The 57,671-nt window shown below is 57.4% G+C and carries 53 protein-coding genes, 2 pseudogenes and 1 other annotated feature (1 of these 56 only partly in view); of the genes and pseudogenes, 36 read left to right on the top strand and 19 right to left on the bottom strand.

The window, feature by feature from the left end; all coding sequences use genetic code 11:
- Both lplA and EV102420_RS02000 read right to left on the bottom strand, forming a co-directional pair.
- Positions 1-284, bottom strand: the 5' end (the start) of a protein-coding gene (lplA, locus tag EV102420_RS02005; RefSeq protein ID WP_042388231.1) for a lipoate--protein ligase. The gene continues 733 nt to the left of window position 1, outside the view; 284 of the gene's 1,017 nt are visible here — the first part of the coding sequence; it begins with the start codon at positions 282-284; its stop codon lies off the left edge, out of view.
- Positions 285-349: 65 nt separating this feature from the next.
- A complete protein-coding gene (locus EV102420_RS02000; RefSeq protein WP_042388229.1) occupies positions 350-997 on the bottom strand; it encodes a YtjB family periplasmic protein in 648 nt (215 codons plus the stop codon).
- A 119-nt stretch (positions 998-1,116) separates the two neighbouring features.
- Here EV102420_RS02000 and serB point away from each other — a divergent pair, with 119 nt between their 5' ends.
- Genes serB through nadR form a run of 3 tightly spaced genes read left to right on the top strand, consistent with a single transcriptional unit; the run spans position 1,117 to position 4,749 of the window.
- Positions 1,117-2,088, top strand: a complete 972-nt coding sequence (serB, locus tag EV102420_RS01995) for a phosphoserine phosphatase (protein ID WP_042388228.1) — start codon at positions 1,117-1,119, stop codon at positions 2,086-2,088.
- Between the two features lie 10 nt (positions 2,089-2,098).
- A complete protein-coding gene (gene radA, locus EV102420_RS01990; protein WP_042388226.1) occupies positions 2,099-3,481 on the top strand; it encodes a DNA repair protein RadA in 1,383 nt (460 codons plus the stop codon).
- A 35-nt stretch (positions 3,482-3,516) separates the two neighbouring features.
- On the top strand, positions 3,517-4,749 hold the full coding sequence (gene nadR / locus EV102420_RS01985) for a multifunctional transcriptional regulator/nicotinamide-nucleotide adenylyltransferase/ribosylnicotinamide kinase NadR (protein ID WP_042388223.1): 1,233 nt from the start codon (positions 3,517-3,519) through the stop codon (positions 4,747-4,749).
- Between the two features lie 114 nt (positions 4,750-4,863).
- Here nadR and ettA read toward each other — a convergent pair whose 3' ends face one another.
- Positions 4,864-6,531: an energy-dependent translational throttle protein EttA gene (gene ettA, locus EV102420_RS01980; protein ID WP_042388221.1), complete on the bottom strand. Its 1,668-nt coding sequence runs from the start codon at positions 6,529-6,531 to the stop codon at positions 4,864-4,866.
- A 207-nt stretch (positions 6,532-6,738) separates the two neighbouring features.
- On the opposite strand from ettA, the gene sltY reads away from it, so the two are divergent.
- Positions 6,739-8,673, top strand: a complete 1,935-nt coding sequence (gene sltY / locus EV102420_RS01975; protein ID WP_255211643.1) for a murein transglycosylase — start codon at positions 6,739-6,741, stop codon at positions 8,671-8,673.
- Between the two features lie 53 nt (positions 8,674-8,726).
- Positions 8,727-9,050, top strand: coding sequence for a trp operon repressor (gene trpR / locus EV102420_RS01970; RefSeq protein ID WP_042388219.1), 324 nt, complete (start codon positions 8,727-8,729; stop codon positions 9,048-9,050).
- On the opposite strand, the gene yjjX is transcribed toward trpR, so the two are convergent.
- Positions 9,047-9,562 carry an inosine/xanthosine triphosphatase gene (gene yjjX, locus EV102420_RS01965; RefSeq protein WP_042388217.1) on the bottom strand — a complete coding sequence of 172 codons (516 nt, stop codon included), beginning with the start codon at positions 9,560-9,562 and terminating at the stop codon, positions 9,047-9,049. The genes trpR and yjjX overlap by 4 nt on opposite strands.
- Positions 9,563-9,614: 52 nt before the next feature.
- On the opposite strand from yjjX, the gene gpmB reads away from it, so the two are divergent.
- Positions 9,615-10,262: a 2,3-diphosphoglycerate-dependent phosphoglycerate mutase GpmB gene (gene gpmB, locus EV102420_RS01960; RefSeq protein WP_042388215.1), complete on the top strand. Its 648-nt coding sequence runs from the start codon at positions 9,615-9,617 to the stop codon at positions 10,260-10,262.
- On the opposite strand, the gene robA is transcribed toward gpmB, so the two are convergent.
- Complete coding sequence (gene robA / locus EV102420_RS01955) at positions 10,259-11,128, bottom strand: MDR efflux pump AcrAB transcriptional activator RobA (RefSeq protein ID WP_042388213.1); 870 nt, start codon at positions 11,126-11,128, stop codon at positions 10,259-10,261. The genes gpmB and robA overlap by 4 nt on opposite strands.
- Before the next feature lie 210 nt (positions 11,129-11,338).
- Between robA and creA the strand changes: the two genes are divergently transcribed.
- Positions 11,339-11,809, top strand: a complete 471-nt coding sequence (gene creA / locus EV102420_RS01950; RefSeq protein WP_042388210.1) for a protein CreA — start codon at positions 11,339-11,341, stop codon at positions 11,807-11,809.
- Positions 11,810-11,865: 56 nt separating this feature from the next.
- Here creA and arcA read toward each other — a convergent pair whose 3' ends face one another.
- Positions 11,866-12,582: a two-component system response regulator ArcA gene (gene arcA, locus EV102420_RS01945; RefSeq protein ID WP_042388207.1), complete on the bottom strand. Its 717-nt coding sequence runs from the start codon at positions 12,580-12,582 to the stop codon at positions 11,866-11,868.
- 95 nt (positions 12,583-12,677) lie between these two features.
- On the opposite strand from arcA, the pseudogene yjjY reads away from it, so the two are divergent.
- The 7 genes and pseudogenes from yjjY (at position 12,678) to EV102420_RS01920 (ending at position 19,471) form a co-directional block, all read left to right on the top strand.
- Positions 12,678-12,820, top strand: a pseudogene (gene yjjY, locus EV102420_RS21980) (YjjY family protein).
- 399 nt (positions 12,821-13,219) lie between these two features.
- Positions 13,220-13,906 carry a tRNA/rRNA methyltransferase gene (locus EV102420_RS01940; protein ID WP_042388204.1) on the top strand — a complete coding sequence of 229 codons (687 nt, stop codon included), beginning with the start codon at positions 13,220-13,222 and terminating at the stop codon, positions 13,904-13,906.
- A gap of 211 nt (positions 13,907-14,117) precedes the next feature.
- Positions 14,118-14,183: a thr operon leader peptide gene (gene thrL, locus EV102420_RS21975; protein ID WP_106403891.1), complete on the top strand. Its 66-nt coding sequence runs from the start codon at positions 14,118-14,120 to the stop codon at positions 14,181-14,183.
- Positions 14,119-14,239 (top strand) — a sequence feature (Thr leader region). Its footprint overlaps the gene before it by 65 nt.
- A 24-nt stretch (positions 14,240-14,263) precedes the next feature.
- Entirely contained in the window at positions 14,264-16,726 is a 2,463-nt protein-coding gene (gene thrA, locus EV102420_RS01935; protein WP_042388203.1) for a bifunctional aspartate kinase/homoserine dehydrogenase I, read from the top strand.
- A gap of 1 nt (position 16,727) precedes the next feature.
- Positions 16,728-17,657, top strand: a complete 930-nt coding sequence (gene thrB, locus EV102420_RS01930; RefSeq protein ID WP_042388201.1) for a homoserine kinase — start codon at positions 16,728-16,730, stop codon at positions 17,655-17,657.
- 3 nt (positions 17,658-17,660) lie between these two features.
- A complete protein-coding gene (thrC, locus tag EV102420_RS01925) occupies positions 17,661-18,947 on the top strand; it encodes a threonine synthase (RefSeq protein WP_042388199.1) in 1,287 nt (428 codons plus the stop codon).
- Positions 18,948-19,174: 227 nt separating this feature from the next.
- On the top strand, positions 19,175-19,471 hold the full coding sequence (locus EV102420_RS01920; RefSeq protein WP_042388198.1) for a DUF2502 domain-containing protein: 297 nt from the start codon (positions 19,175-19,177) through the stop codon (positions 19,469-19,471).
- A gap of 43 nt (positions 19,472-19,514) precedes the next feature.
- On the opposite strand, the gene yaaA is transcribed toward EV102420_RS01920, so the two are convergent.
- Positions 19,515-20,288 (bottom strand): peroxide stress protein YaaA, encoded by a 774-nt coding sequence (gene yaaA / locus EV102420_RS01915; protein WP_042388196.1) that lies wholly within the window; start codon positions 20,286-20,288, stop codon positions 19,515-19,517.
- Between the two features lie 93 nt (positions 20,289-20,381).
- Positions 20,382-21,809, bottom strand: coding sequence for an alanine/glycine:cation symporter family protein (locus EV102420_RS01910; RefSeq protein ID WP_042388194.1), 1,428 nt, complete (start codon positions 21,807-21,809; stop codon positions 20,382-20,384).
- A gap of 193 nt (positions 21,810-22,002) precedes the next feature.
- Here EV102420_RS01910 and tal point away from each other — a divergent pair, with 193 nt between their 5' ends.
- From tal to EV102420_RS01890, 4 genes are all read left to right on the top strand, one after another.
- On the top strand, positions 22,003-22,956 hold the full coding sequence (gene tal, locus EV102420_RS01905; protein WP_042388191.1) for a transaldolase: 954 nt from the start codon (positions 22,003-22,005) through the stop codon (positions 22,954-22,956).
- 108 nt (positions 22,957-23,064) lie between these two features.
- Positions 23,065-23,652 carry a molybdopterin adenylyltransferase gene (gene mog, locus EV102420_RS01900; protein ID WP_042388190.1) on the top strand — a complete coding sequence of 196 codons (588 nt, stop codon included), beginning with the start codon at positions 23,065-23,067 and terminating at the stop codon, positions 23,650-23,652.
- A gap of 139 nt (positions 23,653-23,791) precedes the next feature.
- Positions 23,792-25,105: an MFS transporter gene (locus tag EV102420_RS01895; protein WP_042388189.1), complete on the top strand. Its 1,314-nt coding sequence runs from the start codon at positions 23,792-23,794 to the stop codon at positions 25,103-25,105.
- A 112-nt stretch (positions 25,106-25,217) separates the two neighbouring features.
- On the top strand, positions 25,218-26,123 hold the full coding sequence (locus EV102420_RS01890; protein WP_042388188.1) for an Rpn family recombination-promoting nuclease/putative transposase: 906 nt from the start codon (positions 25,218-25,220) through the stop codon (positions 26,121-26,123).
- Between the two features lie 46 nt (positions 26,124-26,169).
- Here the strand turns inward: EV102420_RS01890 and satP are convergent, their stop codons facing one another.
- From satP to EV102420_RS01875, 3 genes are all read right to left on the bottom strand, one after another.
- The gene (gene satP / locus EV102420_RS01885; protein WP_042388187.1) at positions 26,170-26,736 is read right to left on the bottom strand and encodes an acetate uptake transporter; all 567 of its coding nucleotides are present in this window, start codon (positions 26,734-26,736) and stop codon (positions 26,170-26,172) included.
- Positions 26,737-26,883: 147 nt separating this feature from the next.
- Complete coding sequence (msyB, locus tag EV102420_RS01880) at positions 26,884-27,597, bottom strand: acidic protein MsyB (protein WP_042388186.1); 714 nt, start codon at positions 27,595-27,597, stop codon at positions 26,884-26,886.
- A 34-nt stretch (positions 27,598-27,631) separates the two neighbouring features.
- The gene (locus tag EV102420_RS01875) at positions 27,632-28,036 is read right to left on the bottom strand and encodes a DUF2541 family protein (protein ID WP_042388185.1); all 405 of its coding nucleotides are present in this window, start codon (positions 28,034-28,036) and stop codon (positions 27,632-27,634) included.
- A 338-nt stretch (positions 28,037-28,374) separates the two neighbouring features.
- On the opposite strand from EV102420_RS01875, the gene dnaK reads away from it, so the two are divergent.
- The 3 genes from dnaK to nhaA all read left to right on the top strand — a co-directional run bounded on the left by dnaK (position 28,375) and on the right by nhaA (position 32,810).
- Positions 28,375-30,291, top strand: a complete 1,917-nt coding sequence (gene dnaK, locus EV102420_RS01870) for a molecular chaperone DnaK (RefSeq protein WP_042388184.1) — start codon at positions 28,375-28,377, stop codon at positions 30,289-30,291.
- 84 nt (positions 30,292-30,375) lie between these two features.
- Positions 30,376-31,512 (top strand): molecular chaperone DnaJ, encoded by a 1,137-nt coding sequence (gene dnaJ / locus EV102420_RS01865; protein WP_042388181.1) that lies wholly within the window; start codon positions 30,376-30,378, stop codon positions 31,510-31,512.
- A 128-nt stretch (positions 31,513-31,640) separates the two neighbouring features.
- Complete coding sequence (nhaA, locus tag EV102420_RS01860) at positions 31,641-32,810, top strand: Na+/H+ antiporter NhaA (protein ID WP_042388180.1); 1,170 nt, start codon at positions 31,641-31,643, stop codon at positions 32,808-32,810.
- A gap of 60 nt (positions 32,811-32,870) precedes the next feature.
- Here nhaA and rpsT read toward each other — a convergent pair whose 3' ends face one another.
- Positions 32,871-33,134: a 30S ribosomal protein S20 gene (gene rpsT / locus EV102420_RS01855; RefSeq protein ID WP_042388178.1), complete on the bottom strand. Its 264-nt coding sequence runs from the start codon at positions 33,132-33,134 to the stop codon at positions 32,871-32,873.
- A 79-nt stretch (positions 33,135-33,213) separates the two neighbouring features.
- On the opposite strand from rpsT, the pseudogene EV102420_RS22680 reads away from it, so the two are divergent.
- The 6 genes and pseudogenes from EV102420_RS22680 (at position 33,214) to ispH (ending at position 39,228) form a co-directional block, all read left to right on the top strand.
- Positions 33,214-33,454 (top strand): annotated as a pseudogene (locus EV102420_RS22680) (DUF2575 domain-containing protein).
- Positions 33,455-33,461: 7 nt separating this feature from the next.
- Entirely contained in the window at positions 33,462-34,400 is a 939-nt protein-coding gene (gene ribF / locus EV102420_RS01850; protein ID WP_042388176.1) for a bifunctional riboflavin kinase/FAD synthetase, read from the top strand.
- Between the two features lie 38 nt (positions 34,401-34,438).
- The gene (gene ileS, locus EV102420_RS01845) at positions 34,439-37,255 is read left to right on the top strand and encodes an isoleucine--tRNA ligase (protein ID WP_042388607.1); all 2,817 of its coding nucleotides are present in this window, start codon (positions 34,439-34,441) and stop codon (positions 37,253-37,255) included.
- Entirely contained in the window at positions 37,255-37,755 is a 501-nt protein-coding gene (lspA, locus tag EV102420_RS01840; protein WP_042388174.1) for a signal peptidase II, read from the top strand. The genes ileS and lspA overlap by 1 nt, the downstream gene beginning before the upstream one ends.
- 71 nt (positions 37,756-37,826) lie before the next feature.
- Positions 37,827-38,276: an FKBP-type peptidyl-prolyl cis-trans isomerase gene (fkpB, locus tag EV102420_RS01835; protein ID WP_042388172.1), complete on the top strand. Its 450-nt coding sequence runs from the start codon at positions 37,827-37,829 to the stop codon at positions 38,274-38,276.
- A 1-nt stretch (position 38,277) separates the two neighbouring features.
- Positions 38,278-39,228, top strand: a complete 951-nt coding sequence (gene ispH / locus EV102420_RS01830) for a 4-hydroxy-3-methylbut-2-enyl diphosphate reductase (RefSeq protein WP_042388170.1) — start codon at positions 38,278-38,280, stop codon at positions 39,226-39,228.
- 3 nt (positions 39,229-39,231) lie between these two features.
- Here the strand turns inward: ispH and EV102420_RS01825 are convergent, their stop codons facing one another.
- Complete coding sequence (locus EV102420_RS01825; protein WP_042388168.1) at positions 39,232-40,140, bottom strand: LysR family transcriptional regulator; 909 nt, start codon at positions 40,138-40,140, stop codon at positions 39,232-39,234.
- Positions 40,141-40,232: 92 nt separating this feature from the next.
- Here EV102420_RS01825 and EV102420_RS01820 point away from each other — a divergent pair, with 92 nt between their 5' ends.
- The 9 genes from EV102420_RS01820 (at position 40,233) to folA (ending at position 50,634) form a co-directional block, all read left to right on the top strand.
- Positions 40,233-40,862, top strand: coding sequence for a serine-tRNA(Ala) deacylase AlaX (locus EV102420_RS01820; RefSeq protein ID WP_042388166.1), 630 nt, complete (start codon positions 40,233-40,235; stop codon positions 40,860-40,862).
- 158 nt (positions 40,863-41,020) lie between these two features.
- Complete coding sequence (dapB, locus tag EV102420_RS01815) at positions 41,021-41,842, top strand: 4-hydroxy-tetrahydrodipicolinate reductase (protein ID WP_042388164.1); 822 nt, start codon at positions 41,021-41,023, stop codon at positions 41,840-41,842.
- A 454-nt stretch (positions 41,843-42,296) separates the two neighbouring features.
- The gene (gene carA / locus EV102420_RS01810; protein WP_042388163.1) at positions 42,297-43,445 is read left to right on the top strand and encodes a glutamine-hydrolyzing carbamoyl-phosphate synthase small subunit; all 1,149 of its coding nucleotides are present in this window, start codon (positions 42,297-42,299) and stop codon (positions 43,443-43,445) included.
- An 18-nt stretch (positions 43,446-43,463) separates the two neighbouring features.
- Positions 43,464-46,688, top strand: a complete 3,225-nt coding sequence (gene carB, locus EV102420_RS01805; RefSeq protein WP_042388161.1) for a carbamoyl-phosphate synthase large subunit — start codon at positions 43,464-43,466, stop codon at positions 46,686-46,688.
- A 186-nt stretch (positions 46,689-46,874) separates the two neighbouring features.
- Complete coding sequence (locus EV102420_RS01800; RefSeq protein WP_042388159.1) at positions 46,875-47,108, top strand: YgdI/YgdR family lipoprotein; 234 nt, start codon at positions 46,875-46,877, stop codon at positions 47,106-47,108.
- A gap of 210 nt (positions 47,109-47,318) precedes the next feature.
- A complete protein-coding gene (locus tag EV102420_RS01795; RefSeq protein WP_042388157.1) occupies positions 47,319-47,540 on the top strand; it encodes a YgdI/YgdR family lipoprotein in 222 nt (73 codons plus the stop codon).
- Positions 47,541-47,627: 87 nt separating this feature from the next.
- Positions 47,628-48,158 (top strand): glutathione-regulated potassium-efflux system oxidoreductase KefF, encoded by a 531-nt coding sequence (gene kefF, locus EV102420_RS01790; protein ID WP_042388155.1) that lies wholly within the window; start codon positions 47,628-47,630, stop codon positions 48,156-48,158.
- Positions 48,151-50,013, top strand: coding sequence for a glutathione-regulated potassium-efflux system protein KefC (gene kefC / locus EV102420_RS01785; protein ID WP_042388153.1), 1,863 nt, complete (start codon positions 48,151-48,153; stop codon positions 50,011-50,013). The genes kefF and kefC overlap by 8 nt, the downstream gene beginning before the upstream one ends.
- A 141-nt stretch (positions 50,014-50,154) precedes the next feature.
- On the top strand, positions 50,155-50,634 hold the full coding sequence (gene folA, locus EV102420_RS01780) for a type 3 dihydrofolate reductase (RefSeq protein WP_042388151.1): 480 nt from the start codon (positions 50,155-50,157) through the stop codon (positions 50,632-50,634).
- A 91-nt stretch (positions 50,635-50,725) separates the two neighbouring features.
- On the opposite strand, the gene apaH is transcribed toward folA, so the two are convergent.
- The 6 genes from apaH to lptD form a co-directional block, all read right to left on the bottom strand.
- Positions 50,726-51,574: a bis(5'-nucleosyl)-tetraphosphatase (symmetrical) ApaH gene (gene apaH, locus EV102420_RS01775; protein WP_042388149.1), complete on the bottom strand. Its 849-nt coding sequence runs from the start codon at positions 51,572-51,574 to the stop codon at positions 50,726-50,728.
- Positions 51,575-51,577: 3 nt separating this feature from the next.
- The gene (gene apaG, locus EV102420_RS01770; protein WP_042388146.1) at positions 51,578-51,955 is read right to left on the bottom strand and encodes a Co2+/Mg2+ efflux facilitator ApaG/CorD; all 378 of its coding nucleotides are present in this window, start codon (positions 51,953-51,955) and stop codon (positions 51,578-51,580) included.
- A gap of 3 nt (positions 51,956-51,958) precedes the next feature.
- Positions 51,959-52,780, bottom strand: coding sequence for a 16S rRNA (adenine(1518)-N(6)/adenine(1519)-N(6))-dimethyltransferase RsmA (gene rsmA / locus EV102420_RS01765; RefSeq protein ID WP_042388144.1), 822 nt, complete (start codon positions 52,778-52,780; stop codon positions 51,959-51,961).
- Entirely contained in the window at positions 52,777-53,763 is a 987-nt protein-coding gene (gene pdxA, locus EV102420_RS01760; protein ID WP_042388142.1) for a 4-hydroxythreonine-4-phosphate dehydrogenase PdxA, read from the bottom strand. Before pdxA ends, rsmA begins: the two co-directional genes overlap by 4 nt.
- Complete coding sequence (surA, locus tag EV102420_RS01755; RefSeq protein WP_042388140.1) at positions 53,763-55,049, bottom strand: peptidylprolyl isomerase SurA; 1,287 nt, start codon at positions 55,047-55,049, stop codon at positions 53,763-53,765. Before surA ends, pdxA begins: the two co-directional genes overlap by 1 nt.
- A 69-nt stretch (positions 55,050-55,118) precedes the next feature.
- Positions 55,119-57,479, bottom strand: a complete 2,361-nt coding sequence (gene lptD / locus EV102420_RS01750) for an LPS assembly protein LptD (RefSeq protein WP_042388138.1) — start codon at positions 57,477-57,479, stop codon at positions 55,119-55,121.
- Positions 57,480-57,671 lie beyond the last annotated feature (192 nt).

Below are 57,671 nucleotides of genomic sequence, written 5' to 3'. Positions count from 1 at the left end.
TCCGGCTTGCCCGCCATAAAGGTAAAGCAGGTATTGCCGAGATCGTGAAACACCGCGCCGCCGCCGCTGCTACGTCGGGCGAGGCGGACGTTATCCTCCTCCATGCGCCGGGTATTGCACTCTTTCCACGGGTTTTGCGCCCGGCCAATCACCACCGTATCGGCGTTGCGCCACAGAAACAGCACGCGCTGGGTAGCGGGCATCTGGCGAAAGATTGACTCCTCTACCGCCAGGTTAAACCAGGGATCGTACGAATCAGAGATAAGCAGACGTAATGTGGACATGGCAGCTTTCCTTTTCTTTATTTGCCCCCATAGTAACGACAAAGCGACGCGTATGCCTACCCGGCCTACGGCTCGCGCTTCTCGCTCTCCTCCTCTTCCGGCACCGACCGGCTGGCGGTGAGCAGGAAAGGCGACTGCTGCCAGCGGGTACGCTTACCCTGCAGCAGCGTGCGGGTCAGCACTACGCCAATCGCCAGTGACAGGAGCAGCATCAGGCGGAGGATATTTGTGGTATTATCGACCTGTTTTGCTTCGGTCGGTAGGGTATGGGTGTCGAGCGTCAGACGCAGGTAGCCGAGCGGGCCATTTTTCCCCTGTATGGGTTCAACAATCTGCTGGTTAAAGTAGCCGCCGGCTTTTTTTCCGTCCAGCGCCAGACGGTCGCGGACGTCGACGCTCTCCCCTGAACGCGCAATCAGATCGCCCTGCTCATCGTAAACGCCTGCGTCAAGAATGCGGCTCCCTTCGGTGAGCTGGCGCAGCAGTGCGCTAATCCGCTTCTCGTCCGGCGTTTCGCTGCGCATCAGCGGCGTGAGGTTCAGGGTCACCTGGTGCGCCAGGGTGCGGGCCAGCTCTTCAAACTGCGGGTTACGCGCCCGCTGGTGGCTCTGGCTAAACCACGATGCCCCCTGCATCAGCGCCACCAGCAGGGCGAGACAGATGAGCACAATCACAGCGCGATGCAGCCGGAATCTCAGTTTTGCGCGAGCCATATTCTTACCTGATGAAAATTTGAGGTTAGCATGTTGCCAGAAGCGATGATTACAGGGTAGCCTCATGCGTTATTTTTACCCGGATGCGTTTGGCCGCACGTGTTTTTACAGGAGCTTTAATGTCTAACAGTTTAACCTGGCGCGACCTGCCCGAAGCCGTCTCTCAGTGGCCTGGGCTGCCGCTCTCTCTAAGCGGCGACGAGGTGATGCCGCTCGATTATCACGCGGGTCGCAGCGGCTGGCTGCTCTATGGCCGCAGCCTGGATAAACAGCGCCTGACGGCGTATCAGCGCTCCCTTGGCGCGGCGATGGTGATCGTCGCGGCCTGGTGCGTCGAGGATTACCAGGTGATCCGCCTGGCCGGATCGCTGACGCCGCGGGCGACGCGCCTGGCGCACGATGCCGGTCTGGACGTTGCGCCGCTGGGTAAGATCCCGCACCTGCGCACGCCGGGCCTGCTGGTGATGGACATGGACTCTACCGCGATCCAGATCGAGTGCATCGATGAGATCGCCAAGCTGGCGGGCACCGGTGAGAGGGTCGCCGAGGTGACCGAGCGGGCGATGCGCGGCGAGCTGGACTTTACCGCCAGCCTGCGCAGCCGCGTCGGGACCCTCCAGGGGGCGGACGCCAGCATCCTGCACCAGGTGCGTGACGGCCTGCCGCTGATGCCGGGCCTGACCCAGGTGGTGCTGAAGTTAGAGGCCTTAGGCTGGAAGGTGGCTATCGCCTCTGGCGGCTTTACCTTCTTTGCCGACTACCTGCGCGACAGGCTGCACCTGACCGCCGCCGTGGCGAACGAGCTGGAGATTGTCGACGGCAAGCTGACCGGCCACGTGGTGGGTGACATTGTGGATGCGCAGTACAAGGCGGCCACGCTGCTGCGCCTGGCGCAGGAGTACGATATCCCGCTGGCGCAAACCGTCGCGATCGGCGACGGTGCGAACGATCTGCCGATGATCAAAGCGGCAGGGCTGGGGATCGCCTATCACGCGAAACCCAAAGTGAATGAGAAGACGGAAGTCACTATCCGTCACGCTGACCTGATGGGCGTTTTCTGTATCCTGTCGGGCAGCCTGAACCAGAACTAACGAGGTAAACGTGGCGAAAGCTCCAAAACGCGCATTTGTCTGTAATGAATGCGGTGCGGATTATCCGCGCTGGCAGGGGCAGTGCAGCGCCTGTCAAGCCTGGAACACCATCACCGAGGTGCGCGTTGCGGCGTCCCCGACGGTTGCGCGCAACGAGCGGCTGAGCGGCTATGCCGGTAACGCAGGCGTGTCGAAGGTGCAGAAGCTGTCGGAGATCAGCCTGGAAGAGCTGCCGCGCTTCTCCACCGGCTTCAAAGAGTTTGACCGCGTGCTGGGCGGCGGCGTCGTGCCGGGCAGCGCGATCCTGATCGGCGGTAACCCAGGAGCAGGTAAATCGACGCTGCTGCTGCAAACCCTGTGCAAGCTCTCCGAAAACATGAAGACGCTGTACGTCACCGGGGAGGAGTCACTCCAGCAGGTGGCGATGCGCGCCCATCGCCTGGGTCTGCCGACGACGAACCTGAACATGCTCTCCGAAACCAGCATCGAGCAGATCTGCATGATTGCTGACGAAGAGTTGCCGAAGCTGATGGTGATCGACTCGATCCAGGTGATGCACATGGCGGATATCCAGTCGTCGCCGGGCAGCGTGGCCCAGGTGCGTGAGACGGCGGCCTACCTGACGCGCTTCGCCAAGACGCGCGGCGTCGCTATCGTGATGGTCGGTCACGTTACCAAAGATGGCTCGCTGGCCGGGCCGAAGGTGCTGGAGCACTGTATCGACTGTTCGGTGCTGCTGGACGGCGACGCCGACTCGCGCTTCCGTACCCTGCGCAGCCACAAAAACCGCTTCGGTGCGGTAAACGAGCTTGGCGTCTTCGCGATGACCGAGCAGGGTCTGCGCGAGGTCAGCAACCCGTCCGCCATCTTCCTCAGCCGGGGTGATGAAGTCACCTCTGGCAGCTCGGTGATGGTCGTCTGGGAGGGCACGCGTCCGCTGCTGGTTGAGATCCAGGCCCTGGTGGATCAGTCGATGATGGCTAACCCACGCCGTGTGGCAGTGGGTCTGGAGCAGAACCGACTGGCGATCCTGCTGGCGGTGCTGCATCGCCACGGCGGATTGCAGATGGCAGATCAGGATGTCTTTGTAAACGTCGTCGGCGGGGTAAAAGTCACCGAAACCAGTGCCGACCTGGCGCTGCTGCTGGCGATGGTCTCCAGCCTGCGCGACCGGCCGCTGCCGGACGATCTGGTGGTGTTTGGTGAGGTAGGGCTGGCGGGCGAGATCCGTCCGGTGCCGAGCGGACAGGAGCGTATCTCCGAGGCGGCGAAGCACGGTTTCCGCCGGGCTATTGTCCCTGCTGCCAACGTACCGAAAAAACCACCGGCCGGGATGCAGGTGTTTGGCGTGAAAAAACTTGCCGATGCGCTAAGCGTATTTGACGACTTATAATTACCACTACGATTTTGCAGGAGGCACCGTAATTTATGTCGTCATTTGACTATCTGAAAACCGCCATCCGCCAGAAGGGCTGCACGTTACAGCAGGTGGCGGAGGCGAGCGGCATGACCAAAGGCTACCTAAGCCAGCTGCTCAACGCCAAGATCAAAAGCCCCAGCGCGCAGAAGCTGGAGGCGCTGCACCGCTTCCTCGGGCTGGCGTTTCCCCGGCAGCAGAAAAATATCGGCGTGGTGTTTGGCAAGTTTTACCCGCTGCACACCGGCCATATCTACCTGCTGCAGCGTGCCTGCAGCCAGGTAGACGAGCTGCATGTCATCATGGGCTACGACGAGACGCGCGACCGGGCGCTGTTCGAAGAGAGCGCCATGTCCCAGCAGCCCACGGTGCCCGACCGCCTGCGCTGGCTGCTACAGACCTTCAAATACCAGAAAAATATTCGTATCCACGCCTTTAACGAGGAGGGGATGGAGCCGTACCCGCACGGCTGGGACGTGTGGAGTAAAGGCATCAAAGCCTTTATGGATGAGAAGGGGATCCAGCCCAACTGGATCTACACCTCCGAAGAGGCCGATGCCGAGCAGTACGAGAAGCATCTCGATATCGAGACGGTGCTGATCGATCCCAAACGTACCTTTATGAATATCAGCGGCGGGCAGATCCGCGCCAACCCGTTCCGCTACTGGGAGTACATTCCTACCGAGGTGAAGCCGTTCTTTGTACGCACGGTGGCCATCCTCGGCGGCGAGTCGAGCGGTAAGTCGACGCTGGTGAATAAGCTCGCCAACATCTTCAATACCACCAGCGCCTGGGAGTACGGGCGTGACTATGTCTTCTCCCATCTTGGCGGCGATGAGATGGCACTTCAGTACTCCGACTACGACAAGATCGCCCTCGGGCAGGCCCAGTACATCGACTTCGCGGTGAAGTACGCCAACAAGGTGGCCTTTATCGATACCGATTTCGTGACCACTCAGGCGTTCTGCAAAAAGTATGAGGGGCGCGAGCACCCGTTCGTGCAGGCGCTGATCGACGAGTACCGCTTCGACCTGGTGATCCTGCTGGAGAACAACACGCCGTGGGTCGCCGACGGCCTGCGCAGTCTCGGCAGCTCGGTGGATCGCAAAACCTTCCAGAGCATGCTGGTCTCAATGCTTAACGACAATGGGATCGACTTTATCCACGTCGAAGAGTCAAACTACGACGAGCGTTTCCTGCGCTGCGTGGAGCTGGTGAAAGAGATGATGGGCGAGCAGGGATAAAGCTGCTCGCAGTTGACGCTCGCATTGCCGGGAGGCGGCTTCGCCTTACCCGGCCTACAAATCGTGCAAAACCGTAGGCCGGGTAAGCGCAAGCGCCACCCGGCATCCAGGTGCTTACTTAGAGATACGTTTGTACTTGATACGCTTCGGCTCCAGCGCATCCGCGCCGAGGGTACGTTTCTTATACTCTTCGTACTCGGTGAAGTTACCTTCGAAGAACTCCACTTTACCCTCGTCCTGGTAGTCCAGAATGTGGGTAGCGATACGGTCGAGGAACCAACGGTCGTGCGAGATCACCATCGCGCAGCCCGGGAACTCCAGCATGGCGTTTTCCAGCGCGCGCAGGGTTTCGATATCCAGGTCGTTGGTTGGTTCATCGAGCAGCAGCACGTTACCGCCAACCTGCAGCAGCTTGGCCAGGTGCAGACGGCCACGTTCACCGCCGGACAGTTCGCCTACGCGTTTGCCCTGATCGACGCCTTTGAAGTTAAAGCGGCCCACGTAGGCGCGGCTTGGCATCTCGGTGTTGCCGATCTTCATGATATCCAGCCCGCCGGACACCTCTTCCCACACGGTTTTGCTGTTATCCATGGCGTCACGGAACTGATCCACAGAGGCCAGCTTGACGGTTTCACCCAGGGTGATGGTACCGCTGTCAGGCTGTTCCTGACCGGACATCATGCGGAACAGGGTAGATTTACCCGCGCCGTTCGGGCCGATGATGCCGACGATAGCCCCTTTCGGTACCGAGAAGCTCAGATCGTCGATCAGCACGCGGTCGCCGTAGGATTTACGCAGGTTGCTCACCTCAACGACTTTATCCCCCAGACGTGCGCCAGGCGGAATAAACAGTTCGTTGGTTTCGTTACGTTTCTGGTATTCGGTGTTGTTCAGCTCTTCAAAGCGGGCCAGACGGGCTTTGCCCTTAGACTGACGGCCTTTGGCACCCTGACGCACCCACTCCAGCTCTTTCTCAATGGATTTACGGCGGGCCGCTTCCTGAGAGGCTTCCTGGGCCAGGCGCTGATCTTTCTGCTCCAGCCAGGAGGAGTAGTTACCCTCCCACGGAATGCCTTCACCACGGTCAAGCTCAAGGATCCAACCGGCAACGTTATCGAGGAAGTAACGGTCGTGGGTAATGGCCACGACGGTGCCTTCGAAGTCGTGCAGGAAGCGTTCCAGCCAGGCCACGGACTCGGCGTCCAGGTGGTTGGTTGGTTCGTCGAGCAGCAGCATGTCTGGTTTTTCCAGCAGCAGGCGGCACAGCGCCACGCGGCGACGTTCACCCCCGGAGAGCTTGTCGACTTTGGCATCCCAGTCTGGCAGGCGCAGGGCGTCAGCGGCGCGCTCCAGCTGCACGTTCAGGTTGTGACCGTCGTGGGCCTGGATGATCTCTTCATACTTGCCCTGCTGGGCCGCGAGCTTATCGAAGTCAGCGTCCGGCTCTGCGTACTTGGCGTACACCTCGTCGAGGCCTTTCAGGGCGTTAACCACCTCGGCCACGGCTTCTTCGATGGACTCACGCACGGTGTGCTCTGGGTTCAGCTTCGGCTCCTGCGGCAGGTAGCCGATTTTCAGACCGGGCTGCGGGCGGGCTTCACCTTCGATGTCGGTATCGATGCCGGCCATAATGCGCAGCAGGGTGGACTTACCCGCACCGTTGAGACCGAGGACGCCAATTTTTGCGCCCGGGAAGAAGCTCAGCGAGATATTTTTCAGAATATGACGTTTCGGCGGAACCACTTTGCCGACACGATGCATGGTATAAACGAATTGAGCCACGTTGGACTTCGCCTCTTTTATCGTAATGTGAATGGTACTCAAGTGCGGAGTGTAGCGGTTTTTGTGGTCCAATCCCAGCCAGCTGCGTCACGAGTGTTAAATCAGACCAAAAGTAAAAAAGTGTTCAGCGCGTGGCGAATTACCTTATGCCTGGTTAGCATGAAGGGGTTATGCGCCAACAAATTTATTTCTAAGGAGAAAGTGCCTGTGAATGCAAAACCTGTCGCCTGGCGACTGCTGGCCGTCGGCTGCTGCATGCTGTCGGTAAGCGGCCTGGCACGCGCTGACTCACTGGATGAGCAGCGAAACCGCTATGCACAAATCAAGCAGGCGTGGGACAACAAGCAGATGGACGTCGTGGCGCAGCTGATGCCGGAACTCAAGGACTATCCTCTCTATCCCTATCTGGAGTACCGCCAGATCAATGACGATCTGATGAACCAGCCAGCCATGGCGGTGAGCAACTTTGTGCAGGCCAATCCGACGCTGCCCCCCGCCCGCAACCTGAAGTCGCGCTTTGTGAACGAGCTGGCACGCCGTGAGGACTGGCGCGGCCTGCTGGCGTTTAGCCCGGACAAACCGGCAACGACCGAAGCGCAGTGCAACTACTACTATGCCAAATGGAACACCGCCCAGCCTGACGCGGCGTGGGAGGGGGCAAAAACGCTGTGGCTGACCGGAAAGAGTCAGCCCAATGCCTGCGACAGGCTGTTTGGGGCGTGGCGCGCCTCCGGCAAGCAGGATCCGCTGGCCTTCCTGGAACGCATTCGGCTGGCGATGAAGGCGGGCAATACCCGCCTCGTTCTCCTGCTGGCGAACCAGATGCCCAGCGAATACCAGACCATCTCCAGCGCCATTGTCGATCTGGCAAACGATCCCAACAGCGTGCTGACCTTCGCCCGCACCACCGGCGCGACTGACTTTACCCGGCAGATGGCCCAGGAGGCATTTGAGAGCGTCGCCCGTCAGGACGTGGAAAACGCACGCCTGATGATCCCATCGCTGGCTTCGGCGCAGCAGCTTAATGAGGAGCAGACCCAGGCGCTGCGGGAGATTGTCGTCTGGCGGCTGATGGGCAACGACGTCACCGAGGAGCAGGCGCGCTGGCGCGATGACGCCATTATGCGCTCCCAGTCAACGTCGCTGGTAGAGCGCCGGGTACGCCTGGCGTTAGGCACAGGCGATCGTCAGGGGCTTAATACCTGGCTGGCCCGCCTGCCGATGGAAGCGAAAGAGAAAGAGGAGTGGCGTTACTGGCAGGCGGATCTGCTGCTGGAGCGTGGCCGTGAAGAGGAAGGCAATACCATCCTGCACGATCTGATGCAGAAGCGCGGCTTCTATCCTATGGTTGCCGCGCAGCGCCTTGGCGAAGAGTATCAACTGAAGATCGACAAGGCGTCGGGCGAGCCGGATCCGCAGCTGGTGCAGAGTCCAGAGATGGCGCGGGTGCGGGAGCTTATGTTCTGGGGTCTCGACAACACCGCACGCAGCGAGTGGGCCAACCTGGTCAGCAGCCGCACGCCGCAACAGCAGGCTCAGCTGGCGCGCTACGCCTACGATCGTCAGTGGTGGGATCTGGGCGTGCAGGCGACCATCGCCGGTAAGCTGTGGGATCAGCTGCAGGAGCGCTTCCCGCTGGCCTGGCGCGATCTCTTTGAACGCTATACCAGCGGCAAGGATATTCCTCAGAGCTATGCGATGGCGATTGCTCGCCAGGAGAGCGCCTGGAATCCAAAGGCGCGCTCACCGGTTGGGGCAAGCGGTCTGATGCAGGTGATGCCGGGTACGGCAACGCATACGGTGCAGATGTTCAATATTCCAGGCTACAGCGATCCTGCCCAGCTGCTGGATCCGCAAACCAATATCGATATCGGCACCAGCTATCTGCAATACGTCTATAACCAGTTCGGCAATAACCGCATCTTTGCGTCGGCAGCCTATAACGCCGGGCCTGGGCGAGTGCGGACCTGGCTTGGCAACAGCGCCGGACGCATTGACGCGGTGGCGTTTGTGGAGAGCATTCCCTTCTCGGAGACGCGGGGCTACGTGAAAAACGTGCTGGCCTATGATGCCTATTACCGCTACTTCCTGGAGGGGAAACCGACTCTGCTGACCGCCACGGAGTGGGGCCGCCGTTACTGAACCGGCGGTTTGTGTTATGCTGTTGTACTCGTCAACGAGTATGGCAGCCTAACATGACCCAGCAATCCCCTTATTCAGCAGAAGTAGCCGAACAGCGTCATCAGGAGTGGTTGCGCTTCGTCGAACTGCTCCAGCACGCTTACGACCAGGATCTGCACCTGCCGCTGCTTAATCTGATGCTGACCCCTGACGAGCGCGAAGCGCTGGGCACGCGGGTACGTATTATTGAGGAGCTTCTGCGCGGTGAAATGAGCCAGCGGGAGCTTAAAAACGAGCTGGGCACCGGCATCGCCACCATTACCCGCGGCTCTAACAGCCTGAAAGCCGCCCCGCCAGAACTGCGTCTGTGGCTGGAGAAGGCGCTGCTGAAGGGCTAGCGGTACGCCGCATGGTGAAACGGGCTGAGGGCCAGGATCACCGCCTGATGGTAGACGCTGCTCCGCGTCAGCACGCCGTGGGTAAAGACGCCGATCGCCCCCTCTTTACGTCCAATCTCATCGATGCCGGTGACCTCTGACATCACCGGCCCGAGCGCCTCTCCGGCACGCACGCGGCTCAGTATTGCCGCTGGCAGCGGCAGGGTAGCGGAACGCGCTTCGCCGCGCTGCGCCCGGCTCTCAATCACCACCCAGCTAAAGGTACTGTCCTCATCTATCCCTGCTTCAATGGCCACCCAGAAGTCGGCATCAGGACGCGCCTGACGCGCATTCTCCACGCGATTACGTGCGCCAGCCCGCGTTTCTGTGCTGCCAAGCGGCTGCTCCGGTACGCCGCTCTCGACGGCCACGGACTCGATATGGCAGGATCCTTCGCCGAAAATCTCGTTGAACGCGTGCAGAATAGCCTTAATTTTGGCGGGATTAGTGGTAGCTGAGACAACATGGTGCATAATCTAACCAACTCATATAAAAAATTTCATCGCAGTATAACGGATAAAAAGCATGTTACAGGTATACCTTGTTCGCCACGGTGAAACGCAGTGGAACGCCGAGCGTCGTATTCAGGGCCAGTCAGACAGTCCGCTGACGGCCAAAGGGGAGCAGCAGGCACAGCAGGTGGCCGAGCGCGCGAAAGCGCTGGGGATCACCCACGTTATCGCCAGCGATCTGGGGCGCACGCAGCGCACGGCGGAGATCATTGCCGACTACTGCGGGTGTGAGATTTCGCTGGATGCCCGCCTGCGCGAGCTGGATATGGGCGTGCTGGAACAGCGCCCTATCGATTCGCTGACCGAGGAAGAGGAGCAGTGGCGTCGCCAGCTGGTCAACGGCACGTCCGATGGCCGCATTCCCGACGGGGAGTCGATGCAGGAGCTGAGCGAGCGTATGCATGCGGTGCTGGCCACCTGCCTGGAACTGCCGGAAGGCAGCCGCCCGCTGCTGGTTAGTCACGGTATGGCGCTGGGCTGTCTGGTCAGCACTATCCTTGGCCTGCCAGCCTGGGCAGAGCGTCGTCTGCGTCTGCGCAACTGCTCTATCTCACGTATTGATTACCAGCAGAGCCCGTGGCTAGCCTCAGGCTGGGTGGTAGAGACAGCGGGTGACGTTTCGCACCTTGATGCGCCCGCGCTGGACGAGCTACAGCGTTAGCGCCGGACAGGGATCAGATATTCGCAGCGTATCTGCATTGGCGGCGTCTGGTTCCTGGCCTCGTCACGTGGGAAGAAACGTTCGATATCCAGCCCTTTGCGGCGGGTGAGGTTGAGCATCGGCATACAGGTGCCGTAGACCGTTAAGATAAACTGCTGGAGTCCGGTGCCTGGTCCTTCATAGGTAAACATCACGTACTCTCCGCTCTGCAACACCAGAGGAAAAGCACCTTGCAGATGGCCGTTGGCCATCTCGGGGGTAACGGCTGTGGTGTAGAGCACCTCCTGCTCGTCATCCTTCTCCAGGCTAGGACGCGGTTCATGTAAACCGTATAGCTCAGCGGGAAGGGTAGGCGAGGTGCCTAAAAACTCACGCCAGAACTGGATCCGCATCTCATGCCGGAAGACGGAGATCTCTTCCAGCGAGCAGCTGTAGCTCTGGGTGATCCCCATCAGCGGCGTTTCCGGCAGGGTAATAAATTCATGTTTTGGCAGGGTGAATTCACCCAAATGCAGCGGCGGGCGAATGCCCGACGCGTTCCAGTCAGGAGAGCGGCGATAAAATGCAGGCGTCACGCCAAACTGTTTCTTGAATGCGCGGGTGAAGGTCTGTTGGGAGTCAAAACGATACTGGAGCGCAATATCGAGGATCGGACGGGCGGTCAGGCGCAGTGCTACGGCAGACTTTGAGAGTCGACGTGCGCGAATATAGGCCCCAATTGCCAGACCGGTGACATCCTTAAACATTCTTTGCAGATGCCACTTGGAGTACCCTGCTTTGATCGCCACATCACTCAGGGCCAGCGGTTGATGCAGGTGATCTTCCAGCCAGTCAAGTAGATCGCGAATAATCCCAGCCTGATCCATACAGTGTCCTCATCCTTAAAACAGTCGTACCCGATAGCAGGGTTATGCGAATAATATCATTCCCTGCTATTTTAGCATTCAGTGTTTTTTTTGAGTAAGCGTGCGGTTTTCGTGGGTATTGCTGAAAGAAAATTTAATTGCTTGAATTATAAGTATTTATTTTAGCAGGCAAAATAGTAACATAACGTAATATTCAGATATGGTAACAATATGAAATACAAGTGCTTAGCAATACTTTTGGCGCTGGGCCTCGTAGGCCAGGCCGCGCAGGCTGAAGAGATTGGGTCAGTTGATACGGTCTTTAAAGTCTTCGGACCGGATCATAAAATTGTGGTTGAAGCCTTTGACGATCCCGATGTTAAAAACGTGACATGCTATATCAGCCGGGCGAAAACCGGCGGTATCAAGGGTGGGTTAGGGCTGGCAGAGGACACCTCCGACGCAGCGATCTCCTGTCAGCAGGTAGGGCCGATTGAGCTGAGTGAGAAGGTGAAGAGCGGGAAAGCGCAGGGAGACGTGGTATTCCAGAAACGTACCTCGCTGGTCTTCAAGAAGCTCCAGGTGGTACGTTTCTACGACGCGAAGCGCAATACGCTGGCCTACCTTGCCTACTCCGATAAGGTCGTAGAAGGGTCGCCGAAGAACGCATTAAGCGCCGTGCCGATTATGCCGTGGCATTAATGTGTGACCGTAGGCCGGGCAAACGCAGTGCCGCCCGGCATTACAGTGACTAAGCCTTACTCCTGCAGATCGCCGCAGAAGCGGTAGCCTTCGCCGTGAATGGTGGCGATGATCTCCGGCGTATCCGGCGTTGATTCGAAGTGTTTACGAATACGGCGGATAGTCACGTCAACGGTACGATCGTGCGGCTTCAGCTCGCGACCGGTCATCTTCTTCAGCAGATCGGCACGGGTCTGGATCTTGCCCGGGTTTTCGCAGAAGTGCAGCATGGCGCGAAACTCGCTGCGCGGCAGCTTGTACTGCTCACCGTTCGGGCTAATCAACGAGCGGCTGTTGATATCCAGCTCCCAGCCGTTGAATTTATAGCTGTCGACGTTGCGGCGCTCTTCGCTCACCGTGCCCAGGTTCATGGTACGGGAGAGGAGGTTGCGCGCGCGGATGGTCAGCTCGCGTGGGTTAAACGGTTTGGTGATGTAATCATCCGCGCCAATCTCGAGGCCGAGGATCTTATCGACTTCGTTATCACGGCCTGTCAGGAACATCAGGGCGACGTCTGCCTGTTCGCGCAGTTCACGCGCCAGCAGCAGGCCATTTTTGCCCGGCAGGTTGATATCCATGATCACCAGGTTGATATCGTTATCAGAAAGAATCTGATGCATTTCAGCGCCATCAGTCGCTTCAAAGACATCGTATCCTTCTGCTTCGAAAATGCTCTTCAACGTGTTGCGTGTTACCAACTCGTCTTCAACAATAAGAATGTGCGGGGTCTGCATGTTTGCTACCTAAATTGCCAACTAAATCGAAACAGGAAGTACAAAAGTCCCTGACCTGCCTGATGCATGTCGCAAATTAACATGAACGGCGTAACATGACTAAAGTACGTAATGGCGTTCTTGATGCACTTTCCATCAACGTCAACAACATCATTAGCTTGGTCGTGGGCACACACTCCCTTTGGACCCGACAGTGTCAAAAACGGTTGTCATCCTACCCATTTTAACAGCAACATAACAGGTTAAGACGCACCGGACACCCAATAAAACTACGGTTGGTTGACATATATCAAGTTCAATTGTAGCACGTTAACAGTTTGATGAAATCATCGCATCTTATTACTAGCGTTTATAACATCTTTTCAATAAACAGATAGTTACAGGCGTTAATTAATGAATTTGCTGAATCCACCGCTGAATAGCGCTCTTCAGGCAGATTATCATGCGTAACATAGGGATAATCCTGTTCTGTTAACATACTGGCTGCTAATTACCCCAGTAAACAGTGTAGTAATTTTTAAGCATTTCCTGATGCAAATTCAGTGATTCGTGTTACGTTTTTGTAAATTTGTGATGCGTAATAACTTGATGTTGATTGCCTTTTTAGCCCGCCATCGGGCACACCAGAGAGTAACCCATGCATGTATCAATAGTACTCGTTTCACCCGCCAGGCCTGAAAACGTTGGCGCGGCGGCCCGGGCCATGAAGACCATGGGCTTTAGCGATCTGCGCATTGTCGACAGCGAAGCCCACCGGCAGGAGGGGGCGCGCTGGGTAGCTCATGGATCCGGCGATATTATTGATAACGCAAGGTTTTTCCCCACGCTCGCCGATGCCCTGGCCGATATCGATTTTACGGTGGCTACCACCGCCCGCAGCCGGGCAAAGTTCCACTACTACGCCACGCCTGCTGAACTGCTGCCGCTAATGCAGGAGAAGAGCCAGTGGATGGAGCGCGCCGCGCTGGTATTTGGCCGGGAAGATTCAGGTTTAACCAATGAGGAGTTAGCCCTGGCTGATGTTCTCACCGGCGTACCCATGGTTGCCGATTACCCGTCGCTGAATCTTGGACAGGCCGTGATGGTCTACTGTTACCAGTTAGCATCGTTAATGCAACAGCGCAACGAACCGGTCGTGATCCAGAGTGAAGAGCAGCTCAAGGCGCTGCGTCTGCGGGCGCGATCGCTGCTGGGGACGCTGGGCGTGGCGGATGACGTCAAACTAGCCGACTGGCTGGAGCAGCGGCTGGGTCTGTTTGCGCAGCGCGACACTGCCATGCTGCACCGTTTGTTGCACGATATCGAAAAAAAACTCGCAGAGTAAAACGCTGTCATCGCTTTTTGTTATGGTAAAAGATGCTGATATCGCTTTTTCCTCCGGTGAGAGTGCGGAGAAAAGTGCGGTCAGCGCAGCGCGACCTGCGCAGAGGATGAAAAGGGCAAAAAGCAGAAATTCATTGACTCAGGCAGGGATATCCTTTAACCGTATAGCTATACAAGACAGACAGATAAAAATGACAGAGCACACAACATCCATGAATCGCATCAGCACGCTGACAATTATTACCACCACCATTACCACAGGTAACGGTGCGGGCTGACGCGTACAGGAAACACAGAAAAAAGCCCGCACCTGAACAGTGCGGGCTTTTTTTTCGAGCAAAAATCAAGGGGTAATACCATGCGAGTGTTGAAGTTCGGCGGTACGTCAGTGGCAAATGCAGAACGTTTTCTGCGTGTTGCCGAGATTCTGGAGAGCAATGCCAGGCAGGGGCAGGTTGCAACCGTGCTGTCTGCCCCGGCCAAAATTACCAATCACCTGGTGGCGATGATTGAGAAAACCATCGGGGGCCAGGATGCCGTACCCAACATCAGCGACGCAGAGCACATTTTTGCCGACCTGCTTGCAGGCCTGGCCGAGGTTCAGCCCGGTTTCCCCCTTGCCCGGCTGAAACAGCAGGTTGAGCACGAGTTCGCGCAAATCAAACACGTTCTCCATGGCATCGCCCTGCTGGGCCAGTGCCCGGACAGCATCAACGCCGCCATTATCTGCCGGGGGGAGAAGCTCTCCATCGCGATTATGGCCGGGCTGCTGGAAGCCAGGGGACATAAGGTCTCGGTGATCGATCCGGTAGAAAAACTGCTCGCCGTGGGCCACTACCTCGAATCTACCGTAGATATCGCCGAATCCACCCGCCGCATCGCCGCCAGCCAGATCCCCGCAGACCATATGATCCTGATGGCTGGCTTCACTGCGGGCAATGAGAAGGGCGAGCTGGTGGTGCTGGGGCGCAACGGCTCTGACTACTCTGCTGCCGTGCTGGCCGCCTGCCTGCGTGCCGACTGCTGTGAAATCTGGACCGACGTTGACGGGGTCTACACCTGCGACCCGCGTCAGGTGCCCGATGCCCGACTGCTGAAGTCCATGTCTTACCAGGAGGCGATGGAGCTCTCCTACTTCGGCGCGAAGGTGCTGCACCCACGCACCATTACCCCTATCGCCCAGTTCCAGATCCCTTGCCTGATTAAAAATACCGGTAACCCGCAGGCGCCCGGTACGTTGATCGGGCCGACCTCTGACGACGACGGCCTGCCGGTGAAGGGCATCTCTAATCTCAATAACATGGCGATGTTCAGCGTCTCCGGCCCCGGTATGAAAGGCATGGTCGGAATGGCGGCGCGGGTATTTGCCACTATGTCACGGGCCGGGATCTCGGTGGTGCTGATCACCCAGTCCTCGTCCGAGTACAGTATCAGCTTCTGCGTGCCGCAGGCCGACTGCGCCCGTGCGCGCCGGACGCTGGGGGATGAGTTCTACCTTGAGCTGAAAGAGGGTCTGCTGGAGCCGCTGGCGGTCATGGAGCGACTGGCGATTATCTCGGTGGTCGGCGACGGCATGCGTACCCTGCGCGGCATCTCGGCTAAATTCTTCGCCGCGCTGGCCCGCGCCAATATCAACATCGTGGCGATTGCTCAGGGCTCGTCCGAACGCTCCATCTCGGTGGTGGTTAGCAACGACGACGCCACCACCGGCGTGCGCGTCACCCATCAGATGCTGTTCAATACCGACCAGGTGATTGAGGTGTTCGTGATTGGCGTCGGCGGCGTCGGCGGCGCGCTGCTGGAGCAGCTCAAGCGTCAGCAGAGCTGGCTGAAGGGCAAGCATATCGATCTGCGGGTCTGCGGCGTAGCCAATTCAAAGGCGCTGCTGACTAATGTGCACGGCCTCAACCTGGATAACTGGCAGGCGGAGCTGGCGGAGGCGAAAGAGCCGTTTAACCTGGGCAGGCTGATCCGCCTGGTCAAAGAGTATCATCTGCTCAACCCGGTGATCGTGGACTGTACCTCCAACCAGGCGGTGGCCGATCAGTACGCCGACTTCCTGCGCGAAGGCTTCCACGTGGTCACGCCGAACAAGAAAGCCAACACCTCATCGATGGCCTACTACCACCAGCTGCGCCATGCCGCCGCCGGATCGCGCCGCAAGTTCCTCTACGACACCAACGTTGGGGCAGGGCTGCCGGTGATTGAAAACCTGCAAAACCTGCTTAACGCGGGCGATGAATTGCAGCGTTTTTCCGGGATCCTTTCCGGATCGTTATCCTTTATTTTCGGTAAGCTGGACGAAGGCATGAGCCTTTCGGAAGCGACCGGGATCGCACGGGATCTGGGCTATACCGAGCCGGATCCGCGGGACGATCTCTCCGGCATGGACGTAGCGCGCAAACTGCTGATCCTCGCCCGCGAGACGGGGCGCGAGCTGGAGCTGACGGATATCGTTATCGAGCCGGTGCTGCCGGCAGGCTTTGACGACAGCGGTGACGTAAACAGCTTTATGGCCCGCCTGCCGCAGCTTGACGACGTCTTTGCCGCTCGGGTGGCGAAAGCGCGCGATGAGGGCAAAGTGTTGCGCTACGTGGGGAATATCGAAGAGGATGGCGTCTGCCGGGTGAAGATCGCCGAGGTAGACGGCAACGATCCGCTCTATAAAGTGAAAAACGGTGAGAACGCGCTGGCGTTCTACAGCCACTACTATCAACCGCTGCCGCTGGTGCTGCGCGGTTACGGTGCGGGCAACGATGTGACGGCGGCAGGCGTTTTTGCCGATCTGCTGCGCACCCTCTCATGGAAGTTAGGAGTTTAACATGGTGAAAGTGTATGCCCCGGCCTCCAGCGCCAATATGAGCGTTGGCTTCGACGTGCTTGGGGCGGCGGTAACGCCGGTGGATGGCTCCCTGCTGGGCGACGTGGTCACGGTGGAGGCGGCCGACCGTTTTAGCCTGAATAATCTAGGGCGCTTTGCGGATAAGCTGCCCCCGGAGCCGCGGGAAAATATTGTCTATCAGTGCTGGGAGCGTTTTTGCCAGGAGCTGAATAAAACCATTCCGGTGACCATGACGCTGGAAAAAAATATGCCGATTGGCTCGGGTCTCGGCTCCAGCGCCTGCTCCGTGGTTGCCGCGCTGATGGCGATGAACGAGCACTGCGGTAAGCCGCTGAACGATACGCGCCTGCTGGCGCTAATGGGCGAGCTGGAGGGGCGCATCTCCGGCAGCATTCATTACGATAACGTGGCCCCCTGTTTCCTCGGCGGCATGCAGCTGATGATCGAAGAGAACGGCATTATCAGCCAGCAGGTGCCAGGCTTTGATGAGTGGCTGTGGGTGCTGGCCTATCCGGGGATCAAGGTCTCCACGGCAGAGGCACGGGCGATTTTACCCGCACAGTATCGCCGTCAGGACTGCATTGCCCATGGGCGCCATCTGGCCGGGTTTATTCACGCCTGCTACTCTCGCCAGCCGCAGCTGGCCGCGAAGCTGATGAAAGACGTGATTGCCGAGCCATACCGTGCCCGCCTGCTGCCGGGCTTTAAAGAGGCGCGTCAGGCGGTGGCAGAGATTGGCGCGCTGGCGAGCGGTATCTCCGGGTCGGGGCCGACGCTGTTCGCGCTCTGCGACCGGCCGGACACCGCGCAGCGCGTCGCAGATTGGTTGAGTAAACACTATCTGCAGAATCAGGAAGGCTTCGTTCATATTTGCCGGCTGGATACAGCGGGCGCACGCGTACTGGGATAATTAATGAAACTCTACAACCTTAAAGATCATAACGAGCAGGTCTCCTTTGCCCAGGCGGTAACGCAGGGGCTGGGTAAACAGCAAGGGCTGTTCTTCCCTCACGATCTGCCCGAGTTCAACCTGACCGAAATCGACGAGATGCTGGAGCAGGATTTCGTTAGCCGTAGCGCAAAGATCCTTGCCGCCTTTATTGGCGATGAGATCCCGCAGGAGCTGCTGGAGGAGCGCGTGCGTGCGGCCTTTACCTTCCCCGCCCCGGTAAGCAAGGTAGAAGAAGACATCGGCTGCCTGGAGCTGTTCCACGGCCCGACGCTGGCGTTTAAAGACTTTGGCGGCCGCTTTATGGCGCAGATGCTGACCCACATCAGCGGCGACAAGCCGGTCACCATCCTGACCGCGACCTCCGGCGATACCGGCGCAGCCGTGGCGCACGCCTTCTATGGCCTGAAAAATGTCCGCGTGGTGATCCTCTACCCGCAGGGCAAAATCAGCCCGCTGCAGGAGAAACTCTTCTGTACGCTGGGGGGCAATATCGAGACGGTAGCGATCGACGGCGATTTTGACGCCTGTCAGGCGCTGGTTAAGCAGGCCTTTGATGATGAAGAGCTGAAGCAGGCTCTGGGGCTGAACTCGGCAAACTCCATCAACATCAGCCGCCTGCTGGCGCAGATCTGCTACTACTTCGAGGCGGTGGCGCAGCTGCCGCAGGAAGCGCGCAACCAGCTGGTGATCTCTGTACCGAGCGGAAACTTTGGCGATCTCACCGCCGGCCTGCTGGCGAAATCGCTGGGGCTGCCGGTGAAGCGCTTTATTGCTGCCACTAACGCCAACGACACCGTGCCGCGCTTCCTGAAAGCAGGGGAGTGGAGCCCGAATGTGACCCAGGCGACGCTCTCCAACGCCATGGACGTCAGCCAGCCGAACAACTGGCCGCGCGTGGAGGAGCTGTTCCGCCGTAAGATCTGGCGTCTGAACGAGCTGGGCTATGCCGCCATCGACGACGAGGTGACCAAAGCCACCATGCTGGAGCTGAAAGAGAAGGGGTATCTCTCCGAGCCGCACGCGGCAGTGGCCTACCGTGCCCTGCGCGACCAGCTGCATCCAGGCGAGTACGGCCTGTTCCTTGGCACCGCGCATCCGGCGAAATTCAAAGAGAGCGTCGAGGCGATCCTTGGCGATACGCTGGATCTGCCTGCCGCCCTGGCTGAGCGCGCCGAGCTGCCGCTGCTCTCCCACAGCCTGCCTGCTGATTTTGCCGCCCTGCGCGCGCTGATGATGCAAAAAGCGTAAAGATTGTTGTTGTCTCTGTAGGCCCGGTAAGGCATCGTCGCCACCGGGCTTTTTTTACGCCCAAATATGAAGAAAATGTGCAGGAATATGGCAGAGAAAAAGTAGAAATTCCCAATAAATGCGGTCACTTACAGATTAGGATTGCAGAGAATAACAACGCGGTAACAGATTGCGTAATCTCTTTACATCAACCCGTAACGGGCCAAAAAAGAAGTAAGGAGTTACCCATGTTGAAGCCTATTTTAAAACCTCTGATCCTCGCCCTCTCTATGCTGGCCGTTGCTCCAATGGCGGCCCAGGCGGCCGAACTCACCCTGCTGCCGTCGGTGAAACTGCAGATTGGCGATCGCGACAACAGCGGCAACTACTGGGACGGCGGCCACTGGCGTGACCACGGCTACTGGAAAAAACATTACGAGTGGCGCGAAAACCGCTGGCAGCCGCATGGGCCGGACCGTCGTGACTTTGATCATCACGACAACGGCCATCATCGCGGCCACGGCCCGGACCGTCATCACCACTAATCACGGCCGCGTCGCGGGCCACCTGGCGCTCGCGGCGCGGCTTTTAACGTTCGCTACGCTTAAAGACCAGCTCGTTCTTTTTCGACATCTCTTCATCAAAGACGTAGCCATCCACGTCAAACGCCTTGAGCTGCTCCGGCGTCGTCAGGCGGTTTTCAATGATGTAGCGGCTCATCAGCCCGCGCGCTTTCTTGGCATAGAAGCTAATTACCTTAAAGACACCGTTTTTCTCATCGAGGAATACCGGTTTTACGATCTCGCCAGCAAGCTGTTTCGGCTTCACCGCCCGGAAGTACTCATCCGACGCCAGATTAACGATAATGTTATCACCCTGCGCCGCCAGCGCCTCGTTGAGCGTGTGGGTGATGGTCTCTCCCCAGAACTGATACAGGTCGCCGCCTTTCGGGTTCTGCAGGCGAATGCCCATCTCCAGACGGTAGGGCTGCATCAGATCGAGCGGGCGCAGCACGCCGTAGAGGCCTGAAAGCATCCGCAGATGCTGCTGGGCAAAGGTAAAATCGTCGTCGCTGAAGGTCTCAGCCTGCATACCGGCATAGACATCGCCCTTAAAGGCGAGGATAGCCTGACGGGCGTTGTCGGGAGTAAAGTCCGGCTGCCAGTCGTGAAAACGGGTGGCATTGAGATCGGCCAGCTTATCGCTGATGCCCATTAGGGTCTTGATTTGCGGTGCGGAGAGCTGGCGGGCAACGTCAATCAGCTGTTGGGCGTGATCCAGCAGCACCGGCTGCGTATAGCGCTGGGTGGCCAGCGGGCTTTGGTAATCCAGCGTCTTGGCCGGTGAGATCAGAATCAGCATGTCCACTCCTCAGGGAAATATGCGCAGACTGGCGCAAAAAACGGACTTTAGCAAAAAAAGCGCCTGCGTTGATCGATAGTTGCGATTGCTCGCCTAGCGGTCCGGCAGATTGTCCCACGCGCCGGGAGCCAGCTGGCGTTGGATCTCCGGGTAGCGCTGGGGATTAAACACCGGCCGTATGCCCAGCCTGCGCTGGCGCAGGTAGTCATTGGCGATAATCCGCACCACCGGCGACAGCAGCAGGATGGCGCTGAGGTTAACAATCGCTATTAGCGCCATCATCACGTCCGCCATCTGCCAGACCATCGGCAGGCTCAGCAGCGATCCGGTTATCACCATCAGCAGCGTGCCGCCGCGCATCAGCCAGAGGTTGCGCTTGCTGTGCAGGCGCAAAAATATCAGGTTATTTTCGGCATAGATGTAGTTCACCACGATGGTGGTAAAGGCAAACAGAGCGGTAATGACCGCGACGAACCCGGCGGCCCAGCTGCCGGTCAGAGAGACCATCGCCTGCTGCACCAGCTCAATGCCGTTGAGGGGCGTGTCCGCTGCTGACTCGTTAGCCAGCAGGACAATGAGCGCGCTGGCGGTACAGACGATAAGGGTATCGGTAAAGACGCCGATCATCTGCACAATCCCCTGCGCGGCCGGATGGGGAGGCCAGGATGCCGCTGCGGCCGCAGCGTTAGGCGTGGTGCCCATTCCCGCCTCGTTCGACAGGATGCCACGTTGAAAGCCGCTGGTCAGGGCCTGGCTGACGGTATAGCCGAGCGCGCCTGCCGCAGCTTCGTGCCAGCCGAAGGCGCCGCGGAAGATAGCGTTGATGATGCCGGGCAGCTGATCAACATGCCAGGCACCGATCAGCAGGCTGGCAAGTACCCACACGAGAATCATAGCCGGGACCAGCCACTGCATGATGCGGGCAACACCGCGAATGCCGAGCCGTATCGCCAGCAGCGCGGCGGCAGCTAAAAGCACACCGCTGAGCAGCTCGGGTATCTCCCAGGCGTAGCGTAGGGCGTGGGCCACCGTGTTGGACTGGACGGTATTGAAAATCAGCCCATAAACCAGCAGAAAGAGGGCGAATATAATGCCCAACCAGCGCATGCCCAGGCCACGGGTAATGTACCAGGCGGGGCCGCCGCGAAACTGGTTATGTTCGTCACGATCTTTATAGAGCTGCGCCAGCGCACATTCGGCAAAGGTAGTTGCCATCCCGATCAGCGCAGAGACCCACATCCAGAACACCGCACCCGGTCCACCGGCGGAAATAGCCAGCGCCACGCCCATCAGGTTGCCGTTGCCAGCGCGCGCCGCGAGGCTGGTGCAGAGCGCCTGAAATGAGGTCAGCCCGCCCGGCTGGGGCGTCACGCTATTTTTCAAACTCTTGCCGACGTGGCGCAGGTAGCGGAATTGAATAAATCCACTGCGCACGGTAAACCAGATCCCTGCTCCGATAAGCAGATAGATCATCACCGAGTCCCAGAGTATTTCGTTGATAAACAGGAAAAAGTCTGGCATTCACATTCCTCTTGTTCATGCCGATCGGCCAGTGTAAACGCTGCCAATTTGCGGCGGCGCAACGCGTCGTTGATTGAGTCTACCATACTCCAGGATAGGGCACTGTCTGCGGTTGCGCTGACAGTGCGGCGTGATATCATCAGGGAAGACCGGTTACATCCCCCTAACAAGCTGTTTAAAGAGAAACACGATTATGACGGATAAATTGACCTCCCTGCGTCAGTTCACCACCGTGGTGGCCGACACCGGAGATATCGCGGCAATGAAGCTGTATCAGCCGCAGGATGCTACAACCAACCCTTCTCTGATCCTTAACGCAGCCCAGATCCCTGAATACCGCAAGCTGATTGACGATGCCGTAAGCTGGGCGAAAAGCCAGAGCAGCGACCGCGCGCAGCAGATCGTTGACGCCTCTGACAAGCTGGCCGTGAACATCGGTCTGGAGATCCTGAAACTGGTGCCGGGCCGTATCTCTACTGAAGTAGACGCGCGTCTCTCCTATGACACCGAAGGCTCCATTGCCAAAGCCAAGCGTCTGATCAAGCTCTACAACGACGCGGGCATCAGCAACGATCGCATCCTGATCAAGCTGGCCTCCACCTGGCAGGGCATTCGTGCCGCTGAGCAGCTGGAGAAAGAGGGCATCAACTGTAACCTGACCCTGCTGTTCTCCTTCGCTCAGGCGCGTGCCTGTGCTGAAGCGGGCGTGTTCCTGATTTCGCCGTTCGTAGGCCGTATTCTTGACTGGTACAAATCCAATACCGACAAGAAAGAGTACGCTCCGGCAGAAGATCCGGGCGTGGTCTCCGTTACCGAAATCTACGAATACTACAAGCAGCACGGCTATGAGACCGTGGTCATGGGCGCAAGCTTCCGTAACGTTGGCGAAATCATTGAGCTGGCAGGCTGTGACCGTCTGACCATCGCCCCTGCGCTGCTGAAAGAGCTGGCAGAGAGCGAAGGTACGATTGAGCGTAAGCTCTCCTTCAGCGGTGAAGTGAAAGCGCGTCCGGAACGCATCACCGAAGCCGAGTTCCTGTGGGAACACAACCAGGATCCGATGGCGGTAGACAAACTGGCGGACGGTATCCGCAAGTTTGCCGTGGACCAGGGTAAACTGGAAACCATGATCGGCGATCTGCTGTAATCCTGCTGCGTGGCCGGGTCTCCGGTCACGCTCCTGCTTTTCGATCCTGTCTGTTGTTCCCCTCTGCGTGTATCATTCCCGTATCGATATTGTTTGAACGGAAATACTATGAATACGTTACGCATCGGCTTAGTCTCTGTCTCTGACCGCGCTTCTAACGGGGTCTATCAGGATAAGGGTATTCCTGCCCTCGAAGCCTGGCTGGCCTCCGCCCTCGCCACCCCCTTTACGATTGAAACCCGTCTTATTCCGGACGAGCAGGCGATCATCGAGCAGACGCTGTGCGAGCTGGTGGATGAGATGAGCTGCCACCTGGTCCTGACCACCGGCGGCACGGGCCCCGCGCGCCGCGACGTAACGCCCGATGCGACGCTGGCCGTTGCCGATCGCCAGATGCCCGGCTTTGGCGAACAGATGCGGCAGATCAGTCTCCACTTTGTCCCTACCGCGATCCTGTCGCGTCAGGTGGGCGTGATCCGCAAGCAGGCGCTGATCCTTAATCTTCCCGGCCAGCCGAAATCGATCCAGGAGACGCTGGAAGGTGTTAAAGAGCCTGACGGGAAAGTCGTTGTGCCAGGTATCTTTGCCAGTGTACCTTATTGTTTACAGCTTCTGGAGGGGCCCTATGTGGAAACCCATCCCGAGGTGGTAGCAGCTTTTCGGCCTAAGAGCGCTCGACGCGAAACAATCTCCTAAATAAGCGGCTTTTCTGGCATAAGCTGTGCAATAGGAGAGGGAGAGAGTGGCGTGCTGATTTTTTTACGGTATAGTAATTTTAAGTTTACATATGCCGTAAATAATAAAATCATCCACCCCTCTTTGCACAGGGTTCGCTATGTCTGAAAACGCCCGCCCACTGAATCGCCAGGATTATAAAACGCTCTCGCTCGCTGCCCTTGGCGGCGCGCTGGAGTTTTACGATTTCATCATTTTCGTCTTCTTTGCTGCCGTCGTCGGCGCGCTATTCTTCCCGGCGGATATTCCCGAGTGGCTGCGTCAGGTTCAGACCTTCGGTATCTTTGCCGCAGGCTATCTGGCGCGGCCGCTGGGCGGCATAATCATGGCGCACTTTGGCGATCTGGTCGGGCGTAAGAAGATGTTTACCCTGAGTATTCTGCTGATGGCGGTGCCCACCCTGGCGATTGGCCTGCTGCCCACCTACGCCTCTATCGGCATTGCCGCGCCGCTGCTTCTGCTGCTGATGCGTCTTTTACAGGGCGCAGCGATTGGCGGCGAGGTGCCGGGCGCATGGGTCTTTGTTGCTGAGCACGTGCCTGCCCGCCGGATCGGTATCGCCTGCGGTACCCTGACGGCGGGACTGACCGTGGGCATCCTGCTGGGATCGGTGGTCGCCACGGTGGTGAACCGCACCATGACGCCGGAGATGCTGCACGAATTTGGCTGGCGTATTCCGTTCCTGCTCGGCGGTGCGTTTGGCCTGGTGGCGATGTACCTGCGCCGCTGGCTGCAGGAGACGCCGATCTTCCTTGAGATGCAGCAGCGTAAGGCCCTGGCCCAGGAGCTGCCGGTGAAGGCGGTGGTGGTAAAGCATAAAAAGGCGGTGGCGATCTCAATGCTGCTCACCTGGCTGCTCTCCGCCGGCATCGTGGTGGTGATCCTGATGTCGCCGGTGTGGCTGCAAAAGCAGTATGGACTTGCTCCGGCCCTGACCCTGCAGGCCAACAGCGTGGCGACCATAATGCTCTGTATTGGCTGCCTGCTGGCCGGGCTGGCAGCGGATCGCTTCGGGGCGAGCAGAACCTTTATCGTGGGCAGCATTCTGCTGGCCTGCACCAGCGGCATCTTCTATCACTTTGCCGGTACGCACCCGGAGCATCTCTCTCTGCTCTATGGCCTGGCGGGACTGGGTGTGGGAGTCGTCGGCGCCGTGCCCTACGTGATGGTGCGGGCGTTTCCGGCCGAGGTGCGCTTTACCGGGATCTCCTTCTCCTACAACGTCTCTTACGCCATCTTTGGCGGACTGACGCCGATTGCGGTTACCCTGCTGATGGGCGTCTCTCCGCTGGCCCCCGCCTGGTACGTGCTGGCGCTGGCGCTGGTGGGCTTAGGATTAGGGATCTGGCTGCGGCAGGATATGAACTCGCAAGAAAGCTTGCCGCGCGGTGAACTCAAGCAAACATCCTTATAGTTTTCCGCTAGCTGCGTTTTTTCCGAGCCTCTTCGCAAGGTGCTCACCTCATTCTGACAAGCGCCAGAATGAGGTGAATACTCCGGGCAGGCTCAACGTAAAAGGAAAAAACATGGCAAGGATCTCGCCGTCCGCCCCTCACGACGCTGTGTTCAAACAATTTTTGACCCATCCTGAAACTGCGCGTGACTTCCTTGAAATTCATCTTCCCGAGCACCTATTAAAGCTTTGCGATCTCAAAACGTTACGTCTTGAATCAGGCAGTTTTATTGAGGAAAACTTACAGGCTCGTCATTCCGATGTGCTTTGGTCAGTGCAAACCCGTTATGGCGCGGGCTATGTCTATGCTTTGCTGGAGCACCAAAGTACCCCTGACAAACAAATGACCTTTCGACTTATGCGTTACGCACTGGCCGCAATGCAACGCCATCTGGATGCCGGGAATGAAAAATTACCGCTGGTGATCCCGATTCTTTTCTACCACGGTGCCGTAAGCCCGTATCCTTTCTCGATGTGCTGGCTGGATGCATTCGAAAACCCCACGTTGGCACAACAGCTCTACGCCCAAGAATTTCTCTTAGTTGATGTTACGGTCATTCCCGACGATAGCATCCTGACTCATCGCAGAGTGGCGCTGCTTGAGTTTTTGCAGAAGCATATTCGTGCGCGGGATCTCATGGTATTTCATGAGCATTTGGTTTCCCTACTTTTGGAGGGATACACTACCGGACAGCAGCTCAGGACTGCCATTAACTATCTTGTTCAGGCTGGAAATACGGTAGATCATGGTGCGCTGATTCGTTTGCTGGCGAACAAAGCCCCGCAACATAAAGGTATTCTAATGACTATTGCAGAACAACTTAGACAGGAAGGCCACGGAAAAGGAGTCCTTGAAGGTCGTCAGGAGGCCACGATTCGCATTGCTCTGGCCATGCTGAACCAGGGAATGGAACGAGCACAGATCATACAGCTGACCGGCTTATCCGAAGAGGCGTTCGACGCGCTGGTACTCTCCTGAAAAAATGAACGATGCTCCTGCGTAAACCGCTGGAGCATCAGATGGATTAGATCCTTTCGCCAATCGGCAGCACGGTGCGACCGTACTGCTCGTTTAGCACTTCACCCATTGCCAGATAGATTGCGCTTGCGCCGCAGACCAGGCCAATCCAGCCTGCCACGTGCACGATGCTTTCGTTATCCGCCAGGTGTCCAACGCACAGCAGCGCAAACAGCACTGTCAGGCTCAGGAACACGAACTGCAGCATACGCGCGCCTTTCAGCGTGCCGAAGAACATAAACAGGGTAAACACGCCCCAGATCCCCAGGTAGACGCCGAGGAAATGCGCGTTGGCGGCATCCGCCAGACCCATTTTGGGCATAATCAGGATCGCCACCAGCGTGAGCCAGAAGGAGCCGTAAGAGGTAAAGGCGGTTAAGCCAAAGGTATTGCCTTTTTTATATTCCAGCAGCCCGGCAAAAATTTGCGCGATGCCACCGTAGAAGATGCCCATTGCCAGGATAACGCCATCCAGCGGGAACATGCCAATATTGTGCAGGTTAAGCAGAATAGTGGTCATGCCGAAGCCCATTAAGCCCAGCGGAGCCGGATTAGCCAACTTAGTGTCGCCCATAAATCCTCAAAAAAATCATCATAAAAATGGTGAAAGTAAAGGCCCCGCCAGCAGAGAGTGGTGGCGGGGCGCGGCATCATAATGAGCGGCAATCACCCTGTCTATGATCTGAACAGGGTGAAATGAAATATATTTTCGGCAGGGGGATCACGCCTGTGCCACGGCGGTTATCCGTCGCAGACAGGCAATGTGCAGTACGGCGGGAATGGTGACGCGATAGGCACTACCGCTTACGGCTTTCACACCGTTTAGGGCAGCGCCCAACGGGCCGCCAAGGCCAGCGCCGCGCACCAGTCCGTGACCGATGACGCTAACGGCGGCATGGGTACGCAGAATGCGGGTCAGCTGACTGGCAAGCAGATGGGAAACCCCTTTCGCCAGCGCCGGATCCTTAAGCAGCAACGGCAGCAGCTCCTCAAGCTCAGTGACTTTTGCCTCAACCTCCTGTAGAAACGCCTGCTGCTGATCGGCATCCATCTTCTGCCAGGCGTTACGCAGGAAGTGCGCCAGCAGATCCTGTTCAATCTCAAAGGTAGAGCTCTCTTTGTTTACCTTGAGCTTTAACCGTTTCGCCACGTCCAGCAAAATGGTGCGATACAGCTTGCCGTGCCCACGTAGCTTATTGGCAATGCTGTCACCACCGTAATGCTGTAGCTCACCGGCGATCAGCTGCCAGTTGCAGCGGTGCTGCTCGGGGTGGCCCTCCATCGCTCTGAACAACTCGTTATGCTGTAGCGTACCTGACAGCCGCGCCTTTCCCTTATCGTTATGGGTAAGCAGACGCGTCAGCTCGGCCAGCTGATCCTCGCGGCAATGCTGAAGAAAATCCAAATCTTCGTCGTTTAGGTATCTGACGTTCATGGTGTGTTATGTCCCATAAAAGAAGCGGCGAGGATCAGTCATCGCCGATGATTTTTAGCGTTGCCATATCAGAGGAGTTCACCGTATGACCAGAGAAGGTGATTTTTGCCACGCAGCGCTTATTGTCGTTATCGCTATTGATATTGATCCAGTCGGTGGTCTGCCCCTCTTTCAGTGAGGAGGGCACACTCAGACTCTGGCTGGCGCTTTTTGCGGTTTTGAAGTAGACGGATGCGCCACTCAGATCGATATCACCGTGATCGGCGGTAAGCTGGATGCGCTTTACGACGCGGCAAACCGGCATTTTTAGCGCCAAATCGCTGGTCTCGTTTCTTGGCATAGCAATCACGCCCATCACTTTATGATCGTTGGCCTGCGCCGTACTGGTCAGCAGCATGCCCAGCGCCAGGGAGGTCGCAAGGGATAATAAGGTTTTCATCATGTTCTCTTACTCGGTTAAACCATCTTTAGTCACTCCCTATAATACCCCTGCAAAGAAAAAGGTTCATGCAACTAATCTTTTCTTTTTATTACAGTTTTTCAGTGAATGATTCGTTGATTTTAATCACGGGGGTGAATGCATTGCGGTGATCCAGGCAGGCGGGCAAAAAAATTTTCTCTCGCGCCCCTTGATGCGTTGCGTTACGTCCCCATCTTGTAGTCAACCGAAGTGGTGAGTCTGAAAAAAAACAGTTCGGGGCAGTTGAAACCGCATCATTTGCCCTTATTACAGATTCACAACCACATGATGAACAAATTTTTAGTGGAGACGTTTAGATGGGTAAAATTATTGGTATCGACCTGGGTACTACCAACTCTTGTGTAGCGATTATGGATGGCACCACTGCACGTGTGCTGGAGAACGCCGAAGGCGATCGCACCACGCCGTCGATCATTGCCTATACCCAGGATGGTGAAACTCTGGTAGGCCAGCCGGCTAAACGTCAGGCAGTGACAAACCCGCAAAACACCCTGTTTGCGATTAAACGCCTGATCGGTCGCCGCTTCCAGGACGAAGAAGTACAGCGTGATGAAGCCATCATGCCGTACAAAATCATTGCAGCCGACAACGGCGATGCATGGATTGATGTAAAAGGCCAAAAAATGGCACCGCCGCAGATCTCTGCTGAAGTGCTGAAAAAAATGAAGAAAACGGCTGAAGATTACCTGGGTGAGCCAGTGACTGAAGCGGTTATTACCGTACCGGCTTACTTCAACGATGCTCAGCGCCAGGCAACCAAAGACGCTGGCCGTATCGCCGGTCTGGAAGTGAAACGTATTATCAACGAACCGACCGCAGCGGCACTGGCCTACGGTCTGGATAAAGAAGTTGGCAACCGCACTATCGCCGTATACGACCTCGGTGGCGGTACCTTCGATATCTCTATTATCGAAATCGACGAAGTTGACGGTGAGAAAACCTTCGAAGTGCTGGCAACCAACGGTGATACCCACCTGGGTGGTGAAGACTTCGACAGCCGTATGATCAACTACCTCGTTGAAGAGTTTAAGAAAGATCAGGGCATCGACCTGCGTAACGACCCGCTGGCGATGCAGCGCCTGAAAGAAGCCGCAGAGAAGGCGAAAATTGAGCTCTCCTCTGCCCAGCAGACCGACGTGAACCTGCCGTACATCACCGCAGACGCGACCGGTCCGAAACACATGAACATCAAAGTGACCCGTGCGAAACTGGAAAGCCTGGTAGAAGACCTGGTAAACCGTTCTATCGAGCCGCTGAAAGTTGCGCTGCAGGATGCAGGCCTCTCCGTCTCCGACGTGCAGGACGTGATCCTGGTCGGTGGCCAGACCCGTATGCCGATGGTGCAGAAGAAAGTTGCTGAGTTCTTTGGCAAAGAGCCGCGTAAAGACGTTAACCCGGACGAAGCCGTGGCTATCGGTGCTGCTGTTCAGGGCGGCGTGCTGACCGGTGATGTGAAAGACGTTCTGCTGCTCGACGTGACTCCGCTCTCCCTGGGTATCGAAACCATGGGCGGCGTGATGACCGCGTTGATTAACAAGAATACCACTATCCCGACCAAGCACAGCCAGGTGTTCTCTACTGCGGAAGACAATCAGTCTGCGGTAACCATCCATGTGCTGCAGGGTGAGCGTAAACGTGCAGGCGATAACAAATCGCTGGGCCAGTTCAACCTCGACGGTATTAACCCGGCACCGCGCGGCATGCCGCAGATCGAAGTGACCTTCGACATCGATGCCGACGGTATTCTGCACGTTTCTGCGAAAGACAAAAACAGCGGTAAAGAGCAGAAGATCACCATCAAAGCCTCTTCTGGCCTCAACGAAGATGAGATCCAGAAAATGGTTCAGGATGCGGAAGCTAACGCCGAGTCTGACCGTAAGTTCGAAGAGCTGGTACAGACCCGCAACCAGGGTGACCACCTGCTGCACAGCACCCGTAAGCAGGTTACAGAAGCAGGCGATCAGCTGCCAGCTGACGACAAAACTGCTATCGAGTCTGCGCTGAGCGCGCTGGAAACCTCACTGAAAGGTGAAGACAAAGCCGATATTGAAGCGAAAATGCAGGCGCTGGCCCAGGTTTCCCAGAAGCTGATGGAAATTGCTCAGCAGCAGCATGCCCAGCAGCAGGCGGGTGGCGCTGACGCTTCTGCGAACAACGCGAAAGACGACGACGTGGTCGACGCCGAGTTCGAAGAAGTTAAAGACAAAAAATAATCGCCCTGATGTAGGGTAGAAAACCAGCACGGGCGTAGAGGTTTCCTCTCCGCCCGTGCTCGCATGTTAGGGGCAGATAAACAAATGGCAAAGCAAGACTATTACGAGATTTTAGGCGTTCCGAAAAGTGCGGAAGAGCGTGAAATCAAAAAGGCCTATAAGCGTCTGGCGATGAAGTTCCACCCGGACCGCAACCAGGGCGATAAAGAGGCCGAAGCCAAATTTAAAGAGATTAAAGAAGCGTATGAAGTCCTGACCGATGCGCAAAAGCGTGCGGCCTACGATCAGTATGGTCACGCGGCGTTTGAGCAGGGCGGCATGGGCGGCGGCGGCGGTTTTGGCGGCGGTGGCGCTGACTTTAGCGATATCTTTGGCGATGTATTTGGCGATATCTTTGGCGGCGGTCGCGGTCGTCAGCGCGCGTCGCGCGGGGCGGACCTGCGCTACAACATGGAGCTGACGCTGGAAGAGGCCGTACGCGGCGTCACTAAAGAGATCCGTATCCCGACGCTGGAAGAGTGCGATATCTGTCACGGCAGCGGCGCGAAAGCCGGTACTCAGCCACAGACCTGTCCGACCTGTCACGGCTCCGGCCAGGTGCAGATGCGCCAGGGCTTCTTTGCGGTACAGCAGACCTGTCCGCACTGTCAGGGACGCGGTACGCTGATCAAAGATCCGTGCAACAAGTGCCACGGCCACGGCCGCGTTGAGAAGAGCAAAACCCTGTCCGTGAAGATCCCGGCAGGCGTCGATACCGGCGACCGTATTCGTCTCACCGGCGAGGGCGAAGCAGGGGAGCACGGTGCACCGGCAGGCGATCTGTACGTTCAGGTACAGGTGAAGCAGCACCCGATTTTCGAGCGTGAAGGCAACAACCTCTACTGTGAAGTGCCGATCAACTTTGCCATGGCGGCGCTGGGCGGTGAGATTGAGGTCCCGACGCTGGACGGCCGCGTTAACCTGAAGGTCCCGAGCGAAACCCAGACCGGCAAGCTGTTCCGCATGCGCGGTAAAGGCGTGAAGTCGGTGCGCGGTGGCGCGCAGGGCGACCTGCTGTGCCGCGTGGTGGTTGAGACGCCGGTGGGCCTCAACGAGAAGCAGAAGCAGCTGCTGAAGGATCTTCAGGAGAGCTTCGGCGGCCCAACGGGTGAACATAACAGCCCGCGCTCTAAAAGCTTCTTCGACGGCGTAAAGAAGTTCTTTGATGACCTGACGCGCTAACCGCACGCGTCCGTCTTGTTTTAAAAAGCCTGGGTTTGCGCCCAGGCTTTTTCATTATTTCTGTCCCCTGGCGATCCAGACGGTTAAACTGTTTCAGACGATGAGTAAATTAAACAGAAGGAGCCGTTGTGAAACATTTGCGCCGCTTTATTAACAGCGATGCGTCCGGGGGCGTGACGCTGATCGTTGCCGCCCTGCTGGCTATGCTTTGCGCCAATCTGGGTGCGACTCAAGAGGCCTACCGTGCCTTTCTCGACCTGCCGGTGCAGTTCAGGGCCGGTGCCCTCGACATCAATAAGAACATGCTGCTGTTCATCAACGATGCGCTGATGGCCGTCTTCTTCCTGCTGATTGGGCTGGAGGTAAAGCGCGAGCTAATCCAGGGGGCGTTAGCCAGTTTTCATCAGGCGATATTCCCGGTCATCGCCGCAGTAGGGGGGATGGTGGTCCCGGCACTGATTTTCCTGGCGTTTAACGCGCATGACCCCGTGGTGAGTCACGGCTGGGCGATCCCTACCGCGACCGATATCGCCTTTGCGCTGGGCGTGCTGGCGCTGCTGGGCAGTCGTATTCCCCCTGCGCTGAAGATCTTCCTGATGGCGCTGGCGATTATCGATGACCTGGGTGCCATCGTGATTATTGCCCTGTTCTATACCAGCGATCTGTCGATGGTCTCGCTGGGCGTCGCCGCGCTGGCGGTCGTGGTGCTGGCGATAATGAATGCCCTCAACGTTCGGCGCACCGGCCTCTATATTCTGGTGGGGCTGGTTCTCTGGACGGCGGTACTGAAGTCAGGCGTGCATGCCACTATCGCCGGGGTGATCCTCGGGTTCTTTATCCCCTTAACGAAAGAAGAGGGCGTATCACCCTCCCGCCAGCTGGAGCATGTGCTTCATCCGTGGGTAGGTTGGCTTATCCTGCCGCTGTTCGCCTTTGCTAACGCGGGCGTGCCGTTACAGGGTGTGACGCTGAGCGGGCTGGCCTCGATGCTGCCGCTGGGGATTATTGCCGGCCTGCTTATCGGCAAGCCGCTGGGCATTACGCTCTTTACCTGGCTGGCGCTGCGGATGAAGCTGGCGAAACTGCCTCATGGAACGGCCTTCAATCAGATCATGGCTATTGGTGTGCTGTGCGGCATTGGCTTTACGATGTCCATCTTCATCACTAACCTGGCGTTTGACGGCATCGATCCTGAGCTGGTGGACTGGGCGAAGCTGGGCATTCTGACCGGCTCGCTGCTGTCGGCGGTGATTGGCTATCTGCTGCTAAGAGTACGTTTTAGTACGCCAGCGGCATAGTCCAGACGTAAAAAAACCCGCCTTGGCGGGTTTTTTTAACAAAGCTCAGCAGACGGGCGATTAAGCCAGTTTGTTGATCTGCGCGGTCAGGTTAGCCTTATGGCGCGCTGCTTTGTTTTTGTGGACCAGACCTTTAGCGGCCTGACGATCCACGATCGGTTGCATTTCGTTAAATGCTTTCTGTGCAGCTGCTTTGTCGCCAGCTTCAATCGCTGCGTATACTTTCTTGATGAAAGTACGCATCATAGAGCGACGGCTTGCGTTGTGCTTGCGTGCCTTTTCAGACTGAACGGCGCGCTTCTTAGCTGATTTGATATTAGCCAAGGTCCAACTCCCAAATATGATCTATGTGGACAATTCAAAGGCCGAGGAATATGCCCTTTCAGCCTTCTTTTGTCAATGGATTTGTGCAAATAAGCGGCGCTACGTTGCGACGCTCGTTACGTGTGATGGGGCAAGATTCTACCAGCTTGCTGGTCATGAATACAGCCTTTCTATGACAAAATTCACTGTGAAACACGACTTTTTCTTTAGGTAGGCAGACAGCGCAATGAAATCCTTGGCGCTTTCTGTTTTACAAGGCCAATCGCCGGTTAACCTTAAACGCTGTACAAGGTATACTCGGACGATTTTCACTGTTTTGAGCCAGACATGAAGCTGATACGCGGCACACATAATCTCAGCCAGGCCCCGCAAGGGTGTGTGCTGACTATTGGTAATTTCGACGGCGTGCACCGGGGGCATCAGTCGTTGCTGCGCGGCCTGATCGCTGAAGGGCGCAAACGCGGCCTGCCGGTGGTGGTGATGATTTTTGAACCGCAGCCGCTGGAGCTGTTCGCGGGCGATAAAGCCCCGGCCCGTCTGACGCGCCTGCGTGAAAAGCTGCGCTATCTGGCCGAGTGCGGCGTCGACTACGTCCTCTGCGTGCGCTTCGATCGCCGCTTTGCTGCCCTGACAGCGCAAAACTTTGTCAGCGACCTGCTGGTGGATCGCCTGGGCGTGCGCTTTCTTGCCGTCGGCGACGATTTCCGCTTTGGTGCTGGTCGGCAGGGTGATTTCTTGTTATTACAGAAGGCTGGCCTGGAGTACGGCTTTGACGTCACCAGCACCCAAACCTTCTGCGAAGACGGCGTGCGTATCAGCAGTACGGCGGTGCGCCAGGCGCTGGCGGATGACGACCTGCCGCTGGCCGAAAGCCTGCTAGGCCATCCGTTCTCTATCTCCGGTCGCGTCGTGCACGGCGACGCGCTGGGACGCACCATTGGCTTCCCGACGGCGAACGTTCCTCTGCGCCGTCAGGTCTCCCCGGTTAAAGGGGTCTATGCGGTAGAAGTGATGGGTCTGGGCGATAAACCGCTGCCCGGCGTGGCCAATATTGGTACCCGCCCCACGGTCAAAGGCGTGCGCCAGCAGTTGGAAGTGCACCTGCTGGACGTTGTAATGGACCTTTATGGCCGCCATATAGAAGTAGTGCTGCGAAAAAAGATCCGCAGCGAAAAGCGATTTGCCTCGCTGGATGAGCTAAAGGCGCAAATCGCCAACGATGAGTTAACCGCCCGCGAGTTATTTGGGTTATCAAACCTGGCGTAATGGCTAAACACGTTTTTAATTACGGAACCGAGAATCTGATGAGTGACTTTAAATCAACCCTGAATTTGCCGGAAACAGGGTTCCCGATGCGTGGCGATCTCGCCAAACGCGAACCGGGAATGCTGGCGCGTTGGAACGATGATGACCTGTACGGCATCATCCGTGCCGCGAAGAAAGGCAAAAAAACCTTCATTCTGCATGATGGCCCTCCTTATGCGAATGGCAGCATTCATATCGGTCACTCGGTTAACAAGATTCTGAAAGACATTATCGTTAAGTCCAAAGGGCTGACGGGCTTCGATTCGCCTTACGTGCCGGGCTGGGACTGTCACGGTCTGCCGATTGAGCTGAAGGTTGAGCAGGAGTACGGCAAGCCGGGCGAGAAGTTCACCGCCGCCGAGTTCCGTGCCAAGTGCCGCGAGTACGCTGCCGCACAGGTTAACGGCCAGCGCGAAGACTTTATCCGTCTGGGCGTGCTGGGTGACTGGGCGCATCCGTACCTGACCATGGATTTCAAAACCGAAGCCAACATCATCCGTGCGCTGGGCAAGATCATCGGCAACGGCCACCTGCATAAAGGCGCGAAGCCGGTGCACTGGTGCGTTGACTGCCGCTCCGCGCTGGCAGAGGCAGAGGTGGAGTACTATGACAAAACCTCTCCGTCCATCGACGTGGCTTTCCAGGCCGCCGATCAGGATGCAGTAAAAGCCAAGTTTGGCCTGCCGGGCGTCAGCGGTCCGATCTCGCTGGTGATCTGGACCACCACCCCGTGGACGCTGCCGGCGAACCGCGCCATCTCCCTGTCGCCTGAGTTTGAGTATGCGCTGGTGCAGATCGATGGCCAGGCGCTGATCCTTGCCAAAGATCTGGTCGAGAGCGTGATGAAACGCATCGGCGTGGCAGAGTACAGCATCCTCGGCACGGTAAAAGGCAGCGAGCTGGAGCTGATGCGCTTTACCCATCCGTTTATGGGCTTCGACGTGCCGGCGATCCTTGGCGACCACGTGACCCTCGATGCCGGTACCGGTGCGGTGCATACCGCCCCTGGCCACGGCCCGGACGACTACGTGATCGGTCAGAAATATGGCCTTGAAACCGCAAATCCGGTGGGCCCAGACGGCTGCTATCTGCCGGGAACCTACCCGACGCTGGACGGCGTTAACGTCTTCAAGGCGAACAACATCATCACCGAACTGCTGACGGAGAAGGGCGCGCTGCTGCATCTGGAGAAGCTGGTCCACAGCTATCCGTGCTGCTGGCGTCACAAAACGCCGATCATCTTCCGCGCTACGCCGCAGTGGTTTATCAGCATGGATCAGAAGGGCCTGCGCGAGCAGTCTCTGAAAGAGATCAAAGGCGTGCAGTGGATCCCAGACTGGGGCCAGGCACGTATCGAGTCGATGGTTGCCAACCGTCCTGACTGGTGTATCTCTCGTCAGCGTACCTGGGGTGTCCCGATGTCGCTGTTCGTACATAAGGATACCGAAGAACTGCATCCGCGCACGCAGGAGCTGATCGAAGCGGTCGCGAAACGCGTAGAAGAGGATGGCATCCAGGCGTGGTGGGATCTCGACCCGCGCGACATCATGGGTGACGATGCTGATAACTACGTGAAGGTGCCGGATACCCTGGACGTCTGGTTCGACTCCGGCTCTACCCACTCCTCGGTCGTGGACGTGCGCCCTGAGTTTGCCGGTCACGCGGCGGATATGTATCTGGAAGGTTCTGACCAGCATCGCGGCTGGTTCATGTCCTCCCTAATGATCTCCACCGCCATGAAAGGCAAAGCGCCGTATCGTCAGGTGCTGACCCACGGGTTCACCGTGGACGGTCAGGGACGCAAGATGTCGAAATCCATCGGCAACACCGTCTCGCCGCAGGACGTCATGAACAAGCTGGGCGCGGATATTCTGCGTCTGTGGGTAGCCTCGACGGACTACACCGGCGAGATGGCGGTATCGGATGAGATCCTCAAGCGTGCCGCCGACAGCTATCGTCGTATCCGTAACACCGCGCGCTTCCTGCTGGCGAACCTCAACGGTTTCGATCCGGCAAAAGACATGGTGAAACCGGAAGAGATGGTGGTGCTGGATCGTTGGGCGGTAGGCTGTGCCCAGGCCGCGCAGGAGGATATCCTCAAGGCGTACGAGTCTTACGACTTCCATGAAGTGGTGCAGCGCCTGATGCGCTTCTGCTCTATCGAGATGGGCTCGTTCTATCTCGACATCATCAAGGATCGCCAGTACACCGCGAAAGCCGACAGTGTTGCTCGTCGCAGCTGCCAGACTGCGTTGTACCACATTGCCGAGGCACTGGTGCGCTGGATGGCACCGATCATGTCCTTTACCGCCGATGAGATCTGGGGCTACCTGCCGGGCGAGCGCGAGCAGTATGTCTTTACCGGTGAGTGGTATGAAGGCCTGTTCGGCCTGGCCGAAACGGAAGCCATGAACGATGCTTACTGGAGCGAGCTGCTGAAGGTCCGCGGCGAGGTGAACAAAGTTATCGAGCAGGCGCGTGCCGACAAGAAGGTAGGCGGCTCGCTGGAAGCGGCGGTGACGCTCTATGCAGAGCCTGAGCTGGCAGCGAAGCTGACGGCGCTGGGCGATGAATTGCGATTCATCCTGTTGACCTCCGGTGCCAAGGTTGAAGACTATACTCACGCGCCGGCCGACGCCCTGCAGAGCGAGCTGCTCAAAGGGCTGAAGGTGACGCTGAGCAAGGCCGAAGGTGAGAAGTGTCAGCGCTGCTGGCACTACACGACCGACGTCGGTAAGGTGGCGGAACACGCAGAAATTTGCGGACGCTGTGTGGTTAACGTCGCCGGTGACGGCGAAAAACGTAAGTTTGCCTGATGAGTAAACCGATCTTTTCAACAGGGCTACGCTGGCTGTGGCTGGTGGTAGTCGTGCTGATTATCGATCTGGGCAGTAAATTCCTGATCCTCCAGAATTTCAATCTGGGGGAGACGGTCTCGCTGTTCCCGTCGTTTAATCTGCACTATGCGCGCAACTACGGCGCGGCGTTTAGCTTCCTCGCCGATAAAGGCGGCTGGCAGCGCTGGTTCTTCGCAGGGATCGCCATCGGCATCTGCGTGGTGCTGGCGGTGATGATGTATCGCGCCAGAGCCTCGCAGAAGCTGAACAACATTGCCTACGCGCTGATTATTGGCGGCGCGCTGGGCAATCTGTTTGACCGCCTGTGGCACGGCTTCGTGGTCGATATGATCGACTTCTACGTCGGCGACTGGCACTTCGCGACCTTTAACCTCGCCGATACGGCTATCTGTATTGGGGCGGCGTTGATCGTGCTGGAGGGCTTTTTGCCTTCGGCAGCGAAGAGAAAAGCGGCGTAACCGTAGCGTAAAACCTGTAGGCCCGGTAAGCGTAGCGCCACCGGGCAAACACATTGAAAGGCTATATCTGCATGTCTAACTCTGTACAGAGCAACAGCGCGGTGCTGGTGCATTTCACGCTGAAGCTTGATGATGGCTCCGTTGCCGAATCTACCCGTAACAACGGCAAACCGGCGCTGTTTCGCCTCGGCGACGGCTCGCTGTCGGAAGGGCTGGAGCAGCATCTGCTGGGACTGAAAGCCGGTGAAAAGCGTGCTTTTTCGCTGGAGCCAGATGCCGCCTTTGGTATCAGCAGCCCGGATCTGATCCAGTACTTCTCACGCCGTGAGTTTATGGAGGCGGGCGAACCGGAAATGGGCGCAATCATGCTGTTTACCGCAATGGATGGCAGCGAAATGCCTGGCGTGATCCGCGAGATTAACGGCGATTCGATCACCGTTGACTTCAACCATCCGCTGGCCGATCGTACCGTTCATTTTGATATTGAAGTGCTGGAAGTCGATCCGGCACTGGAGGCATAAGATGCAGATCCTGTTGGCCAACCCGCGCGGTTTCTGCGCTGGGGTAGACCGCGCTATCAGCATTGTTGAGAACGCGCTGGCAATCTACGGCGCGCCGATCTACGTGCGTCACGAAGTGGTTCATAACCGCTACGTTGTCGACAGCCTGCGCGAACGCGGGGCGATCTTCATCGAGCAGATTAGCGAAGTGCCGGACGGTGCGATCCTGATCTTCTCCGCCCACGGCGTTTCTCAGGCAGTGCGTAACGAAGCCAAAAGCCGCGATCTGACGGTGTTCGACGCCACCTGTCCGCTGGTGACCAAGGTGCATATGGAAGTAGCGCGCGCCAGCCGCCGTGGCGAAGAGTCGATCCTCATCGGCCACGCTGGCCATCCGGAAGTGGAAGGCACGATGGGCCAGTACAGCAACCCGAAAGGGGGCATGTACCTGGTGGAGTCGCCGGAGGATGTGCTGACGCTTAACGTCAAAGACGAAACCCGTCTGTCGTTTATGACCCAAACCACCCTGTCGGTGGATGATACCTCTGACGTCATCGACGCCCTGCGTAGCCGCTTCCCGAAAATTGTCGGGCCGCGTAAAGATGATATCTGCTACGCCACCACCAATCGCCAGGAGGCGGTGCGCGCGCTGGCCGAACAGGCCGACGTGGTGCTGGTGGTAGGATCGAAAAACTCCTCTAACTCTAACCGGCTGGCGGAGCTTGCCCAGCGGATGGGGAAAGCGGCGTTTCTGATCGACGACGCGTCTGATATCCAGGAAGCGTGGGTGGCAAATGTCGCCTGCGTCGGGGTTACCGCCGGGGCCTCCGCGCCGGATATTCTGGTACAGAACGTCATCGCCCGCCTGCAAGCGCTGGGCGGTGGGGAAGCCATTCCCCTTGAGGGCCGCGAAGAGAATATCGTCTTCGAGGTGCCGAAAGAGCTGCGCGTTGACGTGCGCGAAGTGCAGTAATCCTTAAACGATGCCGGTGGGCATCTTTTCGGTCAGATAGCTAATCAGTGCCCGCATCTTTGCGGGCATATGTTTATTTCGCGTCCACAGTAGCCATAGCTCCCCAGAATAGGTGCTGATAAACTCCCATTCGGGCAGCACCTGCACAATCTCACCCCTCTCCAGCGCCTCGCGGGCGGTAAACAGCGGCAGGCTGCCAATACCGATATGCTGCTTAACCGCGTCCAGACGCACGCCGGTATGGTTTGCCGCATAGCGTCCCCGCGTCTGGACGGTCTCCATCTTTTCCCGCAGACGAAATTTCCAGCGTGCGTCAGCAGGCGTTTCGCCGAGAGAGATGCAGCTGTGGCGACGCAGATCCTGCGGATGCGCGGGCGTTCCGTGCTGGCGTAAATACTCGGGCGTGGCGCAGATCGCGTGGGTCACCGGCATCAGGGCTTTACCGTACAGGCCCGGCGACGGGGAGTCGGTGATGCGCAGCGCCAGATCCACCCCGTCGTTAATTAAATCGACATAGCGATCCTCTAGCCGTAGGGTGACGTCTATCAGCGGATAGCGGACAAGAAACTCAGGCATCAGGGGATGGATAACGAAGCGCCCAACGGCTTTCGGTACGCTCAGGGTAAGCTTGCCCTGAGCGACGGTTTGCAGGCTGCCACCAGAGTCTAGCGCCTGCCTGGCGGCCTCCAGCATCTCCTGGGCATACTCATAAACGGTTCTGCCTGTCTCCGTCAGGGCCAGCTTGCGGGTAGTGCGGTGCAGCAGCTTACAGCCCATCTCCTGTTCAAGACGCGAGACGCAGCGGCTAATGGCCGAAGGCGTTGCTCCGCTCGCACGCGCCGCAGCGGAGAAGCTACCCTGTTCAATGATGGTAACAAAGGTCGCAAGATCGGGAAGCAGAAGTGGGTTCATTTGTGCCTGGTACGCAAAAGTGCAGTGATTGAAAAGGGAATTATCGTCCCGGAGATTATGAATATACTGTTCTCAGAGAGAGGAGAACAACCATGACTGAACGACTTTATTACACTAGCGATGCGACTCAGGGCACTGCCCAGGTACTCAGCTGTACCGACGAGCCTGATGGCCGCTATGCCATCGTGCTGGATAAGACGCTGTTTCATCCCCAGGGGGGAGGGCAGCCAGCCGACAGAGGAGAGATCGCTGGCATCCGTGTTGAGAGCGTCGTCCAGCGTGGAGAGAGCGTGATACATATCCTGCCGGAACCGCTTGCCATAGGCGAAGCGACGATTCTGGTTGATGCAGAGACCCGTACTCTGCACTCGCGCTGGCACAGCGCAGGCCATCTGATCGGCTACGCGGCAGAGCGGCACGGCTGGCAGCCGATCAAGGCGCATCACTGGCCGGGCGAGGGGAAGGTCACGTTTATTGCTGGTGAGGGAGCTGTCGTGCCGGACAGCGAGATGCTGCTGGCAAGCATTGAGGCATGGATCAGCGCCGGGTTACTGCGCCACGTGGAGGTCGAAAGCGATCGCCGTAAGGTACGCTTTGGCGATCTGCCTGCCTATCTGTGCGGCGGTACGCATGTTACTAACCTGCGAAATATTGATAAGCTGGTGATTAGCAGCATAAAACAGAAGAAAGGCCAGCTTACCATCAGTTATCTCCTGCCATAGCCTGTTGCTGCCGCTCAGGCAGCAATCATGTCTTTTGCTGATACTTTCCGACGTTTATCATTAAATTCTAATTATCGGCGTTTTCGGCTGGCGGCCCGTTAGCGGGCTGGTTAATCTGAAGGCGATTTATAGCATTTCATTAACAAAAGAGCACAACTATGCACGAAGCACAAATTCGCGTTGCCATTGCGGGCGCAGGTGGGCGCATGGGCCGCCAGCTGATCCAGGCGGCGCTTAACATGGATGGCGTAACGCTGGGTGCGGCGCTGGAGCGGGAGGGATCGTCCCTGCTGGGCAGCGACGCCGGAGAGCTGGCGGGCGCGGGCAAATCAGGCGTGACGGTGCAGAGCAGCCTTGAAGCGGTGAAAGACGATTTCGATGTGTTTATCGACTTTACCCGCCCGGAAGGCACGCTGACCCATCTGGCCTTCTGCCGCCAGCATGGCAAAGGCATGGTCATTGGCACTACCGGCTTCGACGAGGCAGGTAAGCAGGCTATCAGCGACGCGGCAGAGACCATCGGCATTGTTTTTGCCGCTAACTTTAGCGTTGGCGTCAACGTCATGCTTAAGCTGCTGGAGAAAGCGGCGAAGGTAATGGGCGACTACACCGATATTGAAATTATTGAGGCGCATCATCGGCATAAGGTTGATGCGCCGTCAGGTACCGCGCTGGCCATGGGTGAAGCGATCGCCCACGCGCTGGATAAAGATTTGAAGGAGTGCGCCGTTTACAGTCGCGAAGGCTATACCGGTGAGCGTCAGCCGGGCACCATCGGTTTTGCCACCGTTCGCGCAGGCGACATCATTGGCGAGCACACCGCCATGTTTGCCGACGTGGGCGAGCGGATTGAGATTACCCATAAGGCCTCCAGCCGAATGACGTTCGCTAACGGTGCCGTTCGGGCTGCTTTGTGGCTTAAAACACAGAATAACGGACTTTTTGATATGCGTGACGTGCTCGATCTCAACAATCTGTAGCATTTATTACCCATCGTGATGTGGTTATTGTGATCGCAATGCTTTGATTGCATGGGGCAATATTTTATTGCCCCTTTATTTTATCCATTTAATCTGTTTTATGACTTTAAATGGCTGTAATACGCTTTCTTATCTCTGTTTTTGGTGAAAATCGCCAGATTCTCCTCCTTCAATCCTGTTTTTACCGCTGCGTATAAAAAAGTGAAATTGATAGATGTGCGCAAGCGTTTTCCTCTGCAATTTAGCTCGCTTTTTTGCATGTTAATGTGCAGCTTATCCCTCAGGGTTGCAAAAAGATAAGAAAAAGTGGCTTAGGTGGTAGACTTTCATCAAGGTTGTCTCTAGAATGCCGCCGTTTGCCAAAAATACACCGGTAAGCAGATTTGCATTGATTTGTGGCTTCAATATGAATTAATATGCAAATAAAGTGAGTGAATATTCTCTGGAGGGTGTTTTGATTAAGTCAGCGCTATTGGTTCTGGAAGACGGAACCCAGTTTCACGGTCGGGCCATAGGGGCAACAGGTTCGGCGGTTGGGGAAGTCGTTTTCAATACTTCAATGACCGGTTATCAAGAAATCCTTACTGATCCCTCCTATTCCCGCCAAATCGTCACTCTTACTTATCCCCATATTGGTAATGTCGGCACTAACGAAGCCGATGAAGAAGCGTCCCAGGTTCACGCTCAAGGCCTGATTATTCGTGACCTGCCGCTGATTGCCAGCAACTACCGCAATACCGAAGACCTCTCTTCTTACCTCAAGCGCCATAACATCGTGGCCATTGCCGATATCGATACCCGTAAGCTGACCCGCCTGCTGCGTGAGAAGGGTGCTCAGAACGGCTGCATCATCGCTGGCGATAGCCCGGATGCGGCGCTGGCCCTGGAGAAAGCGAAAGCATTCCCCGGTCTGAACGGCATGGACCTGGCGAAAGAGGTCTCTACCGCTGAATCCTATAGCTGGACTCAGGGAAGCTGGACGCTGGCCGGTGAGCTGCCGGAAGCGAAAAAAGAAGAGGAGCTGCCGTTCCACGTGGTGGCTTACGACTACGGCGCGAAGCGCAACATCCTGCGTATGCTGGTGGACAGAGGCTGTCGCCTGACGGTCGTTCCGGCGAAGACCCCGGCGGAAGAGGTCCTGAAGATGAACCCGGACGGCATTTTCCTCTCCAACGGCCCCGGTGACCCGGCCCCGTGCGACTACGCTATCGACGCCATCCAGGCCTTCTTGGCCACCGATATTCCGGTGTTTGGGATCTGCCTCGGCCATCAGCTGCTGGCCCTGGCGAGCGGTGCCAAAACCGTGAAGATGAAGTTTGGTCACCACGGCGGTAACCATCCGGTTAAAGATATTGATAACAACACGGTGATGATCACGGCGCAAAACCACGGCTTTGCGGTGGATGAGGCGACCATGCCAGCTAACCTGCGCGTAACGCATACGTCGCTGTTCGACGGTACCCTGCAGGGTATTCATCGTACCGATAAGCCAGCGTTCAGCTTCCAGGGGCACCCTGAAGCCAGCCCCGGTCCGCACGATGCTGCGCCGCTGTTCGACCACTTTATCGAATTGATTAAGCACTACCGTTCTACCGCCAAATAATCAGGAGCCGAGAAGACCATGCCAAAACGTACAGACATTAAAAGCATCCTGATCCTTGGCGCTGGCCCGATTGTTATCGGCCAGGCCTGCGAATTTGACTACTCCGGTGCTCAGGCCTGTAAAGCCCTGCGTGAAGAGGGTTACCGCGTCATCCTGGTTAACTCTAACCCGGCGACCATCATGACCGACCCGGAGATGGCGGACGCAACCTACATTGAGCCTATCCACTGGGAAGTGGTGCGCAAAATCATCGAAAAAGAGCGCCCGGATGCGGTGCTGCCTACCATGGGCGGCCAGACGGCGCTGAACTGCGCGCTGGAGCTTGAGCGTCAGGGCGTGCTGGAAGAGTTCGGCGTGACCATGATCGGCGCAACCGCCGACGCGATTGATAAAGCCGAAGATCGCCGCCGTTTCGATGTCGCGATGAAGAAAATCGGCCTCGATACCGCCCGTTCCGGCATTGCGCATAACATGGAAGAGGCGCTGGCAGTTGCTGCTGACGTCGGCTACCCGTGCATCATTCGTCCGTCATTCACCATGGGCGGCACCGGCGGCGGTATCGCCTATAACCGCGAAGAGTTCGAAGAGATCTGCGCCCGCGGTCTGGATCTCTCCCCGACCAACGAGCTGCTGATTGACGAGTCGCTGATCGGCTGGAAAGAGTACGAGATGGAGGTGGTGCGCGATAAGAACGATAACTGCATCATCGTCTGTTCTATCGAAAACTTTGACGCCATGGGTATCCACACCGGTGACTCCATCACCGTGGCCCCGGCCCAGACCCTGACCGACAAAGAGTATCAGATCATGCGTAACGCCTCGATGGCGGTACTGCGTGAAATCGGCGTGGAAACCGGCGGCTCTAACGTCCAGTTCTCGGTGAACCCGAAAAACGGTCGCTTGATCGTTATCGAGATGAACCCGCGCGTCTCCCGCTCCTCGGCGCTGGCGTCAAAAGCCACCGGCTTCCCGATTGCCAAAGTCGCGGCCAAGCTGGCGGTGGGCTACACCCTCGACGAGCTGATGAACGACATCACCGGCGGCCGTACGCCAGCGTCGTTTGAACCCTCTATCGACTACGTCGTCACTAAAATTCCACGCTTCAACTTCGAGAAGTTCGTCGGTGCCAACGACCGCCTGACCACCCAGATGAAGTCCGTGGGCGAAGTGATGGCGATTGGCCGCACCCAGCAGGAGTCGCTGCAGAAAGCGCTGCGCGGCCTGGAAGTGGGGGCAACCGGTTTTGACCCGAAGGTGAGCCTTGACGATCCGGAAGCGCTGACCAAAATCCGCCGCGAGCTGAAAGACGCGGGCGCAGAGCGTATTTGGTACATTGCGGATGCGTTCCGTGCGGGCCTGTCGGTTGACGGCGTCTTTAACCTGACCAACGTTGACCGCTGGTTCCTGGTACAAATTGAAGAGCTGGTGCGCCTGGAAGAGAAGGTGGCGGAAGTGGGCATCAACGGCCTCGACGCTGACTTCCTGCGCCAGCTGAAGCGCAAAGGCTTTGCCGATGCGCGTCTGGCCAAGCTGGCGGGCGTGCGTGAAACAGAAGTCCGCAAGCTGCGCGAACAGTACAACCTGCACCCGGTCTACAAGCGTGTGGATACCTGTGCCGCAGAGTTTTCTACCGATACCGCCTACATGTACTCCACCTATGAGGAGGAGTGCGAGGCGAACCCGACTCAGGATCGTGACAAAATCATGGTGCTGGGCGGCGGGCCAAACCGTATCGGTCAGGGCATTGAGTTCGACTACTGCTGCGTACACGCCTCGCTGGCGCTGCGCGAAGATGGTTACGAGACCATCATGGTCAACTGTAACCCGGAAACCGTCTCCACCGACTACGACACCTCGGATCGCCTCTACTTCGAGCCGGTCACGCTGGAAGACGTGCTGGAGATCGTGCGCATCGAGAAGCCGAAAGGCGTTATCGTCCAGTACGGCGGGCAAACCCCGCTGAAGCTGGCCCGTGCCCTGGAAGCCGCTGGCGTGCCGGTTATTGGTACCAGCCCGGATGCTATCGACCGTGCTGAAGACCGCGAGCGCTTCCAGCAGGCGGTAGACCGTCTGAAGCTGAAGCAGCCAGCGAACGCCACCGTGACCGCTATCGAGCAGGCAGTTGAGAAGGCGAAAGAGATTGGCTACCCGCTGGTGGTGCGTCCTTCCTACGTGCTGGGCGGCCGGGCGATGGAGATTGTCTACGACGAGATCGACCTGCGTCGCTACTTTATGACGGCGGTAAGCGTCTCTAACGACGCGCCGGTGCTGCTGGACCGCTTCCTCGACGACGCGGTAGAGGTTGACGTAGATGCCATCTGCGACGGCGAGATGGTGCTGATCGGCGGCATCATGGAGCATATCGAGCAGGCGGGCGTACACTCCGGTGACTCAGCCTGTTCGCTTCCGGCCTATACCCTGAGCCAGGAGATCCAGGACGTAATGCGTCAGCAGGTGCAGAAGCTGGCCTTCGAGCTGCAGGTGCGTGGCCTGATGAACGTGCAGTTCGCGGTGAAGGACAACGAAGTCTACCTGATTGAGGTTAACCCACGCGCGGCGCGTACCGTGCCGTTCGTCTCCAAGGCCACCGGCGTGCCGCTGGCGAAGGTGGCTGCGCGGGTGATGGCAGGGAAATCCCTGACCGAGCAGGGCGTCACCAAAGAGATTATCCCGCCGTACTACTCGGTGAAAGAGGTGGTGCTGCCGTTCAACAAGTTCCCAGGCGTGGATCCGCTGTTAGGGCCAGAGATGCGCTCTACCGGTGAAGTGATGGGCGTAGGCCGCACCTTTGCCGAGGCCTTTGCCAAGGCGCAGCTGGGCAGTAACTCGACCATGAAGAAACAGGGTCGCGCGCTGCTCTCCGTACGCGAAGGCGACAAAGAGCGCGTCGTTGACCTGGCCGCCAAGCTGCTGAAGTTCGGCTTTGAACTGGACGCTACCCACGGCACGGCGATTGTGCTGGGTGAAGCCGGTATTAACCCGCGTCTGGTGAACAAGGTGCATGAGGGTCGTCCGCACATTCAGGATCGTATCAAGAATGGCGAGTACACCTACATCATCAACACCACCGCGGGTCGTCAGGCGATTGAGGATTCCAAGCTGATCCGTCGCAGCGCCCTGCAGTACAAGGTGCACTACGACACCACGCTGAACGGCGGCTTCGCCACGGCGATGGCGCTGAATGCGGACGCTACCGAGAAGGTGACCTCCGTGCAGGAGATGCACGCGCAGATCGTTAAATAAGCGCCTGCAAACGTTACCCAAACCCGCTCCGGCGGGTTTTTTCATTTCTGCGCTGCTGGTGGCTGTGCGGCAACGGGTTATCGTTCGCTGCCTAAGAGTGTTCTGTATTTCCCTGATACATCAGATAAATAGTCTACAGTTAGTCAGGAAGATAATTGAAATTCACCGAAAAGCAGGGAGAACACCATGCAAAAGCGCATTCTCATTACGTCTATTTTGGCCGCAGCAACATTATTTACCGTAGCGGGTTGTTCCTCTAATCAGGCTGTGAAAACCACCGACGGCAAAACCATTGTGACTGACGGAAAACCGAAAGTTGACAGTGATACCGGCATGGTGTCGTACAAAAATGCCGCAACGGGTCAAACAGAGCAGATCAATCGCGACCAGCTGAAAAATATGAGCGAACTGGATAACTAATCCTGTTTCTTTAGCTATACCGCACGCAGCCCGGCAAATAACATTGCCGGGCTTGATCAAATAAGTTTTCTAAATATATCGTTCAAAAATAATCTTCCCGATGAATATATTTCTAATCGCTTCGGCGTTAGCATTTTAATATAGTTTCTCGATACTAAATAATATATTGCTTCGTTACACTCTCCTCTTCACTATAAAAACGGAGTCCGTATGAAGAGGATTGTTGCTGTTCTGTTTCTGGGTGCAGTATCACTTTCGCTGGTAGGTTGCTCCAGCGACTATATTATGTCCACCAAAAGCGGCGAGATGATCGTCACCCAGGGCAAGCCTGAAATTGATAAAGATACCGGCATGACCCGCTATGTTGACCAGCAGGGCTACAGCCGACAAATTAAAACCGCCGATGTCTCCCAGCTGATCGAAAAAGAGTAAGCAAAGCGGATCTTTCTTCTGTAAGCCCACCGATTAACTGTCTAAACTCACTGCAATTACTACAGCGCAGTTTAGACAGGTTAATGAATGATTCTGATTATTTATGCTCATCCCTATCCGCGGCATTCGCACGCAAATAAGCGGATGCTTGAGCAGGCAGGCACCCTCGACGGCGTAGAAGTCCGTTCGCTTTACCAACTCTATCCCGACTTCAATATTGATATCGCCGCCGAACAGGAGGCAATATCGCGTGCGGATCTGGTGGTCTGGCAGCATCCTCTCCAGTGGTATAGCGTCCCGCCGCTGCTCAAGCTGTGGATGGATAAAGTGCTTACGCACGGCTGGGCCTACGGCGAGGGCGGTACTGCACTGCATGGCAAACATCTGCTGTGGGCGGTGACCACCGGCGGCGGCGAGCACCACTTCGATATTGGATCCCATCCCGGCTTTGAGGCGCTGGCGCAGCCCCTGCAGGCCACGGCGATCTATTGCGGCATGAAATGGTTGGCCCCTTTCTCGATGCATAACACCTTCGTAAACGATGATGAAACCCTGAATGCTAAGGCGCGTCACTACAAGCAGCGGCTGATGGAGTGGCAGGAGGTCAATCATGGATAGCCATACCTTAATACAAGCGCTGATCTATCTGGGATCGGCGGCGCTGATCGTGCCGATTGCAGTGCGGCTGGGACTCGGCTCGGTGCTCGGCTATCTGATTGCGGGCTGCATTATTGGACCATGGGGGCTGCGCCTGGTCACCGACGCCGAGTCGATTCTGCACTTTGCTGAAATCGGCGTGGTGCTGATGCTGTTCGTCATCGGCCTTGAGTTGGATCCTCAGCGGCTGTGGAAGCTGCGTGCCTCGGTATTTGGTGGCGGCGCATTGCAGATGCTGGTCTGCGGCCTGCTGCTGGGCGCGTTCTGTATGGCGCTCGGTCTGCGCTGGCAGGTAGCGGTGCTGATCGGCCTGACGCTGGGGCTCTCCTCAACGGCGATCGCGATGCAGGCAATGAACGAGCGTAACCTGATGGTCTCCCAGATGGGGCGCAGCGCCTTTGCCGTTCTGCTGTTCCAGGACATCGCCGCCATTCCGCTGGTGGCGATGATCCCCCTACTGGCGGCCAGCGGCGGGGCCACCACCCTGGGAGCCTTTGCTCTTTCAGCGCTGAAGGTGGTCGCCGCGCTGGCTATTGTGGTGCTGATTGGCCGCTACGTTGCGCGTCCGGCGCTGCGCTTTGTCGCTCGCTCCGGCCTGCGGGAAGTCTTTAGCGCCGTAGCACTGTTCCTGGTCTTTGGCTTCGGGCTGTTGCTTGAGGAGGCGGGGCTATCGATGGCGATGGGGGCGTTCCTTGCCGGGGTGCTGCTGGCGAGCTCCGAGTACCGCCATGCGCTGGAGAGCGATATCGAGCCGTTTAAAGGCCTGCTACTGGGGCTGTTCTTTATCGGCGTCGGCATGTCTATCGACTTCGGTACCCTCGTAACCCATCCGCTGCGCATTATCGTCCTGCTGGTGGGCTTCCTGGTGATTAAAACCCTGATGCTGTGGCTGATTGCCCGCCCGTTAAAAGTGCCGAGCAGGCAGCGGCGCTGGTTCGCGGTTCTGCTGGGGCAGGGGAGTGAATTTGCCTTCGTGGTGTTTGGCACGGCACAAAGCGCTAGCGTGCTGGATCCCGAGTGGGCCAAAGCGCTGACTCTGGCGGTGGCGCTCTCAATGGCCGCAACGCCGCTGCTGCTGGTGCTTCTGACCCGGCTTGATAACAAAACCACCGGTCAGCAGCAGGAAGCAGATGAGATTGATGAGGAGCAGCCGCGGGTCATTATTGCGGGCTTCGGCCGTTTTGGTCAGATTGCCGGTCGTCTGTTGCTCTCCAGCGGGGTGAAAATGGTCGTTCTCGATCACGATCCCGATCATATTGAAACCCTGCGCAAGTTTGGCATGAAGGTCTTCTATGGCGATGCGACCCGCGTGGATCTGCTGGAGTCCGCTGGGGCAGGCAAGGCCGAGGTACTGATCAACGCCATTGACGATCCCAAAGCCAACCTGCAATTGACCGAGCTGGCTAAAGAGCACTTCCCGCACCTGCAGATCGTTGCCCGCGCCCGCGACGTCGATCACTTTATCCGCCTGCGCCAGGCGGGCGTCGAGCGGCCGGAGCGTGAAACCTTTGAAGGCGCGCTGCGTACCGGCCGTCTGGCGCTGGAGAGTCTGGGGCTGGGAGAGTATGAGGCCCGGGAGCGCGCCGATCTATTTCGCCGCTATAATTCAGACATGATAGAGGAGATGGCGCAGGGCGAAGATGATACCCAGGCCCGGGCGGCGGTGTTCAAACGCACCAGCGCCATGCTGACGGAGATCATCACCGAGGATCGGGCGCATCTCTCCCACACCCAGCGGCACGGCTGGCAGGGCACGGAGGAGGGTAAACACTCCGGCGATGCCAGCGACGAGCCGCAGGTTAAGCCAACGGTTTAATCATCTACGCTGGCGGCCCACAGGCAACTGCGGGCCCGCCAGCAGAATGAAAAATTTTCGTTCTCTTTACCTTTCCGCCAGTCGACGAGCGTCAGTGCTTTCCGTATAGTGGCGACAATTTTTAGCTCCGGGATAGATACAATGATCAGTCTGATTGCAGCGTTAGCGGTCGATCGCGTAATTGGTATGGAAAACGCCATGCCGTGGAATTTGCCTGCCGATCTCGCCTGGTTTAAACGCAATACCTTAAACAAGCCGGTGGTGATGGGCCGCCTGACCTGGGAATCCATCGGGCGTCCGCTGCCGGGGCGTAAAAACATCGTCATTAGCAGCCAGCCGGGCAGTGACGATCGCGTTCAGTGGGTTCGCTCCATTGAGGACGCCATTGCCGCCTGTGGCGATGCTGAAGAGATTATGGTGATCGGTGGCGGGCGCATCTACGAGCAGTTTTTGCCCAAGGCCCAGCGTCTCTACCTGACGCATATCGATGCGGAAGTGGAAGGCGATACCCATTTCCCGGACTACGAGCCGGACGACTGGGAGTCGACCTTTAGCGAGTTTCACGATGCCGACGCGCAGAACTCCCATAGCTACTGCTTTGAGATCCTGGAACGCCGCTAACGTATAGCAGAGAGAAGCGCCTGATGGCGCTTCTCTTATCAGGCCTACGGAAGGTATAGCCCCGGCAAGCGCAGCGCCGCCGGGGAAAACATTAAGAGGCGACAACCTCGCCTTCGCCCAGATCCAGATGGCGGCTCGACGCCTGGGTAAAGTAGGCTTTATCTTCCCAACGCAGACAGGTCAGCACGCCACCCCAGCAGCAGCCGGTATCAAGGGCGTAAACGCCTTCCGGTGTGCCTTTCCCCTCCAGCGATGCCCAGTGACCAAACACCACGCTGTACTCCTGCGTCACCGGACCGGGGATCACAAACCACGGCTTCAGCGGGGCAGGGGCGTTATCCGGCATATCTTTGCAGTACATGTCGAGCTGGCCGTTCGGGAAGCAGTAGCGCATCCGCGTAAAGGCGTTGGTGATGAAGCGCAGGCGCGCGAGACCGCTCAGCTCCTGGCTCCAGTTATTGGGCAGGTCGCCATACATCGCATCTAAAAACAGCGGATAGGAGTCGCTGGCCAGCACCGCTTCGGCATCGCGTGCGCAGGCCTGCGCCGTCGGCAGATCCCACTGGGGGGTGATCCCCGCATGGGCCATTACCAGCTTTTTCTCTTCGTCGACCTGCAGCAGTGGCTGGCGACGCAGCCAGTTCAGCAGCTCATCGGCATCCGGCGCTTCCAGCAGCGGCGTAATGCGATCCTTCGGCTTATTTTTACTGATGCCGGCAAATACGGCCAGCAGGTGCAGATCATGGTTGCCCAGCACAACGCGTACGCTGTCGCCCAATGATTTCACGAAACGCAGCACCTGCAGGGATGCCGGGCCGCGTGCAACCAGATCGCCCGTTAGCCAGAGGGTGTCGGTTTTAGGATCAAACGCGACCTGTTTTAACAATGCGATCAGTTCATCGTAGCAACCGTGAACGTCGCCAATAAGATATGTCGACATGGATTAATGGATGAGTGTTGAAACGGCAAGTCGGAAGACCGGTATGTCGATGCGGAACGGATTGCCCTCGGCATCGATCATCTCATAGTGGCCCTGCATGGTACCCAGCGGCGTTTCGATAACCGCCCCGCTGGTGTATTGGTACTCTTCGCCGGGCGCAATGTGCGGCTGGACGCCAACCACACCTTCGCCCTGTACCTCAGTTTCACGGCCGTTGCCGTTGGTGATAAGCCAATAGCGCCCTAGCAGCTGCACGGACGCGCGTCCCAGATTGCGGATGGTCACCGTATAGGCGAAAACATAGCGCTGCTCATCAGGTGCCGACTGCGATTCGATATAGACACTCTGTACGTGAACACATACCCGGGGCGAATTGATCATGGCTTAACTCTCCTTCGGCGGCGCGTTATCCGTCAGGTAGTTTGCCAGCTGGCAGTACTGGGCGACAGAGACGTTCTCTGCCCGCACCGCCGGGTCAATACCTAACGACGTGAGAACCTCTGGCGTAAACAGATTGCCGAGGCTGTTGCGGATGGTTTTACGGCGCTGGTTAAACGCTTCGGTAGTGATGCGGCTCAGCACGCGAACCTCTTTAACCGGGTACGGCATAGTGGTATGCGGTACCAGGCGCACCACCGCAGAGTCGACTTTAGGCGGTGGCGTAAAGGCTGTCGGCGGCACTTCCAGCACCGGGATCACCTGACAATAGTATTGTGCCATCACGCTTAAACGACCATACGCTTTGCTGTTCGGGCCTGCAACCAGACGATTCACCACCTCTTTTTGCAGCATGAAGTGCATATCGGCGATGGCATCAGTATAGCTAAACAGGTGGAACATCAGCGGCGTGGAGATGTTATAGGGCAGGTTACCAAAGACGCGCAGCGGCTGACCCAGGGTCTGGGAGAGCTCGCCAAAGTTCATGGTCATGGCATCCTGCTGATAGATGGTCAGTTTTGGCCCGAGGAACGGATGCGTTTGTAGGCGCGCGGCCAGATCGCGATCCAGCTCGATGACGGTCAGCTCGTCCAGGCGTTCACCTACCGGCTCGGTCAGCGCGGCGAGGCCGGGACCGATTTCGACCATGGCCTGGCCTTTCTGTGGGTTAATGGCTGAAACAATGCTGTCGATGACAAATTTATCGTTAAGGAAGTTTTGCCCGAAACGTTTACGGGCCAGGTGCCCCTGATGGACTCTGCTATTCATTGAGTATTAGTAATCATTTTGATGGCGAGATTAAGCGCCGTAATAAAACTGCCGACATCGGCTTTCCCCTGGCCCGCGAGTTCTAATGCGGTGCCGTGGTCTACGGATGTGCGAATAAAGGGTAAACCGAGCGTAATGTTCACACCGCGGCCAAAGCCCTGGTATTTTAGCACGGGCAGGCCCTGATCGTGATACATCGCCAGCACCGCATCGGCGCGATCGAGATATTTGGGTTGGAACAGGGTATCGGCGGGCAGCGGACCGCTGAGATTCATTCCCTCGGCGCGCAGTTCATCAAGCAGCGGAATGATGATGTCGATCTCTTCGCTGCCCATATGGCCGCCTTCGCCCGCGTGTGGATTCAAACCACAAACCAGCACGTGCGGATGGGCAATACCAAATTTGTTTTGCAGATCGCGATACAGAATAGTGATGACATCGCGCAGCAGCGCCGGGGTAATGGCGTCGGCTACGTCGCGCAGCGGCAGGTGCGTAGTCGCCAGCGCCACGCGTAGCGCCTCGGTCGCCAGCATCATCACCACTTTGGCGGTGCCGGAACGCGCTTCAAAAAATTCGGTGTGCCCGGTAAAGGGCACCCCAGCATCGTTAATCACCCCTTTATGCACCGGGCCGGTCACCAGCGCAGCAAATTCGCCGCTCAGGCAGCCGTCGCAGGCGCGGGCCAGGGTATCAACGACGTAGCCACCGTTGGCCACGCTAAGCTGGCCTGCAACAACCGGCGCGCGCAAAGCTATGGGCAGCACCGTTAGGGTGCGTGCCTCCTGCGGCTGCGCGGGCTGGTTGGCATCGTAGGGGAGAAGCGTCAGCGGCAGACCGAGCGTTGACGCCCGGTCGGTTAAAAGCTGCGGGTCGGCGCAGATCACCAGCTCCATGGGCCAGTCGCGCTGGGCCAGCTGGACGACCAGCTCTGGACCAATCCCGGCGGGTTCGCCGGGAGTGATAACGATGCGCTGAACGTTCATTAGTTGCTCAGGATCTTGACGTAGGCGCTGGCGCGCTGCTCCTGCATCCAGCTGGCCGCTTCTTCAGAGAATTTGCGGTTCATCAGCATGCGGTAAGCACGATCCTTCTGCGCGGCGTCGGTTTTATCGACGTTACGCGTGTCCAGCAGTTCGATCAGGTGCCAGCCAAACGAGGAGTGAACCGGCGCGCTCATCTGGCCTTTGTTCAGCTTCATCAGCGCATCGCGGAAAGCCGGATCGAAGATATCTGCTGCCGCCCAGCCGAGATCGCCGCCCTGGTTAGCCGAGCCGGGATCCTGAGAGAAGGACTTCGCTGCCGCTGCAAAGCTGGTTTTGCCGCTCTTAATATCCGCTGCGATCTGCTCCAGCTTCAGGCGCGCCTGGTCGTCGGTCATGATCGGCGACGGCTTCAGCAGGATATGGCGAGCGTGCACTTCGGTCACGGAGACGCTTTTGCTCTGGCCGCGCAGATCGTTGACCTTCAGAATATGGAAACCAACGCCGGAGCGGATCGGACCAACGATGTCGCCTTTTTTCGCCGTGCTCAACGCTTGGGCAAAGATAGACGGCAGCTCCTGAATGCGGCCCCAGCCCATCTCGCCGCCCTTCAGCGCCTGCGGATCGGCAGAGTAGGTGATCGCCAGCTTGCCAAAGTCATCCCCGCCGCGCGCCTGCTCAATGATCGAGCGTGCCTGGCTCTCCGCCTCGTTAACCTGATCGGAGGTAGGGTTTTCCGGCAGCGGAATCAGAATGTGGCTCAGATTCAGCTCGGTGCTGGCGTCGTTCTGGTTACCCACCTGTTGGGCAAGAGAGTCAACTTCCTGCGGCAGAATGGTGATACGACGGCGCACCTCGTTGTTACGCACCTCGGAAATCAGCATCTCCTTGCGGATCTGGCTGCGATAGGTGTTGTAGTCCATACCGTCATAGGCCAGACGGCTACGCATCTGATCCAGCGACATGTTGTTCTGCTTGGCGATATTGGCGATAGCCTGATCGAGCTGCTCATCGGTGACTTTGACACCCATCTTGGTGCCCATCTGCAGAATGATTTGATCCATGATCAGCCGCTCCAGGATCTGATGACGCAGCGTGGCGTCATCAGGAAGCTGCTGGCCCGCCTGTCCGGCGTTAAGCTTTACGGATTGCATCAAACCATCAACGTCGCTTTCCAGCACAACGCCGTTATTCACGACGGCAGCGACTTTATCGACAACCTGCGGCGCGGCGAAACTGGTATTCGCAACCATGGCGATACCGAGAAGCAGCGTTTTCCAGTTCTTCATACTTTTTCCATTTCAATTAACCGCAATGCGGATTACGTGGCAAATCAACTTCATAACTAAACGACTAGATTACAAAGAGCTACTGTAAGGCAGAATGTTCGAACGCAGCATCTGCTGCGTGCCCAGCCCGTAGTTCGAGCTCAGACCACGCAGCTCGATGTTAAAGCCGACGACGTTGTCGTAGACGCTCTCGGTCGGCGCAGGTCCCCAACCGTTGAGTTTACGCTCATAGCCGAAGCGGATAGCGTAGCAGCAGGAGTTATACTGCAAACCCAGCATCTGATCGGCGGCTTTGTTCTGTTTGGTGTCGAAGTAGTAAGCTCCAACAACGGACCAGCGATCGACGATCGGCCAGCTTGCCACCGCACCCACCTGAGAAATACCGTCTTTGCTCTGGGGGGCATAAGCGTAGTTTGGCAGCGTCGCCTGAATATACTCCTCGCTGGCGTAGCGGTAGTTCAGCTGCAGGAGCCGATCCTCATCGCGACGGTACTCCAGCGTTGCGTTGCCGTTGGCCACGTTATCGAGGCGCGTATCGTACTGTACGCCGCCGCGCAGGCCCCAGCGTTCGCTCATTCGCCAGTAGGTATCACCCGCCCAAACCACCGATCCGGTCTGATCGTCTTCTTCCCATTTGATTTTGTCATCACCGGTACGGGACTCGGTGAAGTAGTAGATTTGACCCACGGAAATGTTAAAACGTTCAACCGATTCCTGATCATAAACACGCGATGTGATCCCGGTGGTCACCTGGTTCGCTGACGCGATGCGGTCGAGGCCGCCGTAGGTTCTGTCGCGGAACAGGCCGCCGTAGTCAAACTGCAGCAGAGCCGAGTCATAGTTGTTGATATGGCTCTGGTCGCGGTAGGGCACGTAGAGATACTGGGCACGCGGCTCCAGCGTCTGGCTATAGCCTGCCAGCCAGTTCATATCACGCTCAAAGACCAGCTTACCGTCCACCTTAAACTGTGGCATCACGCGGTTGACGGAATCTTTCAGCTCGGTACCGTTTGTTGCGAGTGCGTTTTCGTTATAGTAGTCGAGGTTAGTCTGCTGATAGTGGGTCGCCAGCAGCTTCGCTTCGGTATTGAGGCTGCCCCACTGGTTAGAGAGCGGCAGGCTAATCGTCGGCTCCAGGTGCAGACGGGTAGCTTCCGGCAGATCCGAATTGGTATTCGAGAAGTGCACGGCCTGACCGTAGATACGGGTATCAAACGGCCCGACGTCGTTCTGGTAGTAGTTAACATCCAGCTGCGGCTGAGCGGCGTAGGAGTTGCTGTGCTCGGCGTCAAAGACCTGGAACTGTTTGGTCGTCACCGTGGCGTCAAAGTTATCCAGCGCGTAGCCCACGCTGAATTTCTGCGTGGCGTAGCCGTCGGTACTGGAGCCGTAGGTGGACGTAAAATCGTTGAAGTAGTACGGATCGCTGACCTTGGTATAGTCGACGTTGAAGCGCCATACCTGATCCATTACGCCCGCGTGCTGCCAGTAGAAGAGCCAGCGGTGCTTATCAGACTCGGTAGGATAGTCTTCTTTGAAGACGTCATCCGACGGCAGGTAGTCGAACTCCATCAGGCCCATACCCGCCTGAGTCAGATAGCGGAATTCGTTCTGCCACTGAATGCTGCCCCGCTTGTCCATATAGTGCGGCGTAATGGTGGCGTCAAAGTTCGGCGCAATGTTCCAGTAGTACGGCAGCGTAAATTCAAAGTAGTTCTTGGAGCTGTATCTGGCGTTCGGGATCAGGAAGCCGGAGCGGCGCTTGTCGCCAATCGGCAGCTGCAAATAGGGGCTGTAGAACACCGGAACCGGACCCAGCTTAAAGCGCGCGTTCCAGATCTCGGCGACCTGCTCCTCGCGATCCTGGATCACTTCGCTACCCACCACGCTCCAGGTATTAGACCCCGGCAGACAGGAGGTAAAGGTCCCATTGTCGAGAATGGTATAGCGGTTCTCACCGCGCTGCTTCATCAGGTCAGCGGTGCCGCGCCCCTGGCGTCCTACCAGCTGGTAGTCACCGTTCCAGACGTTGGTGTCTTTGGTATTCAGGTTCGCCCAGGCTTTTGGCCCTTTCAGGATCACCTGGTTATCATCATAGTGCACGTTGCCCAGCGCATCGACGGTACGGACCGGCTCGGGCTGGCCCTCCGGCTGCTGCTGGTGAAGCTGCATCTCGTCCGCTTTCAGACGGCTGTTACCCTGTTGAACATCCACGTTGCCGGTAAATACGGCATCTTCAGGATAGTCACCCTTCGCGTTATCGGCGTTAATAGTGACGGGCAGCTGGTTAGGTTCGCCCTCTACCAGAGGACGGTTATAGCTCGGGACGCCCAGCAGACATTGCGAGGCGAGATCGGCTGCCAGCCCCTGCTGACTGTACAGGGCTGAGCCAATCATTGTGGCCAGAAGGGTGGGAATACGTTTTTTCATACGTTGTATTTGTTGTTCCGTCATCAGTGGCTTTTCAGCTTGCAAGCGCTCAGAGACTAACTTACTCACCTGCACAGCGCTAGTGTTAATCCTGCCCGCTTTCGAGCCTGGTAGAGAAGGCTGTGCCTGTGCACGGCATAGAATGACGGGTATGATAATGCAAATCTTAGCCGACGGCATGACCATTTGGGG

The organism is Pseudescherichia vulneris NBRC 102420, assembly GCF_000759795.1.
GTDB lineage: Bacteria > Pseudomonadota > Gammaproteobacteria > Enterobacterales > Enterobacteriaceae > Pseudescherichia > Pseudescherichia vulneris.
Note: the sequence above shows the minus strand (reverse complement) of the source record. Positions and strands in the feature narration are given on the sequence as shown.

Coding starts and splice junctions, on each gene's coding strand:
- robA (WP_042388213.1), bottom strand. CDS start 11,128: ATGGATCAGGCTGGGATTATTCGCGATCTACTTGACTGGCTGGAAGAT.
- ileS (WP_042388607.1), top strand. CDS start 34,439: ATGAGTGACTTTAAATCAACCCTGAATTTGCCGGAAACAGGGTTCCCG.
- tal (WP_042388191.1), top strand. CDS start 22,003: ATGACGGATAAATTGACCTCCCTGCGTCAGTTCACCACCGTGGTGGCC.
- apaG (WP_042388146.1), bottom strand. CDS start 51,955: ATGATCAATTCGCCCCGGGTATGTGTTCACGTACAGAGTGTCTATATC.
- EV102420_RS01875 (WP_042388185.1), bottom strand. CDS start 28,036: ATGAAAACCTTATTATCCCTTGCGACCTCCCTGGCGCTGGGCATGCTG.
- EV102420_RS01800 (WP_042388159.1), top strand. CDS start 46,875: ATGCAAAAGCGCATTCTCATTACGTCTATTTTGGCCGCAGCAACATTA.
- EV102420_RS01890 (WP_042388188.1), top strand. CDS start 25,218: ATGGCAAGGATCTCGCCGTCCGCCCCTCACGACGCTGTGTTCAAACAA.
- lspA (WP_042388174.1), top strand. CDS start 37,255: ATGAGTAAACCGATCTTTTCAACAGGGCTACGCTGGCTGTGGCTGGTG.
- rsmA (WP_042388144.1), bottom strand. CDS start 52,780: ATGAATAGCAGAGTCCATCAGGGGCACCTGGCCCGTAAACGTTTCGGG.
- EV102420_RS01795 (WP_042388157.1), top strand. CDS start 47,319: ATGAAGAGGATTGTTGCTGTTCTGTTTCTGGGTGCAGTATCACTTTCG.
- msyB (WP_042388186.1), bottom strand. CDS start 27,597: ATGAACGTCAGATACCTAAACGACGAAGATTTGGATTTTCTTCAGCAT.
- kefC (WP_042388153.1), top strand. CDS start 48,151: ATGGATAGCCATACCTTAATACAAGCGCTGATCTATCTGGGATCGGCG.
- fkpB (WP_042388172.1), top strand. CDS start 37,827: ATGTCTAACTCTGTACAGAGCAACAGCGCGGTGCTGGTGCATTTCACG.
- nadR (WP_042388223.1), top strand. CDS start 3,517: ATGTCGTCATTTGACTATCTGAAAACCGCCATCCGCCAGAAGGGCTGC.
- creA (WP_042388210.1), top strand. CDS start 11,339: ATGAAATACAAGTGCTTAGCAATACTTTTGGCGCTGGGCCTCGTAGGC.
- folA (WP_042388151.1), top strand. CDS start 50,155: ATGATCAGTCTGATTGCAGCGTTAGCGGTCGATCGCGTAATTGGTATG.
- carB (WP_042388161.1), top strand. CDS start 43,464: ATGCCAAAACGTACAGACATTAAAAGCATCCTGATCCTTGGCGCTGGC.
- thrA (WP_042388203.1), top strand. CDS start 14,264: ATGCGAGTGTTGAAGTTCGGCGGTACGTCAGTGGCAAATGCAGAACGT.
- yaaA (WP_042388196.1), bottom strand. CDS start 20,288: ATGCTGATTCTGATCTCACCGGCCAAGACGCTGGATTACCAAAGCCCG.
- dnaJ (WP_042388181.1), top strand. CDS start 30,376: ATGGCAAAGCAAGACTATTACGAGATTTTAGGCGTTCCGAAAAGTGCG.
- yjjX (WP_042388217.1), bottom strand. CDS start 9,562: ATGCACCATGTTGTCTCAGCTACCACTAATCCCGCCAAAATTAAGGCT.
- EV102420_RS01940 (WP_042388204.1), top strand. CDS start 13,220: ATGCATGTATCAATAGTACTCGTTTCACCCGCCAGGCCTGAAAACGTT.
- thrB (WP_042388201.1), top strand. CDS start 16,728: ATGGTGAAAGTGTATGCCCCGGCCTCCAGCGCCAATATGAGCGTTGGC.
- satP (WP_042388187.1), bottom strand. CDS start 26,736: ATGGGCGACACTAAGTTGGCTAATCCGGCTCCGCTGGGCTTAATGGGC.
- serB (WP_042388228.1), top strand. CDS start 1,117: ATGTCTAACAGTTTAACCTGGCGCGACCTGCCCGAAGCCGTCTCTCAG.
- ribF (WP_042388176.1), top strand. CDS start 33,462: ATGAAGCTGATACGCGGCACACATAATCTCAGCCAGGCCCCGCAAGGG.
- ispH (WP_042388170.1), top strand. CDS start 38,278: ATGCAGATCCTGTTGGCCAACCCGCGCGGTTTCTGCGCTGGGGTAGAC.
- lptD (WP_042388138.1), bottom strand. CDS start 57,479: ATGAAAAAACGTATTCCCACCCTTCTGGCCACAATGATTGGCTCAGCC.
- mog (WP_042388190.1), top strand. CDS start 23,065: ATGAATACGTTACGCATCGGCTTAGTCTCTGTCTCTGACCGCGCTTCT.
- kefF (WP_042388155.1), top strand. CDS start 47,628: ATGATTCTGATTATTTATGCTCATCCCTATCCGCGGCATTCGCACGCA.
- EV102420_RS01895 (WP_042388189.1), top strand. CDS start 23,792: ATGTCTGAAAACGCCCGCCCACTGAATCGCCAGGATTATAAAACGCTC.
- EV102420_RS02000 (WP_042388229.1), bottom strand. CDS start 997: ATGGCTCGCGCAAAACTGAGATTCCGGCTGCATCGCGCTGTGATTGTG.
- EV102420_RS01820 (WP_042388166.1), top strand. CDS start 40,233: ATGACTGAACGACTTTATTACACTAGCGATGCGACTCAGGGCACTGCC.
- EV102420_RS01910 (WP_042388194.1), bottom strand. CDS start 21,809: ATGCCAGACTTTTTCCTGTTTATCAACGAAATACTCTGGGACTCGGTG.
- gpmB (WP_042388215.1), top strand. CDS start 9,615: ATGTTACAGGTATACCTTGTTCGCCACGGTGAAACGCAGTGGAACGCC.
- EV102420_RS01825 (WP_042388168.1), bottom strand. CDS start 40,140: ATGAACCCACTTCTGCTTCCCGATCTTGCGACCTTTGTTACCATCATT.
- dnaK (WP_042388184.1), top strand. CDS start 28,375: ATGGGTAAAATTATTGGTATCGACCTGGGTACTACCAACTCTTGTGTA.
- trpR (WP_042388219.1), top strand. CDS start 8,727: ATGACCCAGCAATCCCCTTATTCAGCAGAAGTAGCCGAACAGCGTCAT.
- EV102420_RS01920 (WP_042388198.1), top strand. CDS start 19,175: ATGTTGAAGCCTATTTTAAAACCTCTGATCCTCGCCCTCTCTATGCTG.
- surA (WP_042388140.1), bottom strand. CDS start 55,049: ATGAAGAACTGGAAAACGCTGCTTCTCGGTATCGCCATGGTTGCGAAT.
- pdxA (WP_042388142.1), bottom strand. CDS start 53,763: ATGAACGTTCAGCGCATCGTTATCACTCCCGGCGAACCCGCCGGGATT.
- thrC (WP_042388199.1), top strand. CDS start 17,661: ATGAAACTCTACAACCTTAAAGATCATAACGAGCAGGTCTCCTTTGCC.
- arcA (WP_042388207.1), bottom strand. CDS start 12,582: ATGCAGACCCCGCACATTCTTATTGTTGAAGACGAGTTGGTAACACGC.
- apaH (WP_042388149.1), bottom strand. CDS start 51,574: ATGTCGACATATCTTATTGGCGACGTTCACGGTTGCTACGATGAACTG.
- dapB (WP_042388164.1), top strand. CDS start 41,021: ATGCACGAAGCACAAATTCGCGTTGCCATTGCGGGCGCAGGTGGGCGC.